This is a genomic window from uncultured Candidatus Kuenenia sp., from assembly GCF_900696675.1.
GTDB lineage: Bacteria > Planctomycetota > Brocadiia > Brocadiales > Brocadiaceae > Kuenenia > Kuenenia stuttgartiensis_A.
Window position 1 is genome coordinate 1 of record NZ_CAADGZ010000015.1, and the last position, 49,221, is coordinate 49,221.

Here is a 49,221-nt window from a genome sequence, read left to right on the forward strand (position 1 = left end):
AGTCATTTTCGTAAACAGCAGTAAGAGCGATTCCGTACTTGGAGGGGTATTCAAAACGTGAAAATGTAGATATTTTTGCGACCGGAGATATTTTGTCCTTGACAAAAGCCTTCTAATGAGTGAACCCGCGAATGTAGTTTCCAGCGCCAGTTTCAAAAGGCTAAAGTGTTACAAATTTCACCATTAAATATTTTGCCAAAAATGCAAAGAAATTACTGATAAAGATAATTAGGGACCACTTCCCATATTACTTGCTTTATCTTGCTGGAAAAATAAGGGAAGTGTCCCTATATTTCTATTTAATGGTAGGGTGGATTAAGGCATTGTCTTTTATGCCGAATCCACCAAAATAAAGGCAGCGAAAACGAACAGACACTAAATACTTCAGGCAACACGGTTGGTATTCCATTACGAAGAGGGTTTAATTTTAAATTATCATTTGATGGATTCGCTTGTCGCTTAATCCACCCTACGCTTCTTATATACGAATTTGTTTAAGCACGCGGGTGAAATTTTTGGTGGATGGCTTTAAGGTGTTGTTTGTTAACATGGGTGTATATTTGCGTAGTAGAGATGCTTACATGGCCTAACATTTCCTGGACAGCCCGTAAGTCTGCCCCGTTTTCCAGCAAATGTGTCGCAAATGAATGCCTCAACTTATGGGGAGAAATAGCTTCGGTAATTCCCGCTTTTAATGCACAATTTTTTACAATAAGCCAGATGTTTTCTCTCCGTAAAGGCCGTCCCGTCCTCGATAAGAATAAATAATGACTGTTCTGACTGTCTTTGATTTGCGGTCTTACGGTCGTCAAATATTCCTGGATGGCGATGGATGCCTTTTTCCCAAGAGGTACGATTCGTTCCTTGGAACCTTTGCCCTTGCATTTTATATATCCATATTCCAGGTTTATTCCGTTCAGCGATATTGTGGCTACTTCGGATACCCTTGCACCGGTAGCGTAGAGTAGTTCGAGAATGGCTTTATTCCGGATGCCTAGTTTTGTTTTGACGTCTGCGGCGGAAAGGAGGTCTTCGATTTTGTGTATCGGCACTACATAAGGTAATTTTTTCCATAGTTTTGGACTGTCGAGGGATACAAGGGGATTTTTTTGCAGTTTTCCTTCAAGGATAAGGAATTTATAAAACATGCGGATGGAAACAATTGCACGGTTAATAGAGTTTACCGATTGTCCCCGGTGTTTTTCAGAAATAATGAAGCTTGTTATGATATTCGGACGGATAGTGCTGAAATCATGAATATTTTTGCCTAATAAGAATTTTATAAAAAGCTGCAAGTCGCTTTGGTAGCCATGAATGGTGTTCATGGCTGAACCACATTCAACAAGAAGATAGTTTATAAAGGAATCAATAAGTTCATCCAAGGCACTAAAAATCCTTCTGAAAAATAAAGTATTTACAAACGGCCTGATTTCAGGATGCCTACTGCCAACCCCATTCCCAGGATACCCGCAAATACAAACCCCAATATACCCAGTGCCGGAAAACCATACACCAACGGTCCTTTATCGGCCATGATAATGAGGGAAGAGCCTATAATAAGGGCGGAAATAACGAGACTGAATGAAACCCGGTTGCTTGATTTGTCCATTTCGGAGATAAATTTTGAAAGGCCCTGATGTTCAAATTCTATTTTTAAAGTCCCCTTTTTAATCTTCCTTAAGATTTCAAAGGCGTCTTTTGGAATATACTTTAAAATGTCTATCAATTCACTGGAATACATCTCTATATCTTTGAATATGCGCCTTGGATCATAGCGTTCAAGCACAAGTTTTTCTACGAATGGTTTTGTATGAAGTATGGAATTGAATTCAGGGTCTAATTGTCTGGCAACTCCGTCTATGGTGGCAAATGTTTTAAAGAGAAGATGAAATTGGGGGGGGATTTTTAGTTTGTGCCGTGTCATTAAATCGAGGGTCTGGTGTAACATTGCAGGGACTTCTATTTGTTTTAACGGGATATCGTAATATCGTTCTAAAAATTCGCTGATATCATTCTTTAGATCGCGGATAGGATTTTCTTCATCAATTGCCCCTAACAGCTCTAAAGCCTTGATAATGCCGGGTATATTTTTTTTAGATACTGCAATGAGCAGTGTAATGATAGCATCGCGCGTCTCTTCATCAAGCCTGCCCACAATCCCGAAATCGATAAAGGCGGAAACATTATTGGGAAGAACAAAAATATTGCCAGGATGGGGGTCTGCATGAAAGAAACCATCTATGAATATTTGCTGAAGTACTGCATTTGCCCCGTTTACCGCGACGGCTTTTTTTTCTTCAGTAGTGTGCGGCTGAAGCAGATATTCATTCAGCCGTATCCCATGTATTTCTTCAGTAGTCATCACCATTGGCCTTGTGTAATCCCAATATACTTTCGGGATATGTATGGTTTTGTTGTCCTTAAAATTCTTCCGGAATTTATCCATATTGTGCGCTTCGTAGGTAAAATCTATTTCTTTTGTGATAACCTTTGAAAATTCATCGACAATGGTGATCGGGTTGAGAATCCTTATATCTTGCATATACCAGTCTGCGAGCTGGGCAAGCGTGTTAAGGATATCTATATCTGTGGTAATTATTTTGTTGAGGTTTGGCCTTTGTACCTTTATTACCACATTTTCACCTGTTTGAAGCCGCGCTTTGTGTGCCTGTCCCAAAGATGCAGCAGCGAACGGCACGGGATCAAATGAAGAAAATAACTCTTCGGGTAATTTCCCAAAAGAGTCTTTTATCTGTTTTTTGACGTCTTCATAGGGAAATGGCGGCACCCGGTCCTGCAATTTGCTCAGTTCTTCGCAAAGATCCAAGGGGATTAAATCAGGTCTGACACTTAAGATTTGTCCAAATTTTATAAAAGTAGGGCCAAGTTCTTCCAGCACCTTTCTAAGGCGAACAGCGCGGGGTTCCTGTGTTTCCGCAAAATATCTGAGGAAACGGTTTTTGATAACGCCCTTGCCGAAGGCATAGTTTTCCAGATGAAGGCGTTGAATAACAAAGCCGAACCCGTGCTTGCCCAGAATCCTCATGATTTTGTTCAGGCGGTGAATGTCTCTGATTTTTTGACGAATTTTTCTGATTGGCATGAAGTTATACTCAAAAGGTTTACAGTTTGTGATTTTTCAAATTGATACAAAGCAATTATTCCGTAATGGGTGGCACTGAAAAGCCTTGCTTGTCAGTGGTTTTGTAATATTTGCTCAATGCTTTGTAATTGCAAAAGCAGGGGCGAAGCATTTGCTACAGATTGTCATAAATGCGTTCATAGCCAAACTGGTAAATGCTTCGCCCCTGCCGTCGTTGCATATCCACATTTCAAAATGTATGCTTCATAGACAACGGAGTGAGAGTTCAACACTGAAAAACAGGGTTTGTCCTTGCCACCCTAGTCCACAGTCCTAAATCTGCCGACTGCTACTATAGAATAGAAAATTCCAAGTCCCTTACTTCTTTTCCTTGATGTCTAATTCTTTCAAAATAGCTTCAAGTTTTTTTTGCATTTCCTGGAGTTCGTGCCGTGTCGGTATGTCAAGCTTGTGGAGTATTTTTTCTACTAATTCTTCCGTCCGTGTTTCAATCTCTTCTTTGCTGGGAAGGATTTTCTTCAGTATTTCTTTTACTTGCGCGAGGGTTTCATCCTTTTGGATTTCGCCTTTTCGCACCATTTCTTCAATGAGTTCGTTTGCATTTTCTTTCGTTACAAGCATTGCGCCAAAACCAAGGTTTACTGCTTTTTTCATAATTTCTGACAGCATAGTAATCTCCCTTCCCTATAATTTATTCTAACAAAACCAGGCCATATATATTCACTTCGTCGGTTTTACTCGTGAGTGTTTCTATTTTAAGATTAAGGTTTCTTACAGTCTGATATACATCAATGCCGCATGCTTCCATTGATGGCCTGGCTTCCTCCGTGCGAATGCATGTTGAAGCAGCATCGCATTGTTCGCATAATTGGCATGGGCCTGCTCCTAGTCCAAAAGCTTTGTAAAATCCCAGGGAGAAAGCCTTTTCTTCAATTTTTGTTATCATATATCTCATTTGCCAGCTCAGGTGGCCATGCAAGAGCAATGCATTGCTGTATTCTTTCAGAATTTCTTTCATTTCATCATAAGCAGGGGAATGTGGGGGGCATGTTAGTTTTTTATTGTATTCGCTGCAGCCGTATTTACATTTTAATTGAACCCATCGTGCAATGCTTATCACTTCGGGGTGTATAAAAAAGGCTTGTTCGCAGCCGAGGGACAAGGCTTCTTTTATTAAAACATTGTGCCGTTCGTCATTATGTTGCCGGTGGGCAATGGCGGTAAATGTTGTGTTACTATGCATAGGAACTCCTGAAAAATAGTTCTTGCGAAGCGTGATGGTTGTTGTTATATACAAACAACAAGACTGATTTTACTATAAACCGTCATTGTTTTGTAATTAAATATTTTTTCGCTTAGAATTACGTAACACTTTAGTTTTTTTGAAAAAGTAGAGGCGAAGCATTTGCCCATTTGGGTGTGAACGCATTTAAGATAATACGATTGTTGGAGTTTTTCAAAAAACTAAAGTGTTGCTAAAATACATGTCCATTCATTTTTGCCGGCCGGAATAATTGAAAAGTTATCGTCTACAAAAAAATGCAGGAAAAAAGTAAACGCCCTACAATAAAACAATTGCCTCTCAACGAACGCCCACGTGAAAGGCTAATCCAGGGCAGTGAAGAACATTTAACCGATGCGGAGCTTTTAGGCATCATAATCCGCGATGGAACGCAGGAATATAGCGCCATTGATTTAGCGAAGAAACTTCTTTCTGACTATGGTGATTTTCGAGCATTAAGTGCTATTTCAATAGGTGAACTATGCAAGGTGAAAGGCATAGGCCCTGCCCGTGCAGCGCAAATCAAGGCCTCGCTTGCCATTGCGAGACGATTTTCTACCATTCCGGTAAAAACGGCGCAACAATTTAAAAAGAGCAGCGATATTTTCCATCATTTTCACGAAAGGTTGAGGGAAAAGAAGCAGGAATATTTTCTTATTACATTACTAGACAATAAAAACCGGATCATAAAAGAATTGACTATTTCCATAGGGAGTTTAACACTCAGCATTGTGCATCCGCGGGAGGTATTTAGCCCTGCTATTAAAGAATCTGCCGCATCGGTAGTTTTTGTGCATAACCACCCTTCCGGTGACCCTGAACCAAGCAAGGAAGATATACAAATAACACAGAGGCTTCAGGAAGTGGGCAATATTGTAGGTATAAAAGTCCTGGATCATATTATTGTAGGGAATGGATGTTATGTAAGTTTGAGGGATAAAGGGGTTGTGTCATAAGACTTCTTTTGTCGGCAATCTATAATCGGCGGTTAACGAGAGACGAGAGACTAATGACAAATGACTAATTATAGATGAGAAAGAAGAGGGAATGATAGATATTGTTTTTTATATAAGCTTATTTATAAATTTTTGTCTGATCTGCGAATACATGCGATCGTCCTTAATTATCCAGGAATTGCAAAAAGAGCTAGAAAAAGAAAAGGAACTTGGAAAAATGCTTGAAAGAGAACTTGAAAAGGCGAGAGCAAGAAAAAGCGAGCGGGAAAAAGAAAAAAAGGATGAAGATAGCATATTGAAAATAAATATGAGGCCTGTATTTAGAGATTAAGTAACAATTTTCGTTTGCCCGAAATACATGTAGAATTACAACCCACTTAAAAGTTATTTCCTTGCACTTTTTGTCAAAATATTTAATTGTAAAATATGATAATTGGGTAACATTTTAGTTTTTTGAAAAACTAAACTAATTCGACAATTGTGAAAAATGAATAATTACAGAAAAACAAAAATAGTATGTACCATTGGGCCGGCGAGTAATTCTCCGGCTATGATTGAACAGTTAATATGTGCCGGGATGAATGTGGCACGTCTTAATTTTTCGCATGGCGAACTATCCCAACACAAAGAGTGTATTTCCCATATTCGCGCCATTTCGGAAAAATTAATGCAACCCGTTGCCGTGCTCCAGGATTTGTCAGGGCCAAAGATAAGAATCGGGATGCTTTCCGGCGATGCGGTTACCTTGAAGACAAACGATACATTTACCCTTACCACCAGGAATATAGTGGGGAATGAGCGTGTTATATCAATCAATTATTCAGATTTACCCATGAATGTATCTATAGGCGATACCCTTCTGTTAAGTGACGGAGAAATAGAAGTAGAAGTCATACAAAAGGATGATAGAAATATTCATTGCAAGGTAATTGTGGGAGGGGTACTGACCTCTCGAAAGGGAATTAATATTCCTGCACGAAGTTTGCCGGTATCCTCATTAACGGAAAAGGATAAAAAGGATCTGGAATTTGGAATAGAGCAAGGGGTTGATTACGTAGCGATGTCTTTTGTAAAAACCGCTGAGGATATAACGGAATTGCGGGACCTTATACAGAAGAAAGGCAAAACTATCCCAATTATCGCGAAAATTGAAAAGCACGAGGCAGTAGATAATATAGAAAAAATTGTGAATACTGCGGATGCAATTATGGTTGCACGGGGAGATCTTGGGGTTGAAATACCACTGGAGAGAGTTCCTTCCGTTCAGAAAATGATTATCCGGCTTGCAAACAGATACGGCAAACCAGTGATTACCGCAACGCAAATGCTGGCTTCAATGGTAAATAACTATCGCCCCACACGGGCAGAGGTGACCGATGTCGCAAATGCGATTCTTGACGGAAGCGATGCGGTAATGCTCTCAGAAGAGTCGGCAATAGGGCGCTATCCTGCCGATGCGGTGCTAATGCTAACGAAGATTGCGAAACAAATTGAGCCTGATTTAACGCAAAGCAATACATTCGAAAAATTTCGCATACCGGAAAACCGTACCACTATTCCTGACGCCATAAGCATAGCAACGTGTCAGGTCGCAAATGAATTAAACATGAATACGATTATCACCTGTACCCAATCGGGAAGTACGGCTCGTTTTATTTCAAAGTATCGCCCGCGGCAGAAGATCCTTGCTGTAACTCCTTCGGTATGCACCTACAGAAGGCTTGCATTGGTGTGGGGTGTTATACCGATTCTTACCGAATCAATGGAAAATACCGATGATATGATGAAAAAAGGCATAGAGGCGGCAAAACAAGCAGGATACATTGGCGAAAATGAAACCATTGCGATTACCGGAGGTGTACCGGTAGGGATACCTGGTTCAACGAATTTGTTGAGGGTGTATTAAGATGAAGAAATCATTGACCCGTGAAGAAATGAGAGAACTTGACCGGAAAGCTATTGAGGAATATCAGATTCCCGGGATGCTCCTGATGGAAAATGCAGGCAGAAATGTGGCAGAGGAGGTGGTGAGAGAAACCGGTGACCTGCAGAGAGAAAAAATTGCTATTGTATGCGGCAAGGGCAACAACGGAGGGGATGGTTTTGTTGCAGCAAGACACCTTTCTAATAAAGGCATTCCGGTTGAAGTATTTATTTTTGCAAAAACAACGGATATTCCAAAGAAAAGCGACGCCGGTATAAACCTGCGAATACTTCTGAATATGAAGATACCGGTAAAAGAATATATTGATCTTCAGGCGGTAAATGATGCCATTGATAATCTGAAACGCTTTACAATGCTCATTGATGCGCTCTTTGGCACAGGATTGTCCGGAGAGGTGCGTGAACCGTTTACAACATTGATTCGTGGGATAAATACACTGAAGAAAAAAATCATAGCTGTGGATATACCATCCGGCTTAGATTGTGATACCGGCAATGTATTGGGAGCTGCAATAAAGGCAGGAAAAACGATAACTTTTGCCGCGTGCAAAAAGGGATTTTATCTGGGAGAAGGGCCAAATCATACGGGAGAGGTTGTCGTTACCGATATAAGCATTCCCGGGGAATTGCTTAGGCAAATGTGTTAATCATGAATTAATAAAAAGGAAACCACAGATTTCACAGACTTCGTCGAGAGCTCAGTCGAACGATTACACAGATTAAAAAAATCCCAAATCCCAAAATTCAAATCGTAAATCGTAACTCTCCAACGTATCTGTTTAAACCGGCAGAGTAGTAATCATATTTTTTTAAAGGATTTATCATGGTGAAGTCAGCATACACGGAAGAACATATAAAATCACTGGACTGGAAGGAACATATCCGTCTTCGTCCCGGGATGTATATTGGTAAACTTGGCGATGGGTCGTCTATGGATGACGGCATCTATGTGCTGGTGAAGGAAGTGGTTGATAACTCTATTGATGAATATGTGATGGGTTTCGGAAAGACAATAGAGATTAAAATCAGTGAACATGAGGTGGCGGTGCGCGATTACGGGCGCGGCATCCCGCTGGGGAAAGTATTCGACTGTGTCGCCAAAATTAACACCGGTGGTAAATACGATTCCGAGGCATTTAAGAAATCAGTAGGGTTGAATGGCATTGGTACGAAAGCGGTGAATGCATTATCAGGTTATTTCATGGTGCAATCTATACGTGACGGCAATGCGAAATCCGTTGAGTTTTCCCGTGGCAATATGACGAAAGATTTCCCGGTTGAAAAGACCAGCCATCGAAACGGGACATTAATACAATTTATTCCTGATGAGACGATATTTAAAAATTACCGTTTTATTCCCGATTTTCTTGAGAATCAAATCTGGAATTATGCCTACCTCAATGCCGGATTGACCATTGACTTTAACGGAAGGAAAATTCATTCCGAAAATGGTCTTTTTGATTTGCTGACCCGGAAAACAGACCCGGAGACCCTGCGGTATCCGATTATCCATTCCCGCGACAGGGATATTGAATTTGCTTTTACCCATGCCGACCAGTATGGCGAAGAGTACTATTCCTTTGTGAACGGACAGCACACAACCCAGGGGGGTACTCACCTGGCCGCTTTCCGTGAGGCAATAGTCAGGACGGTACGCGAGTTTTATAAAAAGGATTTCGACGCCGCTGACATCAGGGCTTCCATTGTCGGCGCTATTAGTGTGCGCATACAGGAGCCGGTGTTTGAATCGCAGACGAAAACAAAACTAGGCTCGATTAATATCAGCCCGGACGGCATTTCCATTCGTGCATTTGTTAACGATTATGTGAAAAAAGAACTGGACGATTATCTGCATAAGCATAATGATGTTGCAGAAAAGCTTTTGAAGCGTATCCTGCAGTCTGAGCGGGAACGCAAAGAAATCGCCGGCATAAAGAAACTGGCAAATCAGAGGGCAAAGAAGGCCAATCTCCATAACAAAAAATTGCGGGATTGCCGTATACACTACAATAGCGAAAAGAATGAACAACGTTACGAAAGTTCTATCTTTATTACAGAAGGGGATTCTGCGAGCGGTTCAATTACGAAAGCGCGCAATGTGGAGACTCAGGCCATCTTCAGTTTGCGGGGCAAACCGCTTAATTGCTTTGGATTAACCAAAAAAGTGGTCTACGAAAACGAAGAATTTAATCTGCTCCAGCACGCTTTGAATATTGAAGACGGTATTGAAAATCTGCGCTACAATAACGTGATTATTGCCACCGATGCAGATGTTGACGGGATGCACATCCGCCTGCTATTGATGACGTTCTTTTTACAGTTTTTCTCCGATTTAGTGAAGAACGGGCACGTGTATATACTTGAAACACCGCTGTTTCGTGTTCGCAATAAGAATGAGACAATGTATTGTTATAACGAGGAAGAGAAACTCGCAGCGATGAATAAGATGGGTAAAAATCCTGAAATAACGCGTTTTAAAGGCTTGGGAGAGATATCGCCAAATGAATTTGGACAATTTATTGGCGAAAATATTCGTCTGCAGCCTTTAGTGCTTGGACAAAAAGATTCAATTGTTCAGACGCTGAGCTACTATATGGGGAAAAATACCCCTGACCGGCAAACATTTATTATAGAGAACCTGTCCGTTGAGAAGAATGTAGCTTAAGAGTATGGTTAATAATAAAATGTTTAAAAGTTCTTCTGAAGCAAATGGCGTCATCCATGAGGCGCTTCATGTTTCGGAAATGTACAGCAACTGGTTTCTTGAATACGCATCGTATGTAATCCTGGAAAGGGCAGTTCCTGCGTTGCTTGACGGATTAAAGCCCGTTCAGCGCCGTATTTTACATTCGATGAAACAGATGGACGACGGACGCTTTAATAAAACAGCCAATATTATTGGCCATACCATGCAGTACCATCCACATGGAGACGCCGCTATTGGTGAAGCGCTGGTTAATTTGGGACAAAAAGACCTTCTGATTGAGACGCAGGGGAACTGGGGCGATATTTCGACGGGTGACTCCGCAGCCGCTCCTCGTTATATCGAAGCGCGTCTTTCAAAATTCGCCCTTGAAGTGGCTTTTAACAATCAAACCACCGAATGGCAGCTTTCATATGATGGCAGAAAGAAAGAGCCTGTGCTTTTGCCCATGAAATTTCCGTTGCTGCTGGCACAAGGCGCTGAAGGTATTGCCGTAGGTCTTGCTACAAGGATTATGCCCCACAATTTTATTGAATTGCTTGAAGCATCAATAGACACACTGCGCGGGAAAGAAGTAAATCTCCTGCCGGACTTTCCCACGGGAGGTATGGCGGACTTCAGCAATTATAACGAAGGGTTGCGCGGCGGCAGAATCAACGTTCGGGCAAAAATAGAGATATTGGAGAAGAAAACCCTTGTTATCCGCAGTATTCCTTACACGACTACCACGGCTAACGTTATGGATTCCATCGTAAAAGCAAATGAAAACGGCAAGATAAAAATCAAAAGAGTGGTGGACAATACCGCAAAGGATGTGGAGATAGTTGTTGAACTCCCGCCAAATGTCTCTCCCGATGTCACTATTGACGCACTGTACGCCTTTACTGATTGTGAAATATCCATATCGCCCAACGCATGCGTCATTATAGATGAAAAACCAAGGTTTCTCGGTGTGAATGAAATCCTGAAAATATCTGCAAAACACACCGTAGGTCTTTTGAAACGCGAGCTGGAGATTAAACTTGGCGAACTGCGGGAAGCATGGCATTTTTCTTCACTGGAGAAAATATTTATTGAGAAGCGCATTTACAGGGATATCGAAGAATGTGAAACATGGGAAGGGGTGATTGCCGCCATTGATAAAGGTTTGACGCCTTATAAAAAACATTTTCAACGTGAAATAAATGAGGAAGATATCGTCAGTCTCACCGAAATAAAAATTAAACGCATTTCCCGCTTCGATTCCTTTAAGGCCAACGAGGCTATTAAGGCACTGGAAGTCGAAATCAAACAGGTTGAATATGATTTAAAGCATCTTACCGAGTACACTATTGCCTGGTTTGAAAATCTGATTAAAAAATACGGAAAGGGTCGGGAAAGAAAAACACAAATCCGCAACTTTGAAACTATTCATGTTGCACAGGTTGCCCAGGCCAATCAAAAACTGTATATTAACAGGATGGATGGTTTTATAGGCTATGGCCTCAGGAAAGAAGAGTACATTGGCGATTGTTCTGATATTGACGACATCATTGTTTTCCTGTCGGACTGTACCTTTATGGTTACACGGGTATCGGAAAAAGCATTTGTCGGAAAAGATATTATACATGCCCAGGTATGGAAAAAAAACGACGCACGCATGATATACCACATGATATATCAGGATGGAAAAGACGGTCCCGTTTATGTGAAACGTTTTGCAGTCACTTCCATTACGTACGATAAATCCTACAACCTGTCGCAGGGGAAAAAAGGCTCAAAGGTACTTTATTTCAGCGCAAACCCAAACAGCGAATCAGAGGAAGTAACGGTGGCACTCAGCACGAAAAGCGCTGCCCGCAAACTGACATTTGACTATGACTTTGCCGGTCTTGCCGTGAAGGGACGTGCTTCTATCGGGAACAGGCTTACAAAATATCCGGTTCGCAAGATACTTCATAAAAAAGCCGGAACTTCTACCCTCGGCGGGATTGATATCTGGTATGACGAGACGGTTGGAAGGCTTAATAGTGAAAACCGTGGGAAATATTTGGGCAAATTTGAAGGGGAAGACAGGATACTGGTGATATACAAGGATGGCGCATTGGAGTTGACGACCTTTGAACTGACAAATCATTATGATAATGAAAAAATTGACATACTTGAAAAATATAACCCTGAAACCATTATTACCGCGGTATATTTTGACGGAGAATCAAAAAATTACTACATAAAACGCTTTAAAACAGAATCAGATGTTGTTGGCCGTGTCTTCTCATTCATTGGAGAAAGTGAAGGTAGTTTTCCGGCAGTTGTCACAACGGATGCAGACCCTAAAGCAGAGATACACAGCGTTTTCGGACGTAAAAAAGAAAAACGAAGTGAAGTTGCGTCTTTGAATAACCTTGTGGATGTCAAAGGATGGAAGGCAAGAGGCAATCGGTTGAGCAGTTATGAGGTAATCGACGTTAAGATGGTTGAGAACGGAAAACCAGAACCGGACCATGACGCAAAAGAAGACTACCATCAATTGAAGCTGTTTAATGATAGAGGGCCGCGGTAATTGTGAAATCCGAAACACAAAATCCGAAGCAAATTCTAATTACAAAGCATAAAATTCAAAACAAATCCAAAACTTCCTGTCTGCGTGCGACCACATACAGGCAGGCAACAATACGAAGTACAAAATTTGTAGTGCGACTAACCTCGTCTCACTACATTGTTGGAATTTTCCAAAATACTAAATTGTTACGCGCGTTTAGAATTTCAAATAATTTTGTCATTAGAAGTTGTTTCGGATTTCGCAGTTATTATTTCGTGCTTGTTTTGTTCCGGTTCAAAGTCTGTCGGCAACATAGCTGCCGGAATTTCTTTATTTGATTTTAATCCCAGATTTTTGAGTTTTAATGCTTGTCCAATCAAATTGCCGCTTCCACTATTGAGTTGTCCAATGGCTGCGTTGTATGATTGTTGGGATTTATTAATGTGTTTTCCAACATCTTCCAGAGTTGAAACGAATGTTACAAATTTTTCATAGAGTAAATCCCCTCTTCTTACTATTTCCATTGCGTTTTTGCTTTGCATCTCTCTTTTCCATAAATCGGCCATTAACTTTAAGCAGGCAATTAAATTTGTTGGACTAATGAGTAGTATCCTTTTTTCATAAGCATATGCCCAAAGGTCTTGATCTTTTTGAATGGATATTAAATATGCAGGTTCAATAGGAACAAACATCATTGTAAAGTCTAATGAACCCTCAAGGGCATCATATTTTTTTCCGTGCAGATCATCTATGTGCCCATAGATTGATTTCAAATGCTCAGCCAAATGAATTGTTTGTTCGTCGGTTGTCTCTGCTGATGAAAACCTGTCGTAAGAGACTAATGATACTTTTGAATCGATAATTATTACTCGATTGTCGGGAAGTTTCACCATGACATCGGGTCTTAAACTGTTTCCCCCTTCGTCTTTTATTGTCTGTTGTAAAAAGTATTCTCTGTCTTTTACCAATCCTGATTTTTGCAAGATACTTTCAAGAATCATTTCACCCCAGTTACCCTGCTTTTTCGCCTGACCTTTAAGTGCCGTCGCAAGATTATTAGCCTCACTGCTTACTTTATTTGTTTGTTCCACTAATTCTTTTACTTTCTCTTCAAGTGAAAATCGTTGCTTAGACTCCTTGTCATACGTTTCTTCAACTTTCTTTTTGAAGTTGTCGATGTTTTCACCAAGCGGCTTTAAAAGAGCTTCAATGTTTGTTTTATTTGTTTCGGTAAATTTACCGGATTTTTCTTCCAGAATTTGATTTGCTATTTTTTCAAATTGCAAATGAGAGGTTTCCTGCATTTTAGTGATCTCTTCTTTTTGAGTCGATAGTTTTTCCGTTAGTGCAGAATTTTTGGCAGTCAGTGTGCTGTTCTCGGCGGTTATTTTCGTTATTTTGTCTGATAGTTGGACTAATGCGTCTGCTTGTTTTTGATTGAGTTCTTTCTGAGATTTCAAATTTTCTTTCAACGAATTATTAGTTGCATTTCCTTCGGCGATTTTCTGCTTTAATGAATTGATTTCATTTTGCAGAGATGTGTTTAAGGTCGTTTGCTCTGCCATCACCTTTGAAAGTTCAGCAATTCTCAATTCATTGTTTTTAACTGTTGTTTCCAATGAAGAGGATTTGGATTGAAGTCCTGTAAGCTCTATTGCTGCTGATTCATACTTTGTATTCAATTTTGAATATTCCAGTTGTTGCACTAAAAGCCTGTCCTCTGAAACCTTCCATTGTGTATTTGTTTCATGGAATTTCGCATTTAATGTTTCATAGGCTGTTTTAGAAACACTTTTTGCCTTGTTTAGCAAATAGAAAATGATGTAGGAAACTGAAAGCCCTGCTATTAGGCCGGTTAAAATTGATATTATATCCATTTTGTCTGTTTATTTCTGGTATTTCTTTAATACAATGACTGTCAACGTTTCGCGGGTATCGCTTCAGCCCTCACTACGGTTTAAGAAGATATGTCCCGAGCGAAAAATATGTGGTCAGCGAAATGATATCGGAAATTGCCAATACAAGTGGGCACGAGGCATGGGTTGGATTAATACCCATCTTCTTAAAGAGTATCGGTAAAATACATCCAAGGAAAGAAGCGGTAACGATGGTAAATAGGATTGTAAGAGACAGGACTATAGAGAATACCTGTTCATGTAGCCAGAAAAAAGACACCAGGTACATGATTCCGCCGCACAGAGCGCCTATTTTGAAACCGATGCGTATCTCGTAAAGAACAATCCCTTTCATTTTTATAGTTCTTCCAAATGAAGAAAGAGTAACCGCAACTGCCTGCGTGCCCATACTTTCTGCAAGACCTAAAATTACCGTTATAAAGAATGCGATAAAAATAAACTTGTTTAAGGTGACGCTGAACAGGTTTGCAATCAGCGCACAAGTAATTCCGCTCAGAATGTTAAAAAGTAAATAGGGGAATCGTAAAAAGGTGCTTTTGAAAACAGAAGGTTTTCGAAATTCTTCAAGTTTTATACCGATTATATTGAGCAGGTCATCCCGTGCCCGCGTCACATCCTCTTCAATTGCTATTGTGTCTTCTATTAAATTATTAACCCGTGTAACGCCAATAAGTTTTCCTTGTTCGTCAACAACAGGGAAGGCCAGGAATTTATACATTAAAAAATATTCAAGCGCTGTATCTAAAGAAGTTTCCATGAATAGTTTGATGGGGTTGCGTATCATAATATCAGAAATCTTTGCTTTTTTGGGAGAAGTGATAAGTTTTCTTAAAGGTATTATGCCCGTCAATTTTCCTTCACTATCAGTGGCATAGCAATAAAAAATATTACCAGCGAGCTTACTGTCACGGATAAATTCAAAAGCAGTTTCAATTGTACTATCTTCCGAAACAGCAAGCATTTCAGTAGAATATTTAATTTTGGCACTATAGTCAGGGTCTGAATTTCTTAATTTTTTATTGCGAAACAACATGATTGCACTATTCTTTTCTATATTAAGAATGACTCCCGTGAGTAGGAGGTAAATTTGCTAAAAGATAGTTAGGGTTGAGATTTATGATAGCGGTATAATAAAAAAACTAAATGGATAATGTCAACATCTACTTGGTTAAGTAGAGACGCATGGCCGTGCGTCTCTACAATAATGGTTGAAACTATTTAACGAATCATACTTTATAAATTTAACACAGAGGTATTTTCGGATGAAAAAGATACTTGTCACCGGAGCGGCAGGGTTTATTGGTTACTATGTTTCAAAAAAATTATTAGCATCAGGATTCAATGTTACGGGTATCGATAACATAAATGATTATTATGATACAACATTGAAACATGATAGGGTTAAACAACTTATAAATAACAAACAATTTTCTTTTCATACGTTGGACATAATTGATAAAGACGCCCTCTTATTAATTTTTAAAAAAGAAAAGTTTGATGGTGTTATCAATCTTGCCGCACAACCCGGGGTAAGATATTCTCTCATTAATCCACACGCATATATTGATAGCAATATAGTCGGATTCATCAATATACTGGAGGGTTGCAGGCAGAATAACGTACAACATCTTGTTTACGCATCTTCCAGCTCTGTTTACGGAAAGAACACAAAAATTCCCTTTTCCGAACATCACAACGTGGACCACCCCGCTTCTTTATATGCGGCAACCAAAAAAGCCAATGAACTTATGGCGCATACCTATTCCGGCATATACAACATCCCCTGCACGGGACTGCGTTTTTTCACAGTGTACGGTCCTTGGGGAAGGCCGGATATGGCTTACTTTCTCTTCACGAAGGCAATTATCGAAGGAAAACCGATCAATATATTTAATCATGGAAAAATGAAACGTGATTTTACCTATATTGATGATATTGTTGAAGGAGTAGTAAAGGTTATGATGAGGATACCTTGTAAAAATCCTGATTGGGACGGAGAGAATCCCGACCCCGCCACCAGTAATGCTCCTTACAGGGTGTACAATATAGGTAATAATAAACCGGTGGAACTCCTTAGGTTTGTTGCGATATTAGAGGAGTACTTGGGGAAAAAAGCAGTGAAAAAAATGCTCCCCATGCAGCCGGGAGATGTTCCCGTTACGTACGCAAATGTTGATGAACTGATAAAAGACGTTGGTTTTAAACCCGCGACACCAATTGAAACAGGTTTGAAAAAATTTACCGACTGGTATAAATGGTATTTCAATGTGAGATAAAGTTATTCCTAAACTGGCATAGCCAGAACCAAAGAAGCAGGAAATAAAAAATACGAAATTCGAAGTACGAAATCCGAAACAAATTCCAAAATCCTCCCCCTTATCCCCTTCCAAAGGAGGAGAATGTCCCCCGCTGGCGGGGGTGCATGGGGTGGATTCCTTCTCGTTACCAAGCCGGAACCTGGGAACTAGAGTTTTTAAGCAAGCACGAAATGCGAGATACTAAAGATGCGCTTGTTACCAAAAATTTAATGCGCAGAAAATAAGCGCTTTAGCAATTCAATTTTTTTGTGATAAATTCATAATTTATTAAGTACCATTTTAGCAATAACTTAAACCCTGTGAACGGTGACTATTGTTTATACGATAATGGTTTTCCATCTGCCTCTTTTATAGAGAATGAAGATAGCAATGGCGCGGCATATCCAGTCGATTGCCGCTCCCAGCCATACGCCTCCCAATCCCCATCCAAGTTTGATTCCAAACAGGTAGGCAAAGGGAAGGTGCAGGCACAGTGTACCGGCAATGGTTATGAGCATCGGGCTTAATGTGTCTCCCGCCCCGCGTAGCCCACCGGAAAAAACCATATAGATTGCCAGCGCTGGCTGCTCAATGGCGGCAATCATGATGCACACGACTGCCAAAGAGAGTACATCTGGAGCGGGGTTAAACATTTTTGCCATTTGTGACGGGAAAACAATGAAAATAATGGCAAAGAAACACATAAAACAAACGGAAAAGAGGCAACTGCGTTTCATGCTTTTCAGAGCGAGAGGCACGTTATTCGTACCGAGGCTCTGTCCAACCAATGTGGCGGTGGATACCGCGATGGCGAATCCAGGCATAAACGACATTGATTCGATGCGTATGGCTATCTGATGCGCGGCCAGCGGAACGGTGCCGAGTATGGCGACAATTTTCGTGAAGAACAAAAACCCTATTTGTGTGAGAAGGGCGTCAATGGTGGCGGGAAATGAAATATGAATAATCCTCCTGATAGAGGCAACGTGTAGTTTTTTTATAGTGTTGTATTGAAGGTGCACGATGCATTTTCCACTGAAAAGCCTTGACAACAGCAAACCCGCTCCGATCGCAAATGAAATTGCGGTTGCCCATCCCACACCTGCCACACCAAGCATGGGAAATGGCCCTATTCCGAAAATAAGCAACCAGTTGAATAAGATATTAAAACAGTTAACGATGAAAGTCACTTTCATTGGCGTTTTGGTGTCCCCCGCGCCCCGAAGGATGTCGCTGCTTACAAAAATAATGAGGCGAAAAACTAAAAAACCGGAGACAATTTGAAAATACCTCTCTCCAATATCCGCTACTTTTGGCTCCGCACTCATCAGGATAAAAATAGTCCTTGCGAAATATATCAGGAACGGCGAGATGAGTACTCCCATAAAGAGTGCAATGAGGAGCGCCTGTGACGCCACAAGTTGCGCATGGTCTTTTTCCTTTGCGCCAATGTGTCTTGCCACGATGCTTGAAGCGCCATAGCTCAAAGAGGTGGTGACCAGGGAGATGAAAAAGAATAAGGAGCCAGCCAGACCTGCAGCGGCAATGGCGTCTGTTCCGAGCCTGCCTACCATTATAGTGTCAGAAATAAAAACGCTCATATGGAGCAAGTTTTCAATAGCGACTGGTATGCAGAGTCTTAAGATATTCTTATTCAGGTTTTTTTCTGTTAGTTCAAGCAGTGGCATAGTGATTGATAAGTGTGCGTATAAGAATTTTCATAATATTTATACGGGCTGCAGGGTTGCAGTGGTCATAATGCTTGCATTTGCAAATAGATAACTAAGTTAATCCCCGTGTGTCATTGTGAGGCAGAACTGCTAAGCAGCCTAAATCCATTCATTTCTGGTTCAATTGTGTACAAGTGAAACGAAACGTTTTGTGTTGTTTACGGCTTTTGACCGTGAGCAGGATAGGCGAGACAACTGCATAAACATCTGTTTCAATTCTCCGTATCAATAGTGTTATAAATAACAAATTGCAAATTACAAATAACAATTTCCAAATAACAAATAATATCGGGATTCCAGTTGCTGAAATTCCAAGTTTTGTTATCCTTGTTTCACAAGTACTGTTTTCCATTAAAATGTGGAGTGAATATCGCAAAATAGGGTAAAATCTCCATTTTGGCAAGGTTTGTGGAGCTTGGGAACGAGATTGAATGCGTGACAATGCGCTGTAACCTGGCCGCAATTGCCCTGCGGTTTATTACCCGCCGGTAGTGCGCTGCGTTATGCGATACCGTTTTTTATCAGCCGAAAAATAAGAGGTAAGCGATAATGGCCTGGATATATCTGATTATTGCGGGTTTATTTGAGATAGGTTGGCCGCTGGGCTTAAAGCTTTCACAGACAACAGAGCACAAAGTTATGTGTGTTATATTTGCTGTTACGTCTATGGGTTTCAGCGGCGCATTCTTGTGGTTGGCGCAAAAGACAATACCGATGGGTACGGCATATGCTATTTGGACCGGAATTGGCGCTGTTGGCGCATTTATTATTGGCATAATTATGTTCAAAGACCCGGCAAATATTTTGAGGATAGTATCGGTACTGCTGATAGTGGCAGGAATAATTGCATTAAAACTGTCTTATTCGTAGTGATTTCCAGGTTGTTCCTTCCCACGTATCCCTCTTTTCGGAAATTGACTGCATAAACCTGGGGGCAGGCTACAAGGCCTAAAACCCGCGTGAGAACCATCATTTGTATGTAATGATGGGTAAATCGGAGTGCACCCACCAGATTAGAACGCATCCCTTCGCTGCTTTTGTTTAGGCGGTCTGTGGGACATTATTTCACTGATGGGTTTTGTTTGCGGGTGTGATTTTGTTTTCCCGAAGGGGAAAAGCCTTTTGAGCAAATCCGGTTTTTTCAACGCAAAAAGTTTCTTCCTTAACCAATCCTGATTTTCTTTCTTATACCAGAAAAAGAAACGATGCTGTTCCTTTTTTTCACGGATTGATCTGGGTACGTAATATTCTTTAAGCGTATAGGGATGGTAGCCGGAGTAGTACATGACGGTTGCAACGGTCATGGGTGTGGGAGTAAAATCCTGCACCTGTTCCAGATGGAATCCGAGTTCCCTGGTTTCTGCGGCAAGGGTTGCCATGTCGTCTTCCGTGCATCCCGGGTGGCTGGAGATGAGGTAGGGGACAAGCTGTTGATTGAGTCCGTGTTGTTTATCAATACGGTCAAATAGCTTTTTAAATTCCTTAAAATGTTCAAATGACGGTTTTCTCATCAATTTAAGGATTGTCGGGGAAGTATGTTCAGGGGCAACTTTTAACCTCCCGGAAACATGCCGGGTTAAAAGCTGTTCCAAATAGTCGTAAATGGATGTGTCGGCTTTTTTATTATAGCTTTTTGTCAATAAATCGTGCCGGATGCCGCTGCCTACAAATGCCTTTTTCACCTTTGGATGCGCATCGGCTTTGCGATAAATTTCGGTTATCGGAGAATGGTTTGTATTGAGATTGTCACAAACAGCGGGATAAATGCATGAAGGGCGGATGCATTTATCACATATTTCCTGTATTCTGCCTTTCATTTTATACATGTTGGCGGATGGGCCGCCAAGGTCTGAAATATAGCCTTTGAAATCCGGCATGTTGGTTACCTGTTCCACTTCTCTCATAATAGAAGACTGTGAACGGCTGGCAATGAACTTTCCCTGATGCGCAGAGATGGTGCAAAAACTGCATCCGCCGAAACATCCGCGATGCGTGTTGATCGAAAATTTAATCATTTCATACGCGGGAATAGCGCCAAGCGTTTTATATATCGGATGGGGGAGTCTTGTGTAAGGCAGTTCGAAAGAAGCGTCAATTTCTTCTTCGGTCATTGTTTGAAATGGCGGATTGATAATCAGCGTTTTTTCTCCAATAGTTTGGATAATGCGGTCGGCAAAAACCTTATTTGATTCCTGTTCTATTTGTTTAAAATTTGCGGCGAATGCCTTTTTATCTTCCAAACATTTCTGGTGGGAATGTATATAAATGTCGTTCCAATGCTTGTTTTTTGGCATGCCGTTGCCTTGATTCCGGAGATAAGCCGTTTGTTTCACCATAGTCAGTTGGTGGAGGGGTACCCCTTTTTTTAAAAGTTTAAGGATTTCTCTCACGGGCATTTCTCCCATTCCATACACCAGTAAATCGGCTCCGCTTGTTTCAAGAAGAGAAGGCATCAGTTTGTCCGACCAGTAATCATAGTGCGTCACCCTTCGTAAGGAAGCTTCAATACCGCCAATGATGACGGGGACATCGGGGTAGAGAGATTTCAATATTTTTGTATACGTGACGGCGGCATAGTTAGGGCGCAACCCTGTTTTTCCGCCAGGGCTGTAAGCATCCGTGGAACGGAGCCTTTTGTTGGCAGTGTAATGGTTCACCATAGAGTCCATACAACCAGAGGTTACCCCGAAAAAATATACCGGTGCGCCAAGTATTTTGAAATCATGCAGATCGTCACGCCAATTTGGTTGAGGAATAATTGCAACCCTGTATCCTTCTTTTTCGATAATCCTGCCTATCACCGCAGCTCCAAATGCCGGATGGTCAACGTATGCGTCGCCTGATATAAGAATGACGTCCAGTTGGCCCCATCCCCGCATTTCCACTTCTTTTTTGGTAACAGGAAGCCATTTTGTTATTTCGTTTTGTTTATTCATAACGGCAGGCATGAGAGAAGTTAAACAATCACGCTCATCGAGGAGCAATTCTTTCCGGTTGATATAACAATGCATATGGAAGTAAAAGTATAATACCTTTTTATAGAAAAATACAGAGCGTTCCCAAACCATGAGCCTAATCTACACAAGTTATATCTGGAGATACCACTTGACAATATTTGTTGATTTCTATAGCATTTGAAAGCATATCAGACTCTTATCAGTATCAGTAATTTCTTTGCACACTTCCATTCGTCAGTGCGTGCTTTTTGGCAAAATGTTTAATTACGCCTTCCGCAGTCAGCAATCTACAGTCGGCAGTCGGCAAATTGCAGATTGCAGATTAAGGACTGTTTTTGTGTTTGTTTGGTTCTGGCTATGTCGGCTTAAATATTGAAAAAATAGGGATGTGAATCCCTTTGGTTTCAAAAATGTACTATTTAGAAGGAGTTATAATGAGGAACGTTTTTTTTGTTGTATTTGCAACTTTTATGTTTTCACTTTTATGGTTGCAAAGTCCGGTAGTTAATAAAGTGGATGCTAAGACTTACGAAGAATTGGAGAAGGATGAATATAAGAAGTTATCTCCGGATGAGAAGCGCGCGAGGAAAAAAGCAAAAATTGAAAAGAAAAAGGCAGAAAATAAAGTAAAGGCTAAAGAAAAAAAGATTGAACAGGAAGTAAAAAAAGCAGAGGTAAGAAAGAGACGTGATGAACCTATAGAGGTTGTAGAAGAAAAAAGGGCAAAAATAAAAGAAGATGTTGAAATGAAGAGATCTGAAGTGAAGGAAGAAATAGAAACGAAAAAGAAGGATATTAAAGAGAAGATAGAAACAAAAAGAGCTGAGGTGAAGGAAAAAATAGAAGGGAAAATGGCGGAAGAGGACGAAGACGACGAAGAGGACGAAGAGGACGAAGATGTTGACGAGGATGAAGATGAGGATGAAGATGAATAGTAAATCGGATTATGAAATAGCAGAAAAATAAATTGTTTCTGAGTTTCTTTCAGGTGGATTATAAAGAGGGGTGACATTATCATTGATTAATGTTACCCCTTTTTTTTGGAAGATACTATAATTAATAAAAAAGAAACTACAATTGTAATACGATCACCCCTTGGCCTATCCCAAAAGGGGGAGGGAAGAATTCGTACATCGTAAAATGTTTTTTAGGCAAAATAAGGCGCAAATTATGAAATTAAGGATGCAATGGATTTTGTCGGGTAGTGTTTTGTTAATAGCACTCATAGGTGCTGCGTTATTTGTAGGCGTGTCGTATAAATCTGTTTTACGCGAATTAAAGCATCAAATAGTGCAGGATAATAAAACCATAGCAAATACGATTATAAAATCTTTTGCCAGGTATATGTTATCTGAATTGCCCAGGCCAAGGCAGATCCACTTGATACAGAATATTTGCAATGAAGTTATAATCCCGAATAAAGGGTTTGTTTGTGCTGTGGATGGCGAAGGAAGAGTCATCGCAATGCCAGGTCTTGAACTGAAAAGCAATCTCAATGTAAATGACGGTTATTTTACAAGATTAAACAGTCCTGAAAAATACCGGTACCAGGATTTTGCCGATAATAATATCTTTGAAGGGGTCTTCTATAAAGGAGACGCCGTTACTATTGTTGCAATGTCTATGGTTGATAATACGGATATTCGTCTTTTTGTTCATCAGCACTTCCCGGAGTTAAAAACAAAATTGAAAAGCTTTGTCTATACTCATGTAATTATTGGCGTTATGGTATCGGTTATATTGGGATTGGCAACGTATATATTTGCAGGTTTTATTATTAGAAGATATGAACGTGATTTGGAAATGGCAAATATCGATTTAGATCAGATTGATAAACATCTATCGAAGGCAAATAATGAACGCAGGCTTTATTTTGAAGTGCTATGCAAGTCAATGCAAGGCATAATAATAACTGATACGGCGGGGAAGATGGTATTTGTTAATCCGGCTATTGAAAAGGTATACGGGTTTTCGCAGGATGAAATGATAGGGGAAAATGTCAATATTATTAATCCTGACCGTTCAGTCTATGGTGATTTGGGTATTTCAGAAAAAGGGTATGAAGTGTTTTTTAAAGAACTATGGGATTCCCTTGCGAATCCCGAAATTGCGTTTTGGGAAGGAGAACTGCCAAACAGATCAAAAGAGGGTTCTCTTGTCTGGGTACATTTGATAATTAATGGCATTTTTGATATAAAAGGCAACATTATCAACTATATTTGGTTTCCACTCGATGTAACGGACAGAACAAAAGATGAGGTGAATATCCGCATGGATGTTTACCGTGCTATAGCTGACATTGCTGAAATGAGGGACGACGAGTCGGAAAAGCATGTAATACGTGTTGGTATGTATTCACGGAGAATCGCAGAACATCTTGATATGCCGAAAAAATATTGTGAAGATATCGAACTGTTTTCTCCACTGCACGATATTGGAAAAATGGGGATTCCTGATACAATATTGCTTGATAAAAAAAGATTAACTAAAAAAAAGTATGAAATAATGAAAAATCACACACTTTTGGGGTATGAATTGTTAAGGGGAAAACCAATGCTGGAAATGGCGGCGGGCATAGTTTATATGCATCATGAAAAATTTGATGGCACTGGATATCCGCAAGGATTAGCCGGAGAGGAGATTCCATTGCACGCAAAGATTATCGCCCTTGCGGATGCATACGACGCCTTGCGATGCAGGCGTCCCTACAAACAGGCATGGACGCATGAAGAAGCGGTAAAAGAGATTGAAGCGTGTTCCGGCGCTCACTTTGATCCGGTTATCGTGAATGCATTTTTAGAGATTAAGCATATATTTGCTGAAATTGCAGAAGAGTATAAGGATGAGTATAGTTTGTAGTAATTACCCGGTATCTTGCGGTAACAACCCCCCTCAATCCCCCTTTATTAAGGGGGAATTTTGGAAGGAATTCTTTATTTTCCACAGGATATTGGGTAATTATATTTTGTAGTTATATGCGCGGTAAAAAATAACAACATGCGTTATTCCAGGTTGTTCAATAAGCGAAGAAAACAAACGGTGTGTTTTGGGAGATAAGGAGAGATTATGTGTCATATTTTAAGCATATTGAGTGGATTTGAAACTGCCATTGGAAAACTCCTGCTGGCGGTTATTTTAGGAGGAATTATCGGATGGGAAAGAGAAACAAGGGGTAGGCCGGCAGGATTACGAACACACATCCTGGTATGTGTTGGTGTGACGTTAATGATGGTGGTTTCGGAAAACATGTTTGAAAAATATAAAATATATTCTGATGATTCGGTCATTAGGATTGATCCTGCCAGGATAGCGGCTCAGGTAGTGACTGGTATTGGGTTCTTAGGGGCAGGAACAATTATGAGATTTAAGGCATCGGTGAGGGGATTGACTACTGCGGCATCCTTATGGGTGGTCGCCGGCATTGGATTGGCGATAGGGAGTAATTGTTTTATCCCTGCGCTGATTACAACGGTGATAGTGTTCTTCACATTATTCTTTGTGCCTTTTTTCGAAAAGAACGTAAGGCGGGATAAATATCAGACATTAAAATTGTGTATCGCGGGCACGCAATCGTGCCTGGAAGTGATTTTGGAAATATTGAGAAAAAATTCAATGGAAATGCAACATTATGGATTCGAAAGAGACCTGGTAAAAGATGAAATTTTGTATGATATTAGTGTGAGATTTAAGGAGAGTATTTCGGTTTCAAAAGTGTCTGAGGAGTTTGTTCGATCTATTAAAGAAATAAGAAAACTTGGTTGGGAATAACAGCCTCTAAATTGTCTAAATAGCTATAAAATAAACATTTGACAATATATAGGCTATTTGATATATTCCCTTAAACCTAACGGCAAAGAGCATGGTTTCTTTGTAAGAAAACAAATCATTAAGATGATAAATAATCCAATGCATAAGTGTTTGACTCTTTTTCTCAATGGGCAACGGGTTTTAGCGTAGGTATATAAGTGTAATCAATTCTCAAAGTAATTGTATTTGCTTAATAGTTTACTGACAGCACTTTTATGGGAGAATCTGTAATGATAAAGAATCTAGTATGGCCATTTTACAGACCGATAATAATGGCAGTATTAGTTTCTCTTGGCATATGCGGGTGTTCAAAGGTGGATATGCCTGATGAAGTAATTAGTTCTTACCAAAAAGCGATTCGCATTAATCCCGGGCTGGCAGAGGCGCATTTTAATCTTGCAATTGCATATAATAGCCGGACAATGCTGGACGAAGCGATTTCAGCACTTGTAAAAGCGGTTGAAATAAATCCTAAATATAAAGAAGCATATCTTCAGTTAGGGTTGCTTTATATGGAAAAAGAAATGTGGGATAATGCGAAAGCCACCCTTAGTTCTTCACTGCAATTAGATACCGATAGTTTCCTGGCGCATGAGAAACTTGGGGATGTGTACCGTGTGCAGGGGGAATATTCCGAGGCTGTTTCTGAATACAAAAACGCCCTGAAAATAAATCCAAAAGCCGTTGAAACAATGTACAATCTTGGTGTTGTTTATGTAAATAACGATCAAACTGAAGAAGCAATTCAAACTCTGTTAGATGCTGTTGGGATAAATCCTAATTATACCGATGCCCATTTTTTTCTGGGGCAAATATATCTGAATAACGGACTTCCTGATAACGCGTTGAATGCGTTTAGCAAAGTTACAGAGATAAATCCCAGGCACGCACTGGCACATTATCATCTTGGTTTGACATTTTATGAAAAGGGAAACGTTGATGGGGCTGTGGCTTCTTACAAAAAGTCGATAGAAATCGATGCTAAGAATCCACAGGTGCACTATAGCCTGGGAATTGTATATTCTGATGAAAAATTATTTGATAATGCGATTGAAGAATTTCGAACTGTTGTAAAACTTGACCCCGATAATGCCGACGCTCATTACAGGCTGGGTTTGGCATACGCAAATAAACGAACACTTGTTAAAGCCGTTTCTTCAGTTCAAAAAGCGGCTTCAGCACATTATAATATAAAAAACCCTTATTCAGATAAGAGGGCATTAGATGAAGCGATTACTTCATTACAGATGGCGATCGAAATAAATCCATACAATCCTGAAATATACTTTGACCTGGGGAATGCATATTCACAAGACAGGAGATTGGACGAGGCTGCCAGAGCGCTTGAAGAGACGATTCGCATTGACCCCAATTTTGCAAAAGCACATTATGGTTTAGCCCTTATATACGAACGAAAAGGGATGAAAGAAGAAGCGCAAATGGAATATTCGGAATATAAGAGATTGATACATAATTGCTTGGATTAATGTTAATAAGGGTATTTTGCACAAGAGAAACAAAATATAACTTATTAGAGAAAGAGGGTTTTAAACCCTCTTTTTTTATATTTTCATAAGACAGATTCGGATACAATTACAATCAATAGTGTTTCCTTTGGAAATTTTGACAGTTTAATAGTGAGCCGGAATGTTTTGTATTTGATAATGCCTCATATTCTTGTTAGATTTGCCGCATGAATAAAATGTCTGTTTTAAAGACTCAAACGGATTATTCGTATAAATATCGATTTTTCTCTTTTGGCGAATATCTAAAACAACAGTTTCCTTTCAAAGTGCATAAAATAGCGCTTCATGCGGGTTTTACCTGCCCAAATCGGGATGGGCGGTCCGGAGTGGGCGGATGTACGTATTGCGCGAATGAAAGTTTTAGTCCAAATGTAAGGAAACCTTCTTTATCGATAACGGAACAGATTAGAAAAGGGAAATCGTTTCAAAAACAAAGGTATGGCGCTGAAAAATTTATCGCCTACTTTCAATCGTTTACCAACACGTATGCTGATTTTCATACACTAAAAGCATGCTATGAAGAGGCATTGTCAGACAGTGATGTAGTTGGCCTTTCCATTGGTACCAGGCCTGATTGCGTTAATGAGGACATTTTAAATCTTATCAATAGCTACACGGAAAAATATCATGTATGGATTGAATACGGGCTTCAATCCATACATGAAGAAACTTTGAAGCGCATTAACAGAGGGCACGATTATAAATCTTTTGTTGAAGCAATAAACCTTACAAAAAAAACTTGCATAAATATATGCGTTCATGTTATCTTGGGACTCCCCTTCGAGACTGACGATGATATGATGAAGACCGCGGATGCGGTTGCGGAGATGGGTATACAGGGGATCAAATTGCATCATCTGTATGTGGCAAAGAATACCGCATTGGCTGAAGAATATTTTAAAGGGAATGTGACAACCCTGGATATTCATGAATATGTGCGGCTGGCTGCAGATTTTCTGGAACGTATACCTCCGGATGTTACGATACAAAGATTAGTAGGTGATACTCATGGCAACTTCCTTATATCTCCCGTGTGGAAAGCCGGTAAGTCGAGCATCACAACAATGATTACACAGGAGTTGGAAAAAAGAGGTGCGTATCAGGGGAGTCTTTGTGACGCTTCAACGATAATAAACAGTAGTCAAAAACCAAATTTAAACGAATCAAGATTACATATCATAGGGTTTTAAGGCGGGCGTAATTCAGTGGTAGAATACTAGCTTCCCAAGCTAGATATGTGGGTTCGATTCCCATCGCCCGCTCCATTTCACAAAATACCATCGTAGTTTAACCTGAACAATTGTATAATTCCCGATTAAATGATATTCACTTGCTGTTTTAAATGTGTGATAGCAGGGGACGGGTTTTGCACATGTCGTGATCCTGAATAACAAAAACAAACGTAACACTTTAGTATTGAATTCTTGTTTTTAAGAAATGGTGAAATATGGATAATACGTATTCAAAGGCGCCTTTGTCTGAAGTAATTACGGGGATTACTCTCAAACAACCCGTTTTAGGGAAAAACGGGTTAATATATGAAATAATCAATGCTTTTAAAAATGATTATCCGCTAATTCGATATGGGAATCCATTGGAAGATCTTGAAATGGTTGATTACAGTTTAGAGCCTAAAATTGATTATAATTATACCGGGCCGGTATTGTACCGGCTTAGCACCATTGATACAAATTGGCTGGTACAATTGCAATTTAACAAAATATTCTTCAATTGGATTAAAAAAGATGAAGAAAGAGAGAAGGATTATCCCGGCTTTACCAGTATTTACAAGAGATATGCACAATTGGCAGCGTTTATCCAAAATAACCTGCATTCAGAATTTCCTGTTAAGTTTTGCGAATTAACATACCAGGATAGAATATTTTGGCAGGAACATATTGATGACCTTTCTGAGATAAACAAGATTATGAAAATCATATTGCCAGCAATAAACGACAATGGCAGGATATATTCTCCTAATAATATTTTTAGTAAATACACACTGCCTGTAGAAAAAATAGGCGGATATGCCATAGTCTCGATAAATACCGCTACAACAAAAGAAAATAAACAGGTAATAAGTTTCCAATGTACACTGAGAGGCACAGTAAAAGATATGTTAATAGATGATTGGTATGAGGTTGCACGTGAAATGCAGAACAAACTATTTAACGATTCTTTTAATAAAAAGTTTTTGGAATTGTTGAAATGATAAATGATATAATTAACAATCATGCCGGAATACAATCATTTGGGCGAGGTAAACAGCATAAAATATGAGGTTTAAGTTTCAAGCCCGCACCCGCAGATAATCTCATACAATAGTTACGGTAAGATGATACGATGGAATGGAAAAGAATCTTTTTTGCCATTTTTATTCTTTTGGTAGCAGATGCTATTTTCTTCTCCGGTGTATGCTGTTTTGCGAATGACGAATGGCAACTGAACGGTGATAATACTGGATTGAGCGAAGAAGAAGAGATAGAGCTTGGCAGGAAAGTTGATGAATATTTAAGCCGTGGATGTCATTTTGATACAGATGCAGAACTGAATAAAAAAATAAATGATATTACACAATCAATCGTTGCAGTTTCAGAGAGAAAAACCCTTCCGTACATTTGCAGTATAATTCAATCCTATTCTATCAATGCTTTCTCTTCTTCCTGCGGGCATATCTATATTACAAAAGGCTTGTTACAATTAACGAAAAATGAAAATGAGTTGGCTTGTATTATAGGTCATGAAATTGCACATTTATCACTGAGGCATGCATCAAAATTTTACCGGGAACTTAAGAATGTTTTCTCACAGCAAAATAATGCTAATTGGGATGAGGTTGCAGCGTTATCGTTGGAAAACCATCTCAGGGAGTTTGAGGCAGAGGCGGATACAAAAGGGGTGTTCTATGCCTGTAATGCAGGGTATGACCCTAATGGTCTGCCTGATTTTCTGGAAAGAAACCTTGATATTATTGTTGCTCATAATGGTTTGTCAGGCATTTTTGGCATGGGGTATTATGCAGAAGTTGAGATGCGGGTATGCAAGTTAAGAGAATTCATCGCAACCTTAAAAGGCGACTGGTAAAATGACAGAGGTAACATTATCAATAAATTTGTGTAGTATGCGATTGTCGAATCCAACGGTGCTGGCTTCGGGAATACTGGGAACCACAAAGACATTATTAAAACGAGTGGCAGAAAGTGGAGCCGGTGCGGTAACGATTAAATCCGTAAGTAAGGATTCAAGGGAAGGCCATCATAATCCGACGGTTATTACCTACGAGGCGGGAATGTTAAATGCCGTAGGATATTCGAACCCTGGTGTTGAGGCCGCACGTATCGAATATTCGAACCTTAATGAAATAGGCGTTCCTGTAATTGCCAGTATTATTGGAACCTGTACGGATGATTTCATTGAGGTTGCAGAGGGGCTGTCAGCATCCGGGTTTTCCGCTATCGAAATACCGCTTTCTTGTCCTCATACTCCTGGTTTTGGCCTTCTGTCCGGACAGGGAACTCCAAAGGCTACCTACGAAATAACCTATGCGGTGAGACGAAAAACAAATGTGCCTATATTTGTGAAAATATCACCAAACGTGCCTGAAATCACCTCAATTGCAAAAGCAGCAGAGGATGCAGGGGCAAACGGCATTACCGCCGTGAATTCAATGGGTCCTGGAATGGTAATTAATATTGAATCAAAGAAACCTGTGTTAGGGTTTAAGGTCGGGGGCGTCACCGGGGACGCCTTGCGGCCGATTGCCGTACGTTGTGTGTATGACGTTTACCAGGCGGTGAAAATTCCAATTATCGGAGTAGGGGGCATATCCACAGGAAGGCACGCGATAGAGATGATGATGGCAGGGGCTTCGGCTGTTGGCATTGGAACCGGCGTTTACACAAGAGGAATTAATGTTTTCAGCAAGGTGTGCGCTGAAATGAAGCAGTGGATGATTGAAAACGGGTATAACACTATTAATGAGCTTGTAGGTGTTGCCCATGATTGAACAGCCAAAAATGGTAAAAATATACGATATCATAGATGAGACTCCAAACGTAAAAACGTTTTTCTTTGAGTATGCCGGACAGTATGAGCCGGGGCAGTTTATTATGGTTTGGGTTCCGCTAAATGACGAGAAACCATTTACTATTTCCTATATTGATGGAAATGTTGCCGGGATAACTGTATTAAAAAGAGGTGAATTTACAAAAACCTTGCATACAAAGAAAAAGGGAGATCAAATAGGTATCAGGGGGCCGTATGGCATGGGATATGGCTTGCCTGAAAACAATGCGGCTACGTGTATTGTAGGCGGTGGTATTGGAATGGCTTCTATTGCGTGTTTAGCGGATATGCAGAAAAATACGACAATCATTCAGGGGGCAAGGACTATGCCGGAATTGCTTTTTCAACATCGCTTCAGAGAGATGAAATTATGTACAGATGATGGTTCTTTTGGTTACAGAGGAACAACGGTTGATTTGTTGAGAGAATTAACAGGGCAACATAATTATAAAAAGATATATGCATGCGGTCCTGAAAAAATGTTGTACAAAATATTCGAATTATGCAATGAACGCCATATTGATTGTGAAGTATCAATTGAAAGATATATTAAATGTGGGTTTGGCATTTGCGGCCAATGCGACTGTAGTGGGCAGCGAATATGTATTGACGGACCGGTTTTTAACGCAGAGGCATTAGGAAAGATGCCCGATTTTGGAAAAACTGCAATCACAAAATCGGGGAGAAGGGTTTCTTTTTGAATCAGAGAAAGGAATTTCAGGCAACAGGATGAATTTTGTTGACATAAGAAAATAAATGTTGTAAGTTTGTAAGCTATTCGTTTTCCGACATATTATTTTGACAATGATATTTTGACCTGAAGCGCCCCCATCGTCTAGAGGCCCAGGATGCCAGGTTCTCAGCCTGGAGACAGGGGTTCAAATCCCCTTGGGGGTATATTATGAAGTTAACCAATAAAGAGGTCTTTGATGATAAAGTTCAAAAGGCCTCTTTACAGTTGCCTCCCCCGAATGTTTCAAATCTTCGTCATACGGCAAGCCTCTACCCTCACGCCTAAAAATAGTAATCTTCAAAAGATATTATTCGTTTGGTTGATTTTATCATGTTATGAATATCAATAAAAAAAGGTTAATTGTACTATTTTCAATAAATGTATTCATAATAGTCCATATTCTGCTGTGGTATAAATATGGATTTCAGAAGGTAGGAACCTTTAGCATGAATGGTATTGTCACCCTTTTAGGTTTTGGCCTGCTGAATTCCGCCGCCGCTTTTTTTATTATTATTGTATTAATAACAGTGTTTTTTGGAAGGGTATTCTGTGGATGGGGATGCCACTTTGCTTTTTTCCAGGAATTTGCTTTACGGGTGCTTAATAAGTGTGGAATAAATCCCTCAATTATTCATTCCAGAGCAAATATCATACAGTATGTATTTCTCCTGAAAACGATAACTGCCATTTTTGAATTCTGGTATATTTATGGCATTCCTCAGTTTCATATTAATATCAGTGATACGCAGGTTATGACGTCAGACCTCCCCCGAAGCCCTGCTATTATTGCATCCTTTCTCTTATTTGACGCCTTTCTCTTCATTTATCTTATGGGATCAAGGGCATTCTGCAGATACGTGTGCCCATGGGCTCCTCTGCTTGCACTATTTGAGAATATTAGTTTTTGGCGGATAAGGAAAATCAGGGAATGTACCGGATGTATGAATTGCACGAGAAATTGTATTATGGGAATAACGGTACACGAAGAGATTGCCAAGCATAGCGCGGTTGTCAATGCAAATTGTATACGCTGCCTTTCGTGTAAGGATGCATGTAAAAACGGGACATTAGGTTACAAATCCGGCATGAGCGCCTTGTCTTTGACCCGTAAGTTCAGATGGTTGATTCCTGAATCGGGCAATTATAGTATATACGTTGAGTTGTTTCTTGTCTTTTGCGGAATAATCACGGCATTTTATACACAAAAGTATCTTGGTAGTTTCCAAACGTTGCTTGGCGCTGTATGGGGATTATGTTTTGCCGTGATGATAGTAAAAATAGTTGAGAAGAAGCGTATAACAATAACAGAATTTACTCCGCAAAATAGAAGTTTTCTGGTATTGAGTTTGATGCTATTGTTAACGTTTGTATGGTGTTGGGGGACGATAACACCGCATGAAACACGCCTGTTAATGCGGGGCAATAGGTTTATGGGTGTAACGGAATATGACAAGGCAATTTTGACATATAGAGATGCAATGAATGAATATCCATCAAATAAACAAATACATACTGCGCTTGCTTTGGCATATAAAAACAACGGCAACTACAAAGAAGCAATAAATGAGTATAAGGCGTTGATTGCGGAAGACCTTGAAAATGCCGTTTTGCGAAATAATATAGGGACTGTTTACTACCGGAAAGGAGAGTATGATGAAGCGATAAAAGAATATAAAAAAGCTATTCTGTTTGATGAGAATCTCACTGCTGCTTATGGAAATATTGGTTTAATATTTTTAGAGAAGGGAAATATTGAAGAGGCTGTTTCTTATTTGAAAAAAGTATTTGCGACAGAGGATGAAGTTTATCAATATCTTTTAACTTATTATAGATCGAAAAAAGGTCAGATATAGGAGGAGAATTATGGCTGTTTATACGTGTGAAACGTGTGGTATGACGACAACGAACAAAGGGCATTTATGTAAACCTATCGAGATGCAAAGGGCGATAGCATGTTATTATTGCGGTGCGTTAACCAGCGACCCGCGCCATGTGTGTGCGCCTAAGCTTGTGACACTTAAATATGTATGTAATTCCTGCGGTCGCATTGCTTCCAAACGGGACCAACTCTGTAATCCTGCGCCATTAGCAAAAGAAAAGAAAAAAACAGGAACAACCGTTACAAAAAAAGCTGTAAAAACAAAACCACAAGCAAAATCACAACAACAACCAAAAGCAAAACCGAAAACACAATCAAAGGCAACTGCAAAACCAAGTGCAAAAAAGAAGAAATAAATAGTTACTATTCGGCGTAAACATTACACGACTCCCGGTGGGTTCAGGTTTGCAACCGTTTGCCTGAATTCCAGACGAAGCCTGAACCCACGAATGTAGTTTCCAGTGCAATTACGTTCCCAAACAGGAGTTTGGGTGCGAGCACGAAAGCAACGTTAACCAAATGCGTTTTAATGAATAAGTAATTGCCGGTTTTAATCCTGACAGGGCTTGAAAATCCTGTCAGGGTTACGGCATAGCTGAAAGTCATGACTAACGCCGGGGTATTTTACGGTATCTTCGCACTGAAGTGCGGAGTTAATGGAGGCAAAACTTGTCCCTCAATGAATTTCCCCTTCTACCTTCTACCAACTGCAACTACTACAACTTTTTGAGAAGTTACAAAACTCGTGTCCTTTTGAAGCGTCAAATGAATACAGACGTTCCGTTTCGCAGGAAAATGAGTTTAAATAGAGGATTGTTAATTTTAAGACAACGTTTTACCGCTTCCGTATAAATGGTTTTTTGGTGATGGTATTTGGGCGTGTATGTTGGAGAGGAAATATTCATGTTTATTTTTTCCGCATTACTGAATGCATCTTCTTCATGGCAGGTGTTTGTTAGAGCAGGGTTATCCTCAATCGATGAAGCGTAGTCTGTCTTATAATCGGCGATAATTATTTGATTTTCAAATTCATAAATAATATCAATTGTACCTCTCATTATTTGCCCTTCCCAATGCAGAAGTATTGGTATTTCACGTCCAAGTATCCTTGCATTCTTTAGTTCATTGTATGCCTTCGAATGAAAAAAAGCAGTAAGTATAGTAACAGCTTCTGTTTTTATAAGATGAATTATCGTGTGGTGAAGGCTTGCATTGGTGAAATGTATTGTGACTGAAGATGTTATCAAATCATAAAGTGCCTGCAACGTTCCCTGAAAGTCCCATTTCTCTAAAATCTGATGGCATAAAGAACCAATTGCAGCGGCATATTCCTGCTGTATTTCCGCAGAATCAATGTGTTTGTTGTGTGTGGGAGTTTCATAGTGCACTGGTGATATTTCTTCACTTAAAGCAGAAGGAGAAGTAAATAATGGTTTTTCTGTTTCTGCAAACATTGATTGTTTCCGGTCATTCCATATTCGGACAAATGAATTCCAGTCAATATCCCACGTTTTTTCTGCGGTTTTTGAAACAAAGCGTCTCGCGCCGGTATAGTTGAAATTTTCAAGAAATATTTCGCTATTTCCAAAAACTATTTTCCTGACATGGCCGGAAGGCGTTTCGGGTTCGTTGTTAAGCGATATGTCATACGCATCAGATAAAGATTTCATAATTAATCCAATATAAGATTTGTCGTTATCCTTTAATGCACCGGTGAGAATCAGCCGTTCCTTAGCCCTTGTCATGGCGACATACAAGACCCGTTTTTCTTCTTCCCACGTACGTTCATTTATTTTGTTTTCAAGAATGATGCTCTGCAGATTCCTCAGTTGTTGCTCCCCTTTGCCAAGTACTATTCCCGTGGTGGAGGTGTTCCAGTCAAATGCGACGGAATCCAGGGTCTCATTCTCCTTTTTTGCTTCACCGTGCAGATTGCCCAGAATTACAACAGGGAATTCCAACCCTTTTGATTTATGGATAGTAAGGATTTTTACCACATCTAGTGTCTCATCGGAAAGCGGGCTTTCTCCTTCTTCTCTTGCCTCATCGATGTATTTTTTCATATTGTTTATAAAATGTTTAAGTGAAATACCCTGAATTTGCTCCAACTTGCATGCTGTCCGGTAAAATTTCTTAAGGTTCGCAAGTTTTTGTTCTCCCTGCCATGCGCTTGCTGTTATGCCGGCAAAGCGGGGATCATTGATGATTTCTGAAATGAGGTGAGAGACGGGTATAATCCGCGAACGTACATTATATTTCCTGAGAAATGAGTAAAAGTCGCCTATAGTCGCGTCTATGTCAATGTTATCTGAAATTGTTTTGCGATAATCGAGAAGGTCATTTATCTTGAGGAGATATATTTCATTATCCGTCAAACCGGCGAAGGGCGAACGTAAGGTACCCACCAGGGCGATGGTATCATAAGGGTTTTCAATCGTCCGCAAAAGATTCATAAAATCAATAACTTCCTGGGTGGTATAAAAATATTTCTCCCCTTCTGCAATAAACGGTATGTCATGTTCTTTAAATGATTCAACATAGGGCCGTATCTGTGTAAATGAACGCAAAAGCAAGGCGATGTCTTTATATTTCAATTTGTAAGAGGTAGCAGCATCGGCAGACGTATCTCCTCCATTGTCGTAAAAGACATTATTTTTTATCCATTTTGCTATCCAATCCGCTTCAGCCTCTCTTGCCGCTTCTGCAGTCAGTTCTTCTCCATTTGTATCAGAAACACTGATAATTTCAATTCTTTGAAAGGGGTCTGACTGAATGCGTTTTGCATGAATAGGAATGTATTTGGGTTGTAACCCTTGTTGTTCGGTAATTATTTTTTCACCGAAAAGATCGTTTACTGCGTTTACAATACCGGAATGGCTTCTAAAATTTTCCAGCAGACTGAGAGGCGCTTCATTATTACAAATTTGTTTGACAACGTGTTCGTATGCTTCGATATCCGCCCTGCGAAAGGAGTAAATAGATTGTTTCGGGTCTCCAACGATAAAGAGTTTCCCGGGTTCAAGTGGAATACCGTGTATGGTGTCGCTGTGGTGGTTTACCATTTCGGAAAGAAAGAGGATGATATCGTATTGGATGGGATCTGTATCCTGAAATTCATCCACGAGGATTGCCGAAAAATTCTTTTTGAGCGATGTCCTTATAGAGCGATAAGCGTTGTTTTGCAGCAAATTTCTGGCAAGGGTAAGAAGCCCGTCAAATGAGATGTATCCCTGGGACAGATATGTTTGTCGAAAGGTTTTGCAAAATGGCAAAACAAGGTTTAGCGCCGTAGTAATGAAAGATTCGTCAACACGTTGCAATTTTCTTAAAAGAATACGGCATTTTTTAACAATGTCCTGCGCAACAAGTACATCTGCTTCCTCCCAACCGCTTTTCGCCTTAGAGATTGTTTTCCCGAAGTTATAATGTAAACTGCTTAAGTAATGAAAGCCTTGGGTTTTTAGTTCATTAAAAATAGTAAGAAATTCCTGTAGTTGTAATAAGAGTTTATTGTCCGGTTTCCCGCATTTTAGGAGAAGGGCGTTGATACTGTCGCAATAGGAATTTAATAAAACATCAAGAACTGCGGGATCGCCGGTTTTCTGTGTCAGCGTATCCAAGGGAATCGTAAAATCTGATAAACGTTTTGCAAACGACTTAATTGTTTCCAGCTCGGTTCTCGTTAGCACATTTTTCCATGTTACGGTATTTTTTGAGGTAAGCGACAATTCCAGTTCCAGCCAGTCAGACCATTCTTTCTCAAAAAGATCTTCGAATACAGACCCTTCATCAACGGTGAAACCTGGCGCTACTCCCGATTCTATCGGAAACATGCGTAAAATATATGCGGCAAAACTGTGAATTGTACAAATCATAGCCTTGTCCATATCTGCCAGAGATTGTACTGCCCGGCGTTCAATCTCACTGTATGTCGTGTGATAAGTGGTTTGCAAGTCGGAGATAAAATTATTGACTTGTGAGCTTTCTTCTGGTCTGCATATACCTTTCATTGCGGCCACGATTTTTTCCAGTTCCTCCATAAGACGGATTTTCATTTCACTTGCCGCCTTTTCTGTAAAGGTTAACGCAATAATTTTTAGAATAGGGCTTTCTTCGGATTGGAGGCTTTTATGTGCCAGAAGCAGGTGGAGTATCCTTTGTACGAGGATAGTTGTTTTCCCCGTTCCTGCACCGGCGGTAAGCACAATATTTTTGTGTTGTTCCGATACCGCTAACTCCCGTATTTTACGATCAATAGGTTCATACATTATCTGATTTTCCAGTGATAATTTAGTTTTTTGAAAAAGTGGGTTTGGGTTTGTTCTTTGCCTAGCGAAAAGATTGGGCTGCTTAAGCATTTAATTAAGTAGATTGAATATATCCAAATGATACAATATCGCTTTATAAGATGCAATGCAGCGCTCTATTTACTGTTTTATGCGGTGTTTTTAAAAGATTTTTTTAAAAAAAGTAACACTTTGTGATAATTTAGTTTTTTGAAAAAGTAGGGGCGAAGCATTTGCCCGTTTGGGTATGAATGCATTTATGACAATTTATAGCAAATGCTTCGCCACTACAATATGCGGCAAATACCGCGATTTTTTTAAAAAGATTATTTTACTAAGGAGAAAGAGAGAGGATGTGAGTATTTTAAACGAGTGTTTTTTCCTGATTTTAAAGCTCCTGGGTATTGTTTTGTTAAAGGCAATTTATCAGATAGAATCGGTAAATAAGGATTACATACCTCGTACCGGCCCGCTTATCGTTGCGGCAAATCATTTCAGCTATATGGACCCAATTGTGCTTCAGGCAATGTTTCCGAGGCGTATTTCGTTTTTAATGACCGAGTTGTATTATGAAGGGAAGTTGAAATGGTTTTTCAAGTTGTTACATTGTATTTGTGTGCGGCAGAGCGGACCAAATACTTCTTCAATAAGAGAGGGGTTAGGTGTGCTTAAAAAAAAAGGTGTTTTAGGGATTTTTCCGGAAGGCGGCGTTAGTAAGGAAGGAATATTGCAACCGGGAAACCCGGGCATAGGTTTCTTTGTGCTTAAAAGTGGCGCCCCGGTTGTGCCTGCATTCATAGCAGGTACATATGAAGCATTACCAAAAGGGGCAAAGATACCCAAAAGAACAAAAATTAAAATATACTTTGGACTACCCGTTACTTTTGAGAATGTGGGAATAGGGAAGGATGACAGGGAAAGAGTGGTTGAAATCACGAATGAAATCATGATGCAGATTAAAAATCTGTCTGTTTAGAGATTATTTGGAGAAAAGGCATAAACAAAAAGGGGTATTTCATTTTAAATGAAATACCCCTTTTTTAAATTACTTGCAAGGTAAAACGGTTATTCCTTAACTTTTACCTTTATTTTCACCTTACTGCTGCCGGCTTTGGCAGTGATCTTGGCTTTGCCTTTCGCATTTGCGGTAGCGGTAAAGGATGCATTGCCATTTTCGTCTGATGTTAGCTTGCTCGGAGAGATAGAAACACGTCGTTTTCCGGATGAATTCAGTTTTACCGTAATACTTTCTCCTTCAACCAGACAACCATCTTCTCCCGTTAATGTTAATGTTACTTCTGTGCTTTTTCCGACTTTGAGCTTTAACTTTTTTGGGTCTGCTTCAATGTCGTCTGTTTCGCATTCCCCGGGACCTTCAACTGCAGTCACGCCGAGATTCAAATCAATCGTTTTTGGCGTCCTGCTGCTCCTGTTCGTCCCATCGCCCAATTGACCATCTCCATTTAATCCCCACACATATATGTTGCCTTTTGAGGTGATTGCCAGGCTATGAGATTCTCCTGCTGCAACATATACGATGTCCGACAAACCGGTAACGTCAAGAGGTGCAGAACTGCTTCTCGTTGAACCGTCGCCAAGCTGTCCTTCATCGTTTAATCCCCAGGATTTTACTTTGCCATTTCGTATTGCAAGGCTGTGGTCACTTCCACAGGCAACTGCGGAAATTTTTGCAAGGTTTGTAACTTCTACGGGTGTGGTGCTGTTGGTATTCGTGCCATCACCTAATTGTCCTTCATCATTAAGTCCCCATGCCCATACCCTTCCGTCAATGCCGAGCGCCAAACTGAATGTGGCTCCTGCGCAAACTGCATCAATATCAGTCAATCCTTGAACTTGTACAGGATTTAAAACAGGATTGTCCGCGCTCTTTTCGCCATTGCCAATTTGCCCTTCATCATTTAATCCCCAGGCATAAACAAAGCCGTCTTCTGTTACGGCAAGACTATGAGCTTCTCCGGCAGAAATTCCTTTCATCAATGGTAGGCTGCTTATTTTAGTAGGAACGCTATTCTGGTCAGTATTGCCATTGCCGAGCTGCCCGTCACTGTTTGCACCCCATGTTAAAACAGAACCGTCAGATGATAAAGCAATACTGTATTCGCCTCCGGCAGAAATGGCAATTATATCGGTAAGGTTAGGTACGGGAACGGGAACATTACTGTTATTCTCCGTTGTTCCACCGCCAAGCTCTCCGTCACCGTTATAACCCCATGCCCAAACTCTGCCGAGTGAGTCAAGCGCCATACTATGATCTCCACCACAATCTACGGCAGTAATGGTAGTAAGAGCATTTATTTGAACAGCTACAGGGGTTGTTTGGCTGTCGTTTGTGCCATCGCCCAACTGCCCGTCTTCATTAAGTCCCCACGCCCATAACTTTCCTTCGGAGTCTAGTGCTAACGAATGAGACCATCCACCCGATATTTGAGGAGTTACAACACCAGGTGTAGGTGCTGGTTGAGGCTGGGTGCCTGTAGGCCGAGGCCGTGGAGAGAATCCCGGTTGAGGCTGAGTGCCAGTAGGCTGAGGCCGTGGAGAGAATCCCGGTTGAGGCTGAGTGCCAGTAGGCTGAGGTCGTGGAGAAAATCCCGGTTGAGGCTGTGTGCCAGTAGGCCTAGGCCTTGGAGAAAATCCTGGTTGCGGCTGAGTGCCAGTAGGCTGAGGCCTTGGAGAAAATCCTGGTTGAGGCTGAGTTCTTGTTGGCTGTGGCAATTGACCATAAGCGATATGATCGTTTATACATAAGAATGTCATTGTAAAAAGTAAAACAGATACTAAAGGTAGCCCTAAAAAGCGTTTTTTTATCATCAAATTCCCCTTTCCTTATGATAAATAAGCGGTAAAACAAAATAAAATAGCTAGTAATCAGTGGTAAATCTCTACTTTCTACTTTCTCCTTTCTTCTTGATAAAAGTGTTAGATGGATTGCCCATTTAAAAAAATTCTACGATATGTGACAAACATCCCTATTATCGGAATTTTTCGAAAAAAACTAAATTGCTACAAAAATTCACTATTCATACATGTAATTTAAAACAATAGTATAAATCGCGGGAAAATGTGTGCTAAGTTATCAAATAAAAGGACTTATTTCAAGTAATTTGAACCAGTAACGTTTTTGCCCTTATTGGTCATAAAAACGTTTTTGCAATTCTTTTTTATTATGAGCCCTCCATGAACTGTTGCTTGTGAAGGAGGATGAAATCCGTTACTTTATTTTATTCGGTCATTACGATTGTTTATTTTTTGCCAATAATTAACGAAGAGTTTGATTGCAGATCGGTGCGTGTGATTTTGTTACAACCAACTGTTTTCAGCCAGGAACGATACTCTGTCTCGCTATAAGACGCCCCTTCCTGTGTACCGATGAGCATATTAAGACTAAAAAGTGCGGCAAACTGAGGATGTGTTTTTGTTTCATCAAGAACAAATTCATGAATAATTAACGTGCCCTCATTTTGCAATGCCTTCCAGCATTTTTTGAGTATTGTTATATTATTCTCAGGGTTGTATATGTGTAATAAATTGGAAACGAGAATTGTGTCGTAACAATTAGTGCCAAAATCATCTTCAAGGCAGTTTCCCGCCTGTACTTTTATCCTTTCCTGTAACCCTGCGGCCTGAATAAAATCATGTGTTAATTTTGTTACGTGTTTCAGGTCAAAGATTACCGCGTGCAATTCAGGATATTTCTTTACAAATTCGATGGAATACGTGCCCGGGCCTCCGGCAATATCAAGCATATTTCTAGGGTTCTTTAAAGGTATTGTGGCGCATATATCGTGTGATTTTACCGATGCAATATTTTGCATTGCGGTAATAAAGACTTTTACATCATGCGGGTCTGCCTCTTCCGGCAAATCTTTTAACACGACCGCCTCTCCAGTTTTCACCGTTTGGGACAGCATAGTCCAGTTTTCAGCGATATTGTTAAAATGGTGGATGGCGTTACCCTGGTAAAAGGGTTTCCCTTTGATGAGATAGGAATTCGCTATTGGTGAATTTTGATAAAGCTTTTCCTGTTTCACAAGGAGATCGAGTGAAACAAGGGCGTCGAGTATCTTTTCCGTTGCCTTTGCATTTGCATTAATGCTATGCGCGAGTTCTTCTGCGGCTAAATGTTTATTGCCAATGGCGGTGAAGATATCTAATTCTATTGCGGTAAATAGTACTTGTGACTTCCAGTAGGCGGAGCTGAGTTGAAGTAAGTACTCAAATTGTAAATGATTTATTTCATTCATGAATCGTTCCTGTTTAAAATGGGGTAAAGGATAGTGATGAATTTATATTCATTTGGTCTCATGTAAGGCATTTGCATGCAACAGTAATGATTGAATATCGTTTATTATTTCCCTGTGTGTGGAATGAAAATATTCACCGTTGGGAACAATGGAGGCACTTTCGAATTTATGCAGGATATCTTCAAATGCGGTGATCAATGCGTCGTTTAATTTTTTTAATAAAGGATAATCAAAGCGGGTATCCGATAACATGTCGTTGCATTCAACAAAGGTATGAGGCAAGAGGGCTAAAATATCTTTGCATATGTTTGTAATAATTACGGAAAATGCATCCGCCTTTAAATCCTTTATTTTATAAAAGATTTCATAGGGTGAAAATGAGTCATCAAGTTTTGTCTGCGATTGCATCATTGATTGATATGCAGGCGTTCCCTGGAAAACTGTTTGCCTGTGGTGGAGCAAATGAGCGGTGACTGCTGGTGAAGTCATAATGCCTGTTTCTTTCAGAAATTCAAAATTATTGCGTATGCTTTGCATGGTAGCATGTGGTTCAAACATAATAAAACCAAAGGTTGGCTCTATTCCGTAATTTCTTAACAGACGAATAGCCTTTTTATTTTCCTCAGAAGTTGTGTGTTTTTTAAATCGTTTCAGAGAATTGTCATCGCCGCTTTCCAGACCAAGAAATACATTGGCAAGTCCTGCCATGACCAGTTTTTCTATTGTTTTTTCTTCAATATCGTTGACGCGGCATTCAAAGCCGAATCGGATATTTAAACCGTTTGCAAGAATAAGATCCGCAAGGGCAGACGCACGTTCACTTCCATATTTCCCGGGGCCAAAAAAGTTAGCATCTGAAAAATAGAAGTTTTCAATAGAGTATTTGGTGTGTAATTTGAAGATTTCATCAAATATATTATTTGCGCTTCTGCCGCGCCATAGGCTTGTTTGCTCATAAAAGGGATTCAGGTAGCAAAAGGCACAATGCCCGTAACATCCCCGGCTTCCTTGTATATACGTAACAATACCCTTTTTCTGACAGAGAGTAACATCCTGCCGGCAAGGATAGGGTAGCTGGTCTAAATTATGGATAGGAGGCCTGGGCGTAAAAACGACCCTCCCGTCTTTATCCTTGGAAGCAAGCCCGGCAATATTCATTCCATCAGGGAATACACTTCTTCTTACCTCATTCCCCGGATTCGCAAGGGGGGGGCAAGAGAGGGGGTTTCTCTTCTTTTTTAATAATGTATTGCTTCCCTGGATTTCCGTTGAAGTACGATTTTCCGATACAATACCTCTTGCAAGGTCAAGGGTTGTAAATTCAGGTTCGCCAACCGTCACAGAATCAACAAATGGATAATCAGTAAGAATATTTTTATAAGCAAACGTGGGAAAATAACCGTAGAGATTGATGTGTAAGGCTTCATTCGCCGTTTTCAGTGTTGAGAGCATATCAAATATATCCATGGTCCTTTCCCACAGATATACGGTATGGACACACAGAAGCTGTAATTGTTTGTTTGCGATGATATGTGTAATGGTTTCTTCTATTGACCAGTCATAAAGATGTGCATTGGCAACTTCGACCGTAAGCTTGTTTTCCCGTAAAACAGAGGCAATATATCCTGTAAACAGGCATGCTGATAACGGGGCATTCACTACTTCCTCACATCGGACTGAATTATTTAAACGTGGGTGTTCGAGCAAGACAATCGACAAGGCAATAGATCCTTTTGAAATTTGCAATAATTAACGAAACAACCCTGACAGGATTAATATACCAGGCATAATTATTGAGCAGGGCGTAAGAATAATATGTCGCTGTAGTGATAATTATGACTGATAGCAAAAAATCGTTATGCTTTTGACCTTCAGGTTCAAAATGCTGCAGTGGCAGCGCTTTTCTTGCGGCTTTTATTCAGGTCTTCTTCGTAGTATTTCATCACACCTTTGAGTGAACACAGACTGCCACACATTGTGCATGTATCCTCATCCATGGGAGGACGGCTATTGCGAATTTCCTGTGCACGTTCCTTGGTGATGGCTGTTTCGTATTGAGTCTTCCAGTCGAGGTCTCTGCGTGCAATACCCATTTTGAGGTCTAAGTTTTTCGCCTTGTCTTTTAGTTTTACCATATCACCTACGTGGGCGGCGATACGAGCGGCCATAACGCCTTCACGCACGTCGTCAGGTCCTGGAAGGGCAAGGTGTTCAGGCGGTGTAACGTAGCAAATGAAGTCTGCGCCGTAACGTGAAGATAAGGCAGCGCCAATGGCAGATGAAATGTGGTCATATCCGGGGGCTATATCGGTAGTAATAGGGCCAAGCATGTAGAAAGGGGCGTTGTTGCTGAGTCGTTTTTGTATCAAAACGTTTGCCTCGATCTCATCGATGGGGATGTGTCCAGGTCCTTCAACGATAATTTGAACCCCTTTGCTTTGGGCATATTCCGCAATTTCGGAATTGATAATAAGTTCCTGTATCTGTGCGCGGTCAGTACTGTCATGAACTGCTCCTGCCCGTAAGCCATTTCCAAGGCTGAGAATAACGTCGTGTTTTTTCATAATATCAATAAGACGGTCGATCTGTTCATAGAGGGGATTCTCTTTTTTATTATGATTCATCCATGCGGTCAGAAACGAACCGCCGCGGCTCACCAGGCCGCCATAACGATAACCTTGCCTTCTTAATCGCTCTAAGGTGATTAAATTAATGCCGCAGTGGATAGCCATAAAACCAATACCCTCTTCCGCCTGCTGTTCTATAACATCAAAGAGGAAATCAGCCTCCATGTGTACTACAGAACCCTTTTTCTTATTGGTTTCTATTGCCGCCTGGTAAAGGGGCACGGTACCTACTGTAAGAGAAATGGAGTCCAACACCCGTTTTCTGATTTTGACCAAGTCACCGCCTGTTGAAAGCTCCATCAGTGTATCCGCACCGTATTTTTCAGCGGTTTGCGCCTTTTTCACTTCCATCTCGGCGTCAATAATATCGGGGGAAGTGCCGATGCTGGCATTTACCTTTGTTTTGAGTCCCTTGCCGATGCCAATCACACGCGCCTTTCTGTTCGGATTTCCATAAATAACGATCTGTCCTTTTGCAATGCCTTCTCGGATAAATTCCGGGGTGACGTCGTCATATACAGCAGCCTCTTTCATGGCTTCCGTTATAACACCATCGCGTGCAAGTTCTAACTGAGTTTTCATCTATTTTTACTCCAAATTAATTAAGCCTTTAAAAACTTTCTCAAACTAAAAACCACCGTTTTCTAGTATAGCGTTTCATTAAAATATCTACATTGATACCGTCATTGCTAGCGACAGCGAAGCAATCTTAAGTTTTTTGGGAACAAGAGATTGCTTCGTCACTCCACTACTCGCAATGACATTTTTTTACGTACACATTTTAACGAAACGATGTACTAGTATTTATTTGGGTGCATTCCCGATTGTTTGTAAGCGTTCATGGAGTCGGGGCAAAAACAACCCTGACAGGGTTTGAAACCCTGTCAGGGTTAACACTACTGCAACGTTTCATTAAAACATGGCGGAAATCACAAAAAATCGGGAATACACCCTATTTATTTCACCATTGCTCACCTGGATTCCAACATAAAAAACAAGGAGTTGGCGGATAGTCATACAGAGTGCTATTCCCCGAATAAACTCATGGGTTGCAAAACAGAACACGTTGGAAATATCTCGTTGATTTTACAGCGATTATTATGTGTTTGCCCTGGCCTGATGTACTTCCCCGAAATTCATCAAATCCATCATGTCATCTCTGATTGCCATTGCAAAAATGTTTTTCTTTGTGAGGTATGCAATTACTTCATCTGGTAAATAAAGGGATGCAAAAACAGGAATGATCTTTTTGTTTATATATTCTGGAAAGTACTCGTACACTTCCTTTAAAGTTTCCGCAAAATCATCTATGTACTGTATTCTGGGAGTGGATTTTACTTCTACAAGAATAATTTTGGTATCATACACTGCAATTACGTCAAACTCTCTTCTCTTGCTCTTCGTTTTTGGCTTTCTTTTAAATCTTCTGACCATGAAATCTTCTTCGCTGCCTTCCTCACAGCAGAAATACCGCATGGCGATTTCCCCAACGTTTGGGGCTACAAAATCCTCTGCCAACGTGCCCATTTTGTTGGTGATTTCTCCCCATTGTTTAAATGCCCTTGCCCTGTCTTTCCGCATCTCCTCCTTGAATTCAGTCATTTCGTTTTTGGAGTTTTCTCTGTCCTGTTGCATCTCTTCCCTGAATTCTTTTATTTCAATTTTAGAGTTTTCTCTATCATGTTGCATTTCGTCTCTGAAATTCCGCATCTCATTTTTGAAGTTTTCCCTGTCTTGTTGCATCTCCTCCCTGAATACCTTCATTTCGATTTTGGAGTTTTCCCTGTCCTGCTGCATCTCCTCTCTGAATATCTTCATTTCAATTTTAGAGTTTTCTCTATCCCGTTGCATTTCGTCCCTGAAACTCCGCATCTCCTCCCTGAATACCTTCATTTCGATTTTGGAGTTTTCCCTGTCCCGTTGCATTTCGTCCTTAAACTCACGGATTTCCCTCTCCGTCTGCATTTGTGCATTGCCAACGTTCCTGATGAACTCTGCGAGTATTTGTTCCAGGTTATCAACCCTTTCACCTACGGGCGGCATGATAATTCCTCCACAAAAAGCTACAAAAATGCGGCAAACAATGGCGTTTCATATTATAATGTTTTTGTCTACATTATCACTAAAAATTTTTAATACGGTTTCTTTATGGTAATTTTCAACATCAAGCCGTTTATCAAAGGGTATGGTGCCAAGTACAGGTACATTTGTAAATCTTTTGATCTCTTTCACCGTATAGTTTTTCAGGCAGTCATTGGTATCCGCATGGTCGTTAAAGATTATTCCTTTTATGTTTACGCCATGTTCACGGGCATATGACAGGGTGAGAAGGGTATGGTTTATTGTTCCGAGAGAGAGCCGGCTGACAACTATCAGGGGGAGTTTAAATTCGCGGGCTAAATCAATGATAAAATAGTGTTCATTTACAGGGACAAGCAAACCGCCTACACCTTCGACAATCATAAAATCGTGCCGTTTACAGAGGATATCAAAGGCATGTCTGATTTTTTCCAGGTCTATTGTGGTATTATTTAATTGAGCCGCAATTGTGGGCGCAATGGGTTGTTCAAAACATATGGGGTTGATGAGTTCATAGTCGTCATCAATTTCCGCTGCTGACATAAGAAATAGCGCGTCGTCCGATACCAACCTATTGTTATGGTATTTGCCTCCTGTAGCAACAGGCTTCATAACTCCCACATTGCAACCGCTGTTTTTCAAAAGAGCGGCCAGCCCTCCCGCAACAATGCTCTTGCCGACACCTGTATCTGTTCCTGTCACAAAGCATCCTGCAGTCACAACCATTTCTCCTTAATTAATAACAATTCTTTTTTACACTTTTTCCGTAACCGTCCGTATAGACTCGTAAATAACGCCAAGTAATCTGTCCAATTCAGCAGTGGTAATAATCAACGGCGGCATGATGACAATGATATGGCCTAATGGACGTATTAATACCCCCTGTTTCTTTGCCTCAAGACAGATTTGTATTCCTATGCGTTCAACCCATGAATAAGGTTCTTTTGTTTTCGTATCTTTTACTAATTCAATTGCGGCGATTAAACCACACTGCCGTATTTCACCGACATGTTTTAATACCTTGAAAGATGATAACTTCTCTTTCAGGTGCTTTATTTTCGGCTGTAAATTTTCCAGAATGTTTTCTTTTTCGAAGAGGTGTATACTTGCCAGGGACGCTGCACATCCGAGGGGATGCCCTGTATAGGTATGTCCATGAAAGAAGGTTTTCAAATGGGTATATTCTCCTAAAAAGGCGTCATATATTTCCTGCGTTGCAAGCGTAGCCGCCAGAGGCATATATCCGCCATTAATCCCTTTTGACAGAGGCATAAGGTCGGGGACGACACATTCGTGTTCGCAGGCAAACATTTTTCCCGTTCGTCCAAATCCCGTCATTACCTCATCCAGAATAAGTAGTACATCGTATTGCTTACATAGTTTGCTGACTCCTGCCAGATAGCCCTTTGGATGCATTAACATACCGCCTACACCCTGTACAAGGGGTTCCATAATCATTGCAGCGACATTATCCGCATGTTCCTGTAAAATCTTTTCCAGTGTACCGAGACATTCCATGCTGCAATCTTCCGGAATTTTATTTAATGGACAGCGATAACAATAAGGAGAAGGTGCAAAATGTGTTTTAAAATAAAGGGGGCTAAATACTTTATGGTATATATCAATCCCGCCCACCGCCATCGTGCCTATAGTGTCTCCATGATACCCATACTGTAATGCAATGAATTGTGTTTTATCTCTTCTGCCTTTATGCTGCCAATATTGAAAGGCCATTTTCAGGGCAACTTCATTTGCGGTGGAGCCATTGTCAGAGTAAAACACTTTGCTTAAACCGTTTGGTACGATTTCGATAAGTTTTTTACCAAGTTCTGAAGCGGGGATATTGGTAGGGCCTAAAAAGGTGCTGTGCGCGATTTTGTCAAGCTGTGCCTTTATGGCGTCATCGATTTCTTTTTTGCGATGGCCGTGAAGATTACACCACATAGAGGAAACCCCGTCAATGTATTCGTTGCCATCAATATCTTTCAGGTAAATCCCCTTTCCTTCCGCAATAACAAGAGGGGTTTCCTTCACGTACTCCTGCATTTGGGTAAAAGGATGCCAGAGGTAGGTCTTGTCCCATGTCTGCAATTGTTCCTTACGAATCTCTTCAAACATTATTCCACGTATCTCCTTCTTGCCATATTTCAAAATTGCCTATTTACTAAAAAGTAGTAATACATTAGTTTTTTGAAAAATTCCAATAATCGTAACACTTTAGTCCTATGAAAAAAAATCGCTCGTTCCCAAGCTCCGCAGACTGGGTCAAATGAACTTTGTTGTCTCAAAAGTGGGGGCAACTCCTCGCATTATGCCTGTTTTAGACCCTATTTAGTGCTGTTTTACCATTAAAGTGGAGAATGCCTGTCGTAAAATAGGATAAAATTTTTCATTTGACCCAGTCTGTCCGGCTTGGGAACGGGATTGTTTGCGAAGCTCCAGCTTCGAATGGAAAAGGGAATGAACCCATGATGTCAGCCTGGAGGTTTTTCTGGGGTGTATTCCCGATTTTTTGTGATTTCCGCCATGTTTTAATGAAACGTTGCA

The 49,221-nt window shown here is 40.3% G+C and carries 37 protein-coding genes and 2 tRNA genes; 22 read left to right on the top strand and 17 right to left on the bottom strand.

Annotated elements, in window-relative coordinates; all coding sequences use genetic code 11:
• Positions 1-494: 494 nt before the first annotated feature.
• The 4 genes from xerD to QZT26_RS04215 all read right to left on the bottom strand — a co-directional run bounded on the left by xerD (position 495) and on the right by QZT26_RS04215 (position 4,346).
• Positions 495-1,382 carry a site-specific tyrosine recombinase XerD gene (xerD, locus tag QZT26_RS04200; RefSeq protein WP_164995160.1) on the bottom strand — a complete coding sequence of 296 codons (888 nt, stop codon included), beginning with the start codon at positions 1,380-1,382 and terminating at the stop codon, positions 495-497.
• Positions 1,383-1,414: 32 nt separating this feature from the next.
• Positions 1,415-3,103 carry an AarF/ABC1/UbiB kinase family protein gene (locus QZT26_RS04205; protein ID WP_164995159.1) on the bottom strand — a complete coding sequence of 563 codons (1,689 nt, stop codon included), beginning with the start codon at positions 3,101-3,103 and terminating at the stop codon, positions 1,415-1,417.
• A 357-nt stretch (positions 3,104-3,460) separates the two neighbouring features.
• The gene (locus QZT26_RS04210) at positions 3,461-3,772 is read right to left on the bottom strand and encodes a phasin family protein (protein ID WP_099323846.1); all 312 of its coding nucleotides are present in this window, start codon (positions 3,770-3,772) and stop codon (positions 3,461-3,463) included.
• Between the two features lie 22 nt (positions 3,773-3,794).
• Complete coding sequence (locus QZT26_RS04215) at positions 3,795-4,346, bottom strand: DUF2284 domain-containing protein (protein WP_164995158.1); 552 nt, start codon at positions 4,344-4,346, stop codon at positions 3,795-3,797.
• Positions 4,347-4,642: 296 nt separating this feature from the next.
• Here QZT26_RS04215 and radC point away from each other — a divergent pair, with 296 nt between their 5' ends.
• The 6 genes from radC (at position 4,643) to QZT26_RS04245 (ending at position 12,531) form a co-directional block, all read left to right on the top strand.
• Positions 4,643-5,341 carry a DNA repair protein RadC gene (gene radC, locus QZT26_RS04220; protein ID WP_099323844.1) on the top strand — a complete coding sequence of 233 codons (699 nt, stop codon included), beginning with the start codon at positions 4,643-4,645 and terminating at the stop codon, positions 5,339-5,341.
• Positions 5,342-5,432: 91 nt separating this feature from the next.
• Positions 5,433-5,672 (top strand): hypothetical protein, encoded by a 240-nt coding sequence (locus tag QZT26_RS04225; RefSeq protein ID WP_099323843.1) that lies wholly within the window; start codon positions 5,433-5,435, stop codon positions 5,670-5,672.
• A gap of 156 nt (positions 5,673-5,828) precedes the next feature.
• A complete protein-coding gene (pyk, locus tag QZT26_RS04230; RefSeq protein ID WP_099323842.1) occupies positions 5,829-7,247 on the top strand; it encodes a pyruvate kinase in 1,419 nt (472 codons plus the stop codon).
• Between the two features lies 1 nt (position 7,248).
• Entirely contained in the window at positions 7,249-7,932 is a 684-nt protein-coding gene (locus QZT26_RS04235; protein WP_295100882.1) for an NAD(P)H-hydrate epimerase, read from the top strand.
• A gap of 176 nt (positions 7,933-8,108) precedes the next feature.
• A complete protein-coding gene (locus QZT26_RS04240) occupies positions 8,109-9,950 on the top strand; it encodes a DNA topoisomerase IV subunit B (RefSeq protein WP_295100884.1) in 1,842 nt (613 codons plus the stop codon).
• A gap of 4 nt (positions 9,951-9,954) precedes the next feature.
• Positions 9,955-12,531, top strand: coding sequence for a DNA gyrase/topoisomerase IV subunit A (locus tag QZT26_RS04245; RefSeq protein ID WP_295100887.1), 2,577 nt, complete (start codon positions 9,955-9,957; stop codon positions 12,529-12,531).
• A gap of 203 nt (positions 12,532-12,734) precedes the next feature.
• Here the strand turns inward: QZT26_RS04245 and rmuC are convergent, their stop codons facing one another.
• Both rmuC and QZT26_RS04255 read right to left on the bottom strand, forming a co-directional pair.
• The gene (gene rmuC / locus QZT26_RS04250; RefSeq protein WP_295100890.1) at positions 12,735-14,387 is read right to left on the bottom strand and encodes a DNA recombination protein RmuC; all 1,653 of its coding nucleotides are present in this window, start codon (positions 14,385-14,387) and stop codon (positions 12,735-12,737) included.
• A 73-nt stretch (positions 14,388-14,460) separates the two neighbouring features.
• Positions 14,461-15,459: a magnesium transporter gene (locus QZT26_RS04255; protein ID WP_099323837.1), complete on the bottom strand. Its 999-nt coding sequence runs from the start codon at positions 15,457-15,459 to the stop codon at positions 14,461-14,463.
• 229 nt (positions 15,460-15,688) lie between these two features.
• Here QZT26_RS04255 and QZT26_RS04260 point away from each other — a divergent pair, with 229 nt between their 5' ends.
• Positions 15,689-16,702 carry an NAD-dependent epimerase gene (locus tag QZT26_RS04260; RefSeq protein WP_099323836.1) on the top strand — a complete coding sequence of 338 codons (1,014 nt, stop codon included), beginning with the start codon at positions 15,689-15,691 and terminating at the stop codon, positions 16,700-16,702.
• A 359-nt stretch (positions 16,703-17,061) separates the two neighbouring features.
• Here the strand turns inward: QZT26_RS04260 and QZT26_RS04265 are convergent, their stop codons facing one another.
• Complete coding sequence (locus tag QZT26_RS04265; RefSeq protein WP_261345339.1) at positions 17,062-18,411, bottom strand: MATE family efflux transporter; 1,350 nt, start codon at positions 18,409-18,411, stop codon at positions 17,062-17,064.
• A 591-nt stretch (positions 18,412-19,002) separates the two neighbouring features.
• Here QZT26_RS04265 and QZT26_RS04270 point away from each other — a divergent pair.
• Complete coding sequence (locus QZT26_RS04270; RefSeq protein WP_099323834.1) at positions 19,003-19,323, top strand: multidrug efflux SMR transporter; 321 nt, start codon at positions 19,003-19,005, stop codon at positions 19,321-19,323.
• Between the two features lie 143 nt (positions 19,324-19,466).
• Here the strand turns inward: QZT26_RS04270 and QZT26_RS04275 are convergent, their stop codons facing one another.
• Complete coding sequence (locus QZT26_RS04275; RefSeq protein ID WP_099326944.1) at positions 19,467-21,389, bottom strand: YgiQ family radical SAM protein; 1,923 nt, start codon at positions 21,387-21,389, stop codon at positions 19,467-19,469.
• Positions 21,390-21,844: 455 nt separating this feature from the next.
• On the opposite strand from QZT26_RS04275, the gene QZT26_RS04280 reads away from it, so the two are divergent.
• From QZT26_RS04280 to QZT26_RS04340, 13 genes are all read left to right on the top strand, one after another.
• Complete coding sequence (locus QZT26_RS04280) at positions 21,845-22,345, top strand: hypothetical protein (RefSeq protein ID WP_205713309.1); 501 nt, start codon at positions 21,845-21,847, stop codon at positions 22,343-22,345.
• Positions 22,346-22,580: 235 nt separating this feature from the next.
• Positions 22,581-24,269, top strand: a complete 1,689-nt coding sequence (locus QZT26_RS04285) for an HD domain-containing phosphohydrolase (RefSeq protein ID WP_164995154.1) — start codon at positions 22,581-22,583, stop codon at positions 24,267-24,269.
• Between the two features lie 207 nt (positions 24,270-24,476).
• Complete coding sequence (locus QZT26_RS04290; protein WP_099323832.1) at positions 24,477-25,178, top strand: MgtC/SapB family protein; 702 nt, start codon at positions 24,477-24,479, stop codon at positions 25,176-25,178.
• A 269-nt stretch (positions 25,179-25,447) separates the two neighbouring features.
• A complete protein-coding gene (locus tag QZT26_RS04295) occupies positions 25,448-26,704 on the top strand; it encodes a tetratricopeptide repeat protein (RefSeq protein ID WP_164995153.1) in 1,257 nt (418 codons plus the stop codon).
• 215 nt (positions 26,705-26,919) lie between these two features.
• On the top strand, positions 26,920-27,933 hold the full coding sequence (locus QZT26_RS04300; RefSeq protein ID WP_157820316.1) for a TIGR01212 family radical SAM protein: 1,014 nt from the start codon (positions 26,920-26,922) through the stop codon (positions 27,931-27,933).
• A 1-nt stretch (position 27,934) separates the two neighbouring features.
• Positions 27,935-28,008, top strand: a tRNA-Gly gene (locus tag QZT26_RS04305).
• 182 nt (positions 28,009-28,190) lie between these two features.
• Positions 28,191-28,955, top strand: coding sequence for a TIGR04255 family protein (locus QZT26_RS04310; protein ID WP_295100900.1), 765 nt, complete (start codon positions 28,191-28,193; stop codon positions 28,953-28,955).
• Positions 28,956-29,086: 131 nt separating this feature from the next.
• Complete coding sequence (locus tag QZT26_RS04315) at positions 29,087-29,827, top strand: M48 family metalloprotease (protein ID WP_099323828.1); 741 nt, start codon at positions 29,087-29,089, stop codon at positions 29,825-29,827.
• A 1-nt stretch (position 29,828) separates the two neighbouring features.
• Positions 29,829-30,749 (top strand): dihydroorotate dehydrogenase, encoded by a 921-nt coding sequence (locus QZT26_RS04320; protein ID WP_099323827.1) that lies wholly within the window; start codon positions 29,829-29,831, stop codon positions 30,747-30,749.
• Complete coding sequence (locus tag QZT26_RS04325) at positions 30,742-31,509, top strand: dihydroorotate dehydrogenase electron transfer subunit (RefSeq protein ID WP_099323826.1); 768 nt, start codon at positions 30,742-30,744, stop codon at positions 31,507-31,509. The genes QZT26_RS04320 and QZT26_RS04325 overlap by 8 nt, the downstream gene beginning before the upstream one ends.
• Positions 31,510-31,632: 123 nt before the next feature.
• Positions 31,633-31,705: transfer RNA gene (locus tag QZT26_RS04330), tRNA-Glu, on the top strand.
• Positions 31,706-31,987: 282 nt separating this feature from the next.
• Positions 31,988-33,394: a tetratricopeptide repeat protein gene (locus tag QZT26_RS04335; RefSeq protein WP_295100908.1), complete on the top strand. Its 1,407-nt coding sequence runs from the start codon at positions 31,988-31,990 to the stop codon at positions 33,392-33,394.
• Positions 33,395-33,404: 10 nt separating this feature from the next.
• Positions 33,405-33,776 carry a hypothetical protein gene (locus tag QZT26_RS04340; RefSeq protein ID WP_099323824.1) on the top strand — a complete coding sequence of 124 codons (372 nt, stop codon included), beginning with the start codon at positions 33,405-33,407 and terminating at the stop codon, positions 33,774-33,776.
• Positions 33,777-34,181: 405 nt separating this feature from the next.
• Here the strand turns inward: QZT26_RS04340 and QZT26_RS04345 are convergent, their stop codons facing one another.
• Positions 34,182-37,688, bottom strand: a complete 3,507-nt coding sequence (locus QZT26_RS04345; protein WP_169702854.1) for a UvrD-helicase domain-containing protein — start codon at positions 37,686-37,688, stop codon at positions 34,182-34,184.
• Positions 37,689-38,061: 373 nt separating this feature from the next.
• Here QZT26_RS04345 and QZT26_RS04350 point away from each other — a divergent pair, with 373 nt between their 5' ends.
• Positions 38,062-38,682: a lysophospholipid acyltransferase family protein gene (locus QZT26_RS04350; protein ID WP_164995150.1), complete on the top strand. Its 621-nt coding sequence runs from the start codon at positions 38,062-38,064 to the stop codon at positions 38,680-38,682.
• An 89-nt stretch (positions 38,683-38,771) separates the two neighbouring features.
• On the opposite strand, the gene QZT26_RS04355 is transcribed toward QZT26_RS04350, so the two are convergent.
• The 8 genes from QZT26_RS04355 to QZT26_RS04390 form a co-directional block, all read right to left on the bottom strand.
• The gene (locus QZT26_RS04355) at positions 38,772-40,535 is read right to left on the bottom strand and encodes a hypothetical protein (protein ID WP_295100915.1); all 1,764 of its coding nucleotides are present in this window, start codon (positions 40,533-40,535) and stop codon (positions 38,772-38,774) included.
• 431 nt (positions 40,536-40,966) lie between these two features.
• Positions 40,967-41,968: a methyltransferase gene (locus tag QZT26_RS04360; RefSeq protein WP_164995148.1), complete on the bottom strand. Its 1,002-nt coding sequence runs from the start codon at positions 41,966-41,968 to the stop codon at positions 40,967-40,969.
• A gap of 48 nt (positions 41,969-42,016) precedes the next feature.
• The gene (locus QZT26_RS04365) at positions 42,017-43,627 is read right to left on the bottom strand and encodes a B12-binding domain-containing radical SAM protein (RefSeq protein WP_169702855.1); all 1,611 of its coding nucleotides are present in this window, start codon (positions 43,625-43,627) and stop codon (positions 42,017-42,019) included.
• A gap of 218 nt (positions 43,628-43,845) precedes the next feature.
• Positions 43,846-45,177: a phosphomethylpyrimidine synthase ThiC gene (gene thiC, locus QZT26_RS04370; protein WP_099323817.1), complete on the bottom strand. Its 1,332-nt coding sequence runs from the start codon at positions 45,175-45,177 to the stop codon at positions 43,846-43,848.
• A 516-nt stretch (positions 45,178-45,693) separates the two neighbouring features.
• A complete protein-coding gene (locus tag QZT26_RS04375) occupies positions 45,694-46,638 on the bottom strand; it encodes a hypothetical protein (RefSeq protein WP_169702856.1) in 945 nt (314 codons plus the stop codon).
• A 48-nt stretch (positions 46,639-46,686) separates the two neighbouring features.
• On the bottom strand, positions 46,687-47,376 hold the full coding sequence (bioD, locus tag QZT26_RS04380; RefSeq protein WP_230409888.1) for a dethiobiotin synthase: 690 nt from the start codon (positions 47,374-47,376) through the stop codon (positions 46,687-46,689).
• 51 nt (positions 47,377-47,427) lie between these two features.
• Positions 47,428-48,792, bottom strand: a complete 1,365-nt coding sequence (gene bioA, locus QZT26_RS04385) for an adenosylmethionine--8-amino-7-oxononanoate transaminase (protein WP_099323815.1) — start codon at positions 48,790-48,792, stop codon at positions 47,428-47,430.
• 213 nt (positions 48,793-49,005) lie between these two features.
• On the bottom strand, positions 49,006-49,221 hold a 216-nt coding region (locus QZT26_RS04390; RefSeq protein ID WP_295100928.1), incomplete at its 5' end, for a hypothetical protein.

Bases quoted from the DNA above. Each gene is read 5' to 3' on its own strand.
- QZT26_RS04255 (WP_099323837.1), bottom strand. From the start codon at position 15,459: ATGTTGTTTCGCAATAAAAAATTAAGAAATTCAGACCCTGACTATAGT.
- QZT26_RS04275 (WP_099326944.1), bottom strand. From the start codon at position 21,389: ATGAATAAACAAAACGAAATAACAAAATGGCTTCCTGTTACCAAAAAA.
- QZT26_RS04320 (WP_099323827.1), top strand. From the start codon at position 29,829: ATGACAGAGGTAACATTATCAATAAATTTGTGTAGTATGCGATTGTCG.
- QZT26_RS04240 (WP_295100884.1), top strand. From the start codon at position 8,109: ATGGTGAAGTCAGCATACACGGAAGAACATATAAAATCACTGGACTGG.
- QZT26_RS04260 (WP_099323836.1), top strand. From the start codon at position 15,689: ATGAAAAAGATACTTGTCACCGGAGCGGCAGGGTTTATTGGTTACTAT.
- QZT26_RS04280 (WP_205713309.1), top strand. From the start codon at position 21,845: ATGAGGAACGTTTTTTTTGTTGTATTTGCAACTTTTATGTTTTCACTT.
- QZT26_RS04245 (WP_295100887.1), top strand. From the start codon at position 9,955: ATGGTTAATAATAAAATGTTTAAAAGTTCTTCTGAAGCAAATGGCGTC.
- QZT26_RS04225 (WP_099323843.1), top strand. From the start codon at position 5,433: ATGATAGATATTGTTTTTTATATAAGCTTATTTATAAATTTTTGTCTG.
- QZT26_RS04345 (WP_169702854.1), bottom strand. From the start codon at position 37,688: ATGTATGAACCTATTGATCGTAAAATACGGGAGTTAGCGGTATCGGAA.
- QZT26_RS04205 (WP_164995159.1), bottom strand. From the start codon at position 3,103: ATGCCAATCAGAAAAATTCGTCAAAAAATCAGAGACATTCACCGCCTG.
- QZT26_RS04360 (WP_164995148.1), bottom strand. From the start codon at position 41,968: ATGAATGAAATAAATCATTTACAATTTGAGTACTTACTTCAACTCAGC.
- QZT26_RS04285 (WP_164995154.1), top strand. From the start codon at position 22,581: ATGAAATTAAGGATGCAATGGATTTTGTCGGGTAGTGTTTTGTTAATA.
- QZT26_RS04315 (WP_099323828.1), top strand. From the start codon at position 29,087: ATGGAATGGAAAAGAATCTTTTTTGCCATTTTTATTCTTTTGGTAGCA.
- QZT26_RS04270 (WP_099323834.1), top strand. From the start codon at position 19,003: ATGGCCTGGATATATCTGATTATTGCGGGTTTATTTGAGATAGGTTGG.
- QZT26_RS04265 (WP_261345339.1), bottom strand. From the start codon at position 18,411: ATGCCACTGCTTGAACTAACAGAAAAAAACCTGAATAAGAATATCTTA.
- QZT26_RS04310 (WP_295100900.1), top strand. From the start codon at position 28,191: ATGGATAATACGTATTCAAAGGCGCCTTTGTCTGAAGTAATTACGGGG.
- QZT26_RS04290 (WP_099323832.1), top strand. From the start codon at position 24,477: ATGTGTCATATTTTAAGCATATTGAGTGGATTTGAAACTGCCATTGGA.
- pyk (WP_099323842.1), top strand. From the start codon at position 5,829: ATGAATAATTACAGAAAAACAAAAATAGTATGTACCATTGGGCCGGCG.
- thiC (WP_099323817.1), bottom strand. From the start codon at position 45,177: ATGAAAACTCAGTTAGAACTTGCACGCGATGGTGTTATAACGGAAGCC.
- QZT26_RS04340 (WP_099323824.1), top strand. From the start codon at position 33,405: ATGGCTGTTTATACGTGTGAAACGTGTGGTATGACGACAACGAACAAA.
- QZT26_RS04325 (WP_099323826.1), top strand. From the start codon at position 30,742: ATGATTGAACAGCCAAAAATGGTAAAAATATACGATATCATAGATGAG.
- bioA (WP_099323815.1), bottom strand. From the start codon at position 48,792: ATGTTTGAAGAGATTCGTAAGGAACAATTGCAGACATGGGACAAGACC.
- QZT26_RS04355 (WP_295100915.1), bottom strand. From the start codon at position 40,535: ATGATAAAAAAACGCTTTTTAGGGCTACCTTTAGTATCTGTTTTACTT.
- QZT26_RS04300 (WP_157820316.1), top strand. From the start codon at position 26,920: ATGTCTGTTTTAAAGACTCAAACGGATTATTCGTATAAATATCGATTT.
- QZT26_RS04215 (WP_164995158.1), bottom strand. From the start codon at position 4,346: ATGCATAGTAACACAACATTTACCGCCATTGCCCACCGGCAACATAAT.
- QZT26_RS04375 (WP_169702856.1), bottom strand. From the start codon at position 46,638: ATGCCGCCCGTAGGTGAAAGGGTTGATAACCTGGAACAAATACTCGCA.
- QZT26_RS04335 (WP_295100908.1), top strand. From the start codon at position 31,988: ATGAATGGTATTGTCACCCTTTTAGGTTTTGGCCTGCTGAATTCCGCC.
- QZT26_RS04235 (WP_295100882.1), top strand. From the start codon at position 7,249: ATGAAGAAATCATTGACCCGTGAAGAAATGAGAGAACTTGACCGGAAA.
- QZT26_RS04295 (WP_164995153.1), top strand. From the start codon at position 25,448: ATGATAAAGAATCTAGTATGGCCATTTTACAGACCGATAATAATGGCA.
- rmuC (WP_295100890.1), bottom strand. From the start codon at position 14,387: ATGGATATAATATCAATTTTAACCGGCCTAATAGCAGGGCTTTCAGTT.
- QZT26_RS04210 (WP_099323846.1), bottom strand. From the start codon at position 3,772: ATGCTGTCAGAAATTATGAAAAAAGCAGTAAACCTTGGTTTTGGCGCA.
- radC (WP_099323844.1), top strand. From the start codon at position 4,643: ATGCAGGAAAAAAGTAAACGCCCTACAATAAAACAATTGCCTCTCAAC.